The sequence below is a fragment of the Sphingomonas sp. genome (genome assembly GCF_023266535.1).
GTDB lineage: Bacteria > Pseudomonadota > Alphaproteobacteria > Sphingomonadales > Sphingomonadaceae > Sphingomicrobium.
In genome coordinates this window covers 1-54,143 of sequence record NZ_JAHFPY010000006.1, presented here as the reverse complement: position 1 = coordinate 54,143, position 54,143 = coordinate 1, and the positions used below count along the sequence as shown (strand labels likewise).

Genomic DNA, 54,143 nt, shown 5'->3' with positions numbered 1-54,143 from the left:
TTGCCGTCGCCGAAGCCGTGCATGATCGGCAGCTTGCCGAGCATGGCGGTGCAGAAGGCGTCCGCGACAAAGGTGCCCTCGAATCCGCACTGGCCCGGCCGCAAAACCTAGCGGCCTACGAAGAGCCGGACGCGGCCGCCCTGGCCGCCGCCTATGCCTACGGCGTGGCGCGGAATCATCCCTATGTGGATGGCAACAAGCGGACAGCCTGGGTCCTGGCTAGACTATTTCTCGCCGCCAACAACATTGGCCTGGGGTTCAGCCGGGAGGCGGCCATTCAAGCCATGCTGGCCCTCGCCGCAGGGGAGTTGAGCGAGGACGAGTTGGCTGACTGGTTCCGCGAACGGATCGCCTAGCGAACGCGCGGGCCGCCATAAGGCAGCGGCGGCGGTGGACGCCGGTCGCGGCGCGGCAGCTGGGCCTGGTAGGCGACGCCGCAGTGGTCGACGCAATAGGGATAGCCGGGGTTGGACGCCTTGCCGCAGAAGTGGAAGTCGGGCTCGCCCGGATGGCCCATCGGCCAGCGGCAGACGCGATCGTTCAGATCGAGCAGCGAGGTCTTGTCGGCGACTTCGGCGCTGGGCTTGGCCGGAACCAGCCGGCGCGGCGGCGCGGGCGGGATTGGTGCCTGGGTGTCGCCGGGGCCCTGGCGGATGAAGCCGCCGGGACCGACCGAACGATACTGGATATTCGGTTCGGCCACCTTGGCCGACGGGGGCGCGCCGGCGAAGTCAGCCCGGGGCGCTTCGGCGGCCGGCTCGCGCGGCTCGGCTGCTACCGGCGCGGCCTTGGGCGAGGGGGCAGGCTTGGCGGCCTTGGGGGCCGGCGCGGCCTTGGCTTTCTTTTCTTTTTCCTCGCCCGGCTTCACCGGCGAAGGGCGCGATTCGAGGCCAAGGCGATGGGCCTTGCCGATCACCGCGTTGCGGCTGACGCCGCCCAGCTCGTCGGCGATCTGGCTGGCGGTGGCGCCCTTGGTCCACATCGCCCTGAGGCGCTCGATGCGCTCGTCGGTCCAGCTCATTTGAGAACTTCACTCCATATTCGTTGTGTCGCCCCAGTTGTCTTAGGCGCACGGTGCCGATAGGCGATTGCCCTGTGAACGACCAGACCCCCTCCTGGGTAAGAAGCGAGCCGGGCAAGCCCAGCCTTGAAGGCGTCAACTGGGGCGGCCTTAAGACCCTCTATATCAAGGAGGTGCGCCGGTTCTTCAAGGTGCAGATGCAGACCGTGTGGGCGCCGGCGGTCACGACGCTGCTCTACCTGATCATTTTTACGGTCGCGATGGGCCGCTCGGGCAGGCTGGTGCTGGGCGTGCCGTTCGCCGATTTCATCGCGCCCGGCCTGATCGTCATGGCGATGATCCAGAACAGCTTCGCCAATTCGAGCTTTTCGCTGCTGGTCGGCAAGATCCAGGGAACGATCGTCGATTATCTGATGCCGCCCCTGTCGACCGGGGAACTGATCGCCGGGCTGGTCGGCGCGTCGGTCACCCGCGCCTTCCTGGTCGGCTTCGCGGTGTGGATCGTGATGAGTTTCTGGCCGGGCGTGCATGTCGGCATCGCCCACCCCCTGTCGGTGTTCTGGTTCGGGCTGATGGGTTCGCTGATGCTGGCGTTCCTCGGCCTTTTGACCTCGATCTGGGCCGAGAAGTTCGATCATGCCGCGGCGGTCACCAATTTCGTGGTTGCGCCGCTGTCGTTGCTTAGCGGCACCTTCTATTCGGCCGACCAGCTGTCGCCGACATTTCGGGCGATCAGCCACGCCAACCCCTTCTTCTACGTCATCTCCGGGTTCCGGCACGGGTTTCTCAGCGAAGCCGATTCGCCCATCTATGTCGGCGCGGTGGTGCTGGCGCTGATCAACATCGCCCTGTTCGCCGCCTGCTATTCGCTGCTGAAAAGCGGCTGGAAAATTAAAAACTGAGCCTGAGCCGCCGAGCGTAACGCAAGCGGACCCCGGACTTGATCCGGGGGAGCGTCGTTACGTCGAGAGATGGCGCAGGCCGGCCGACGGGTCGGCGCAGCCGAACCCGATCGACGTCACGCGATTCACTCGCGTGACGGCATTCAAGCCAACGCCAGCTAAGTCGGCGCGGAATGAATCCGCGCCGTCGGTCCTGTCGCCCTGCGGGCGCAGGCCGTCCGCTCCTCGCCGTCTCTTCGACGTAAGCTCCCGTCTGCTTTGCAGAGCGCTCGCTTACGCTCGGCGGCTCGGATGTGAACCTCCGATAACGGGCGCGTTCAGGACCACCTCACGCCGCGCATCCTAGAACCTAGGCATCAACAGCTCGAAGGAGAGCAGTAATGCGTAAGTTTATCATTGCCGCGGCGCTGGCCGCCTCAACGCTCACCGCCGCCGCCCCGGCTGCCGCGCAATATTATCCGCAGCCTCAGGGCTATGGGTATAACGGTGGCTACAACGGCAATGGCTATAACAACAATTATGGCCAGGTCCGTCGCCTCCAGGCCCGGATCGACCAGCTTCAACACCAGATCAGCTGGCTCGACCGCCGCGATATATTGAGCGAGCGCGAAGCGCACCGGCTGCGCGAGGAGTCTCGTGGGCTGGAATATCGCTTGCAGCGTGCCGCCCGTTACAGCCTCAACAGCCGCGAGCGCTATGACATCGAGCGCGGCATCCAGCGGCTCGAGTATCGCATCCAGCGCGAAGCCCGTGACGGCAACCGCTACGACCGCCGCTGGAGCTACAACGACAACCGCGACCATTGGGGCGACCGCGACAATTGGCGCGATCATGATCGCGACGGCCGCAACGACCGTTATGAGGATGACCAGGGCCAGGACCACGACGACTAAGCTTTGGGCTTCTAGCCTCGGTAAAGCGTAATGTTGCGTAAGGGAGGGGCGGCTTCGAAAGGAGCTGCCCCTTTTCTCATCGGCCCCTACCGTTCGGCGGGGTGAAACCAGATACATCGCCGATGACCCGGCCGCCTTGGCCCATGCCGCCGATCGTGTAAAAACGACCATCGGCTTCCAACAGCCCGCGATGGTCCATGCTGGGCTGCGGCTTTGGACCCAGGTCGGTCCAGCGGCCAAGCTTGACATTGAAGGCAAAGGTGCGGGCGCTGGGGTTGGCCGGCGTCCCGTCATAGCCGTCGCCGTTATAGTTGTAGGCGGTCTCCGATCCGCCAGCGAATATGACCTTGTCGCCGGAGGAGGCGCCGGTGGCGGCCATGCGATAGAGCGGCGCGCCGGGATGCGGCGGCAGGCGCTGCCATTTGATCTTCTCCGGATGGTCTGCGTCGATCTTGCCCATCCAGGCGCCATCCCCAAGCTTGAAGCGCGCCTTGCCGGTGACTCCAGGGAGAACCGTCACGCCGTCGGCGATGACGAACCGGTTGCCGACGATGCCGCCAGCATGACCGAATACCGGAGCGCCAGGCCAGTCGGTCGCGCGGAACCAGCGGTCATTGATCCTGTCATATACCTGGACCAGCCGGACATTGTCCTTCTCGTGCCAGCCGCTGACGAGATAGATGTAGCGCCCGTTAAAGGGCAGGGCGACGCTGTCGTCGACCGGAACCGGGATGGGCGCGCGAGCCGCATAGCTGCCGGTCCGCGGGTCGAAAGCGTACACGTCCGGAGCTGAAACCTCGGTTCCGTCCGCCGCCACTGAATAGCCGCCAAACAGGTAGATTTGTCCTTTCAGGCCGACGGCAATGCTGGCGAGCCGACCCTGCGGCACCGGCACGTCAGGCAACGCGCGCCATTTGCCAGCCTTCAGGTCGAGCTCGAACGCGTCCCTGCTGATATCCGCAAAAGTCTTGCCTCCCTTGAGGCCCATGAAGCTGAAGAAATGAGTCCCGCCGTTTATGGTCAAGCGAGCAACCGCGTTGTTGCTGTGAGGTATTGGCAGGGCAGGCGCATTGGCCGGCTCCGCCGCCAACGGCTGGAAGAAGACCATGCCTAGCAACCCTACTGCAAACAGTCTCCGAGCAGTCATGCATCCTCCGATCCGCAGTGACATCGTGTACGGGCCGGGCATTGGCAAGCAGCGTCCGCCCATAAGGCTATTCAATCGACGCGTTGCCAAATCCGGGTTTCGTTTGATCGCCGTCATGGCTATAGGCTCGCCAAGGCGGCTGGCTTTCAGCCGCCTTTTGCCTTTTGAAATCGCTGACCAAGGAGCCCTCATGGCTATCACGCCGCTCATGCCCGTTTACCCGCGTTCGCCCGTGCGGCCGGTAAGGGGAGATGGGGTCTATCTCTATGGCGAGAATGGCGAGAAATATCTCGACTTCGCCGCTGGTATCGCGGTCAATCTGCTCGGACACGGCCATCCGCACCTGACCAAGGCGATCCAGGACCAGGCGGCGACGCTGATGCATGTGTCGAACCTGTACGGATCGCCCCAGGGCGAGGCGTTCGCCAAGCGTCTGATCGACCATACCTTCGCCGACACGGTGTTCTTCACCAACTCGGGCGTCGAGGCAGTCGAATGCGCGATCAAGACCGCACGCCGCTACCACCATGCCAAGGGCAACCCGCACAAGCACAATCTGATCACCTTCTCCAACGCCTTCCACGGCCGGACCATGGCGACGATCAGCGCGACCGATCAGCCCAAGATGATCGACGGCTTCGCGCCGCTGCTGCCCGGGTTCACCGTCGTCCCCTTCGACGATCTCGACGCGGCGCTGGCGGCGATGGACGAGAACACCGCCGGCTTCCTGCTTGAACCGATCCAGGGCGAGGGCGGCATCCGCCCGGCCGGCAAGGAATTCATCCACGGCCTCAGGAAGGCCTGCGACGACAATGATCTGATGCTGGTGTTCGACGAAGTGCAGTGCGGCGTTGCCCGCACCGGCTATCTCTACGCCTATGAATATTATGGCGTGACGCCCGACATCATGTCGTCGGCCAAGGGCATCGGCGGCGGCTTCCCGCTGGGCGCCTGCCTTGCCACCGAGAAGGCAGCCTCCGGCATGGTCATCGGCACCCATGGCTCGACCTATGGCGGCAACCCGTTGGCGATGGCGGCCGGCCAGGCGGTGTTCGACGTCGTCGCCAATGACGAGTTCCTGGCCCATGTTCGCACCATGGGCGAGCGGCTGCGCTCGGCGCTGGAGCAGATGCTCCCCAACCATGACCATCTGTTCGACAGCGTGCGTGGGCTTGGCCTGATGCTCGGCATCAAGATGAAGACCGACAGCCGCGCCTTCGTCACCTATCTCCGTACCAGGGGCATCCTGACCGTCGCCGCCGGCGACAATGTGGTGCGCGTGCTCCCGCCGCTGAACATCGACGAGAGCGATATCGCCGAATTCGTCGAGGGCCTGTCGGCCGCAGCCGCGGAATACGACGTCCCCGAGGCCGCGTAGCGGTGCGCCATTTCCTCAACCTGTCCGATGCGGGCGGGGATGCCGTCGCCACGATTTTGAACGAGGCGATGGAGAGGAAGGAAAGGCGGGCCGGCTGGCCCACGGGGAAGGTCGATGCCGACCGGCCGCTCGACGGCGTCGTCCTGGCGATGGTGTTCGAAAAGAGCTCGACCCGGACGCGGATGAGCTTCGACCTGGCGATGCGCCAGCTCGGCGGCTCGGTCATCGTCCTGGAAAGCAATACCTCGCAGCTCGGTCGGGGCGAGACCATTGCCGATACCGCGCGGGTGCTGTCGCGCTTTGCCGACGCGATCATGATCCGCACCGACCATCACCAGAAGGCGGTCGAGCTGACCCAGCACGCCACCGTGCCGGTGATTAATGGGCTGACCGATTTCTCGCATCCCTGCCAGCTGCTGGCCGACATGCAGACCGTGATCGAGCATCGCGCCAAATTGGCAGGATCGCTCTGGGCGTGGATCGGCGACGGCAACAATGTCTGCAACTCGCTGATCGAGGCGGCGGCGCTGATGCACTTCGGCCTGGCCGTCGCCACGCCGAGCCAGTTCGAGCCGGATGTCGGCATGTGCGCCATGGCCGCGACCCGCGACGACATCTATTTCGGCTGCGATCCCGCCGAGGCGATCGACGGCGCCGAAGTGGTGGTGACCGATGCCTGGGTTTCGATGGGCCAGGAGGGCGACGAATATCGCGAGGAGGCGTTCGCCGGCTTCCAGGTCGACGAAGCGCTGATGGCCCGAGCTGCGCCAGGCGCGACCTTCCTCCATTGCCTGCCCGCTCATCGAGGCGAAGAGGTCAGCGACGGCGTCATCGACGGGCCGCAGTCGGCGGTGTGGGACGAGGCAGAGAACCGGCTGCACGCGCAAAAGGCGCTGCTGATGTGGGTGATGGGGAAGATCTAGTTCACCTCCCCATCGAGGGGAGGGGCTTCAACTTGTGCGCAGACTGCCTGCCCCCTATCTGCCACCGAAATGACCGAGATTTCGCTTAAAACCGACGTCGCGCTGGGCGTCACCGTACCGTCGCGACACGCCAGGGGGCGGGCCGCGCGGATCGGTCCCGCGCTCGACCAGATCCTCGCCAATCATGGCTATCCGCCGGTGCTCGAGCAACTGCTGGCCGAGGCGCTGGTGCTGACCGCGCTGCTCGGCTCGCTGCTCAAGGACCCGAGCGGCCAGCTCACCATCCAGGCCCAGACCGAAGCCGGGATCGTCGACCTGCTGGTATGTGACTATTTGGGCGGGGAATTGCGCGGCTATGTCCGCCACGATCCGGAGCGGCTGGCCGAGGCGGGGCCCAATCCGACGCTCTTCTCGCTGTTCGGTCGCGGCTATCTCGCCATCACCTTCGACCAGCCGGCGATGAACGAGCGCTACCAGGGCATCGTCCCGCTCGAAGGAGAGGGGCTGGCCGAGGCCGCGCAAAGCTATTTCGCTCAGTCCGAGCAGATCCCGTCGATCGTCCGCCTCGCCGCGAAGAAGGACGAGCGTGGCTGGGTCGCGGGCGGCCTGATGTTCCAGCATTTGCCCGAAGGCGAAGAGGGCCGCGACCGGCTGCACACCAGGCTCGACCATCCCGAATGGCCCCATGTCGCGGTGCTGGTCGGATCGGTGAAGCCCGAGGAGCTGACCGATCGCGATCTGCCGCTCGACGACCTCATCTGGCGCCTGCTGCACGAGGAGCCGGAGGTGCGGACGCTTCCGCCGGTCGCCCTGGCCAAGGGTTGCCGCTGCAGCCCCGACTATATCGCCTCGGTCATCGCCCGCTTCCCACCCGACGAGCGCGCGGCGATGGTCGGCGAGGACGGGCTGATCCGCGTCGATTGCGCCTTTTGCGCATCAAGCTTCCCAATCGCCGCGGAAGCGGCCTAAAGTTACGCTAGGTTAAGGTGCCTGTGGTATATGCCTGGTGATGCGTGAAGGGGTTCGAATCGGCCTTGCGGCCACCGTATTTCTTTCGGCTGGCCTGTTGGCGGCCACGTTGCCCCATGCTCTGGCACCGGCGGCCGGCGGGCTGTGGGAGGTCAGCACCAGCGCGACCGGCCATAATCCGACGCGGCTGTGCGTGGCGTCGCCCGACATATTGGCCCAGTTCGAGCATCGCAACGGCCGCTGCACGCGCTCCGTGATCCGCGATCGCGGCACCAATGCGGAGATCAGCTATACCTGCGCCGACGGCGGCTTTGGCCGATCCGTGGTGACTCTGGTGACGCCGCGCTCGCTGACCATCGACACGCAGGGAATCTCGGGCGGCCTGCCGTTCCATTACAAGCTGTACGCGCGCCGCGCCGGCGATTGCCAGCCCGGACATCTGGCCCGCCGTTAAGCGGCCTTTAACCATGAATCGGCTAGGAATCGGCTCGTGCCCTTCTTCGGCACGCTTTCCTCCCTTTCGGGCATAGGCCCGAACAACTGGGCCGCCCGTTTCGCGCGGCCCTATTTTTTTGTGCCTGCCGCGCCTATCTGCGCCGGCAAATGAGCAATGAATATGAGAAGTCAGCGGTGGTGCTGCTGTCCGGCGGGCTGGATTCGATGGTCTGCGCGGCCCTGGCGCGCGAGGCCGGCTATTCCGTGCTGGCGCTGACCATCGACTATCACCAGCGCCACCGCGTCGAGCTGGAAGCGGCCAGGCGGATCGCGGCCGAGCTGGCCGACAAGCACATCGTCCTGCCGATGGACCTGACCGCCTTTGGCGGATCGGCGCTGACCAGCGACGTCGCGGTGCCGAAGGACGGGGTCGGCGAGGGAATCCCGGTCACTTACGTCCCGGCGCGCAATACGGTGTTCCTTAGTCTCGCGCTGGCCTGGGCCGAGGCGGCGGGCGCCCGCGACCTGTTCGTCGGCGTCAATGCCCTCGACTATTCGGGCTATCCCGATTGCCGGCCCGAATTCATCGCCGCGTTCGAAGCGCTGGCCAACCAGGCGACCAAGGCCGGGGTGGAGGGCGACGGCTTCACTATCCACGCTCCGCTGCAGCATATGACCAAGGCCGACATCGCCAGGGAGGCGGCGCGCCTCGGCCTGGACGCCGGGCTCAGCCATAGCTGCTACGATCCCGCGCCGGACGGCGGTGCCTGCGGCCTGTGCGATGCCTGCCGCCTGCGGGCCAAGGGGTTCGAGGAGGCAGGACTGCCCGATCCGACGCGGTACGTTGCAGCATGAGCTACGCAGTCAAAGAGGCCTTCCTGACGCTACAGGGTGAGGGCGTGCAGGCCGGCAGCCGCGCCGTGTTCCTGCGCTTTGCCGGCTGCAATTTGTGGAGCGGGCGCGAGGCCGACCGCGCGACGGCCCAATGCAATTTCTGCGACACCGATTTCGTCGGCACCGATGGTCCGGGCGGCGGAAAATTTGCCGGTGCCGAACGGTTGGCGGCGCATATCGAGGCGCTGTGGGGCTCGGAACAGGACCGGCGGCTGGTTGTGATTACCGGCGGCGAGCCGATGCTCCAGCTCGATACCGCATTGATCGAGGCGCTACATGCCCGCGACTTCCGGGTCGCGGTCGAAAGCAATGGCACCATCGCCGCCACACCCGGGATCGACTGGCTGTGCATCAGCCCCAAGGCCGGCACCGACGTGGTCCAGCGTTCGGGCAATGAGCTGAAGCTGGTCTGGCCGCAACAGGGGATCGACCCGGTCGACCTCGAAGGGTGGGGCTTCGACCATTTCCTGGTCCAGCCGATGGACTGCGCCGAGACGCAGGCCAGCTATGATGCCTCGATCGCGCTTGCGATGGGACGGCCCAAGTGGCGGCTGGCGCTGCAAGCGCACAAGGTGGTCGGCCTCAAATAGAAAGGGGCCGCCGGATTGCTCCGGCGACCCCTTCCAAATACCATGAGCCGCTTAGGAGCGGCCCAACGCCAGATTACTGGGCGTTGGTGGTCGTAGCGTCCATCGCGTTGGCGTCGGTCGCGTTGGCGTCCGCAGCCATCGCGGTATCCGCATTGGCGGTCGCGTCGATGGCAGTGGTGTCATTGGCGACGACGTTCTCGGTGGTGAGGGTCTCGTCGACATTCGTCGTGTTCTCAGCGGCTTCGTTGCTGCTGCAAGCCGAAACCGCCAGGGCCGCACCAGCGACCAGGATCAAAGCACGCATTCAAAACTCCCTTGATTGTCAGACCTGCTTGGCGGCTGCCCCGCCTTCGCAAATCGCGGGCACAATAGTCGGGAGCATTGCGCGCCTCAAGCGGCTTGTGAGATATCTCTTAAATTATTGAGAAATGAGGGAAATACCCGCTTCAGCGCATCATCAAGCCGCTCCATCGAGCTGTCGCGGCCAAGCGCCGCCAGGCTGGTGACGCCATATTCGGCGATGCCGCAGGGCACGATTCCGCCGAAGTGGGATAGGTCCGGAGCGACATTGATCGAGAAACCGTGGAGGGTGACCCAGCGCTTCACCCGGACCCCGATCGCCCCGATCTTGGCCTCGGCCGCGCCCTCACCGGTCCAGATGCCGATGCGCCCGGGTTCACGCCTGGCCTCGACGCCGAGCTCGGCCAGCGCGGCGATCATCCAGCCTTCGAGCGAATGGACAAAGCAGCGGATGTCACGCCCGCGCTTTTCGAGGTCGAGGACGAGGTAACCGACCCGCTGGCCCGGCCCATGATAGGTATAACGCCCGCCGCGGCCCGCCTCGAACACCGGAAAGCCGTCAGGATTGAACAGCTCGGCCGGATCGGCGCTGGTGCCGGCGGTGAACAGCGGCGGATGCTCGAGCAGCCAGACCAGCTCGCTCGCCGCGCCGGCGCGGACGGCGGCGGCGCGTGCCTCCATCTCGGCCAGCGCGGTTTCATAGGGAACGAGGCCTTCGCTGACCTTCCATTCGATGCCGTCGATCATGGCGCGCGACATGGCCCTGCAGCGCCGCCGGGGCAAGGGCGTTGCCAGCGCCGGTCCGGCTCCGCATAACAGCGGCACGCAATTAACGGGGTGAGCCATGAGCAGTCTATCGATCGGCAGGGCATGGGACGAAGCCAAAGCCGCGCTACAGGCGCATCGCCGGCTGATCGTCCCGATCGCGCTTGGCCTGATCCTGCTGCCGGCGGTGATCGCCTCGATGGTCGAGCCGCAGGTTGCGCCTGGCCAGCAGCCGCCCGCAGGCCTGTGGATGCTGGTAGTGCTGGCGATGATCATCGTCATGTTTGTCGGCCAGCTGGCGATGGTCCTGCTGGTCAACGGCTGGAGCGGCAGCGTCGGCGAGGCGATCGGCCAGGGCGCGCGCCGGGCGCCGACCTTGATCCTCGCCGTGCTGATGATTGGTGTCCTCGTCATCCTCGCCTTCTCGGCGATCCTGGCGATCAGCATGGGCCGGTCGGTCGAAAGCGGCCAGTTCGACTGGTCGGGCGTCAGCGGAGTTGGCTGGCTGCTACTCTGCCTCGCCGCGGTGGCGCTGCTCTACGGCTCGGTCCGGATCATGATACTGGTGCCGGTGGCGGCCAGCGAGGCGATCGGCCCGATCGCCACCATCCGCCGGGCCTTCGCCCTGACCGGCGGCCAGTTCTGGCGGCTGCTGGGGTTTGTCCTGATGCTGACGGTTGGCTTCTTCGTCGTCGCGCTGACCGTCGGCGCGGTGATCGGCGCGCTGGTCACATTGCTGTTCGGACGGCCCGAGCCCTGGTCGATTTCGCTACTGCTGGTGGCGCTGACCGGCGGGCTGGTCCAGGCCGGCTTCGTGATGGTCTACACGTCGATGCTGGCGCGGATCTATGCCCAGCTCAGTGCCGGGCAGGCGCATGTTCCGGACGTCAAGCAGGAGGGCTGATCGCTAGCTCCACTTCGCCAGCGGCGGCAGGCTCATCAAGATGGCGTCGATATTGCCGCCGGTTTTGAGCCCGAACAATGTCCCGCGATCGTAGAGCAGGTTGAATTCGACATAGCGGCCGCGAAATTGGAGCAGCGTCTCGATGTCGGCGTCGGTGAACGGCATGTCCATTCGCGCCCTGACGATCTTCGGGTAGATGTCGAGGAACGCCTCACCGACGTCGCGGGTGAAGGCGAAATGCTCCTCAAAATGGCCTTCCAGCCGGTCGTAGAAAATGCCGCCCACCCCGCGCGCCCGCTTGCGGTGGGGTAGCCAGAAATACTCCTCGGCCCATTTCGAGAAGCGCGGATAGAAGGTCGGGTCATGCGCGGCGCAGGCGGCGCGCAGGCGGGCATGGAAGGCGTCGGTATCCTCTTGATAGGGGATCGCCGGATTGAGGTCGGCGCCGCCGCCGAACCAGCGTCGCGTCGTCGTCAGAAAGCGGGTATTCATGTGCACCGCCGGCACATGCGGGTTGGCCATGTGCGCGACCAGGCTGATGCCGGTGGCGAAGAAGCTGGGGTCCTCTTCCGCTCCCGGGATTTGCCTGGCGAATTCCTCGGAAAAGCTGCCGCCGACGGTCGAGACATTGACCCCGACCTTTTCGAACACCGTGCCGATCATCTGCCCGCGCACCCCGCCGCCGCCCGGCGTGCCGTCCTCGTCGGTCCGCTCCCAGGGAATGAACTCGAACTTGGCGTCGCTGCCCGCCTCGCGCTCGATCGCCTCGAACTCATCGCAGATGCGGGTGCGCAGCGCCTCGAACCAGTCGCGCGCTTCCTGTTGCTGATTGTCGAGCGGGGTCATGCGGGCAATCCATCGGTCTGGCGCAGCGCCTCACCCAGGGCGAGCGCGACGGCGGTGGCAAGGTTGAAGCTGCGCACTTCGGCGCGGATCGGCAGCCTCAGTTTCATGTCGCTCGCCGCCGCGACCTCGGCCGGAACGCCGCCGCTTTCCTTGCCGAACAGCAGCAGGTCATCGGCTTCAAAGGCGAAGTCGTAAGGCGAGGCATTTGCCTTGGTGGTGAACAGGATCAGCCGCCCCGGCGTGGTCGCGCGAAAATCCGCGAACGAGGCGTGCCGCGTCACATCGACATGGTCGATATAGTCCATCGCCGTCCGCCTGACCCTTTTGTCGTCCCATGGAAAGCCCAATGGCTCGATCAGGTCGACCGCCACGCCCATGCAGGCGCCAAGCCGCATCACCGCTCCGACGTTGCCGGCAATTTCGGGTTCGAACAGGGCGAGCCGCATGCCGCGCCGATAGTCCGGCAGCGAGTCACTTCACAAGGGCAACAATTTGCCCATTTGCAACTTCAGGGTGAGACGCTATCAGGCCCGCCAACCGCTCGGGGTTCTCCCTTGCGGGCCGTATTTGATGCCGTTCGGCATCGCGCGAAATTTCGGTCTTAAGGGTGAGCATGGCCACGTTGGAAGAACTCAACGCCGCGAAAGTGGAGGGCGACCATAGCCTCCGCCGTCGCGACTTCATCAACATCGCCGCCGTCAGTTTCGCCGGCGTCGGCGCGGTCGCCGTGGCGATCCCGCTGGTCAACCAGATGAGCCCGCCGGCCGACGTGCTGGCGCTGGCTTCGACCGAGGTCGACATTTCAAAGATCGCGCCGGGCCAGGCGATCAAGACCAGTTGGCGCAAGCAGCCGGTGTTCGTCCGCAACCTGACCGGGGCGGAAATCGCCGCCGCCAAGGCCGTGCCATTGAGCGAACTGCGCGATCCGCAGACGCTCGACGAGCGGACCAAGCCGGGCAAGGAGAATTGGCTGATCACGCTCGGCGTTTGCACCCACCTCGGTTGCGTTCCGCTGGGCACCGGCGAGGGCGAGAATCGCGGCGACTACGGCGGCTATTTCTGCCCCTGCCACGGATCGCATTACGACACCGCCGCGCGCATCCGCAAAGGCCCGGCGCCGCTAAACCTGCATGTGCCGGACTATGCGTTTACGTCCGACACCGTCGTGACCATCGGTTAAGGGGGTAACCGTCATGAGCTTTGCCTGGGCCAAGCCCTACGAACCCAAGACCGAGCTGGGCCGCTGGTTCGACCAGCGCATGCCGCTCCCGCGGCTGGTCTATAACGCGGTCGGCGGCGGCTATCCGGTGCCGCGCAACCTCAACTATGGCTGGAACTTCGGTGTCCTCAGCGGCATCTTCCTGACCATCCAGATCGTCACCGGCATCGTCCTGGCGATGTGGTATTTCGCTTCGGCCGACGGCGCGTTCAATTCGATCGAGCACATCATGCGCGACGTCAACGGCGGCTGGATGATGCGCTACGCCCATATGAACGGCGCCAGCTTCTTCTTCATCGTCGTCTACATCCACATATTCCGGGGCCTCTATTACGGCTCCTACAAGGCCCCGCGCGAGCTGGTGTGGATGCTCGGCCTGGTCATCTACCTGCTGATGATGGCCACCGCCTTCATGGGCTATGTCCTCCCCTGGGGGCAGATGAGCTATTGGGGAGCACAGGTCATCACCGGCTTCTTCTCCGCTTTCCCGGTGGTCGGCGAGCCGATCCGCGTCTGGCTATTGGGCGGCTATGCCCCCGACCAGGCGGCGCTGACCCGCTTCTTCTCGCTGCACTATCTGCTGCCGTTCGTGATCGCCGGCGTGGTCATCCTCCACATCTGGTCGCTGCACATCCCCGGATCGGGCAACCCGACCGGTGTCGATGTGAAGACCGAGAAGGACACGCTGCCGTTCCACCCCTTCTACACCGCCAAGGACGGTTGGTTCGCTGCCGCCTTCCTGACCGCCTATGCGGCGGTGATGTTCTTCATTCCCAATGCCATGGGTCACGCGGACAATTACATTCCGGCCAACCCGCTGGCGACGCCAGCGCACATCGTTCCCGAATGGTATTTCTGGCCGTTTTACGCGATCCTGCGCGCCTTCACCTCCAACTTCCTCGGCATCGACGCGAAGCTGTGGGGCGTGCTGGCGATGTTCACCTCGATCTTGCTGCTGTTCTTCCTGCCGTGGCTCGACAAGTCGCCGGTCCGGTCGGGCGCCTACCGCCCGGTTTTCAAGCGCTTCTTCTGGCTGCTGCTGCTCGACGTGGCGATCCTCGGCTATTGTGGCGGATCACCAGCCACGCCGATCTTTGTCGCGTTCTCGCAGCTGGCGACGGCTTATTATTTCGCGCATTTCCTGATCATCCTGCCGCTGGTCTCCAAATATGAGACCCCGCTGCCGCTGCCGAACTCGATTTCGGAAAGCGTGCTGCACGGCACGACGGCGCCAGCGAACTAAGGGGGTAAGGTTAGATGATCCGTTGGATTGCCCGTGCCGTAGGCGCCGCATTCGTCCTCGCCGTGCTGTGGGCGTTCGGCACGACCCTCATCACCAACCTCAAGTCGCCGCCCGCGGCGACCGCCGAGCAAGGATATCATCGCGAACCGAAGGAAGTGGAGTTTGCCTCGGACGGGCCGATGGGCAAGTTCGACAAGCAGCAGCTCCAGCGCGGCTTCCAGGTCTATAAGGAAGTTTGCTCGGGCTGCCACAGCCTGACCCGCGTCGCGTTCCGTGACCTCAGCCAGCTCGGTTATGAAGAGGCCGAGGTAAAGGCGATTGCCAACCAGTGGCAGGTCGAGGTTCCCTCGGTGAACCCGGACACCGGTGAGCCGGCGACCCGCAAGGCGGTTCCGTCCGATCACTTCCCGTCGCCTTACGCCAATGAGACGGCGGCGCGCGCGGCCAACAACAATGCGTTGCCGCCCGACCTGTCGCTGATGGCCAAGGCGCGCGAAGGCGGACCGCAGTACATTTACTCGATCCTGACCGGTTACCAGAACCAGCCGGCGGAACTCGTGAAGAAGTTCCCGGGGTCGAAGACCGCGCCGGGACTGCACTACAACCCCTATTTCGCGAACCTCAACATCGCCATGCCGCAGCCGCTGACCAGCGAGGGCCAGGTGGTCTATGCTCCGGGCAACCCCAAGCCGACGGTCGACCAGATGGCCAGGGACGTGTCAGCGTTCCTGGTGTGGACGGCCGAGCCCAATTTGCAGGGCCGCCACAAGAGCGGCTTCGCGGTACTGGCCTTCCTGATCGTCGCGACCATCCTCGCGTACCTCAGCTACCAGAACATCTGGGCCGGCGTGAAGGGCAAGAAGGGCGCCCCGCAACCTGCGCCGGCGCCCGCCGTCGCCACCAAGCGCAAACGGGCCAGCAAGAAAGCCGGGATCGACGAGTAAATTGCTCCTCCCCCATCGGGGGAGGTGGCAGTCCCTTGGACTGACGGAGGGGGTTATGCGGCTTGCAAGAATCCCCCTTCGCCGTCACGCGATGACGGCACTTCCCCCGGCGGGGGAAGAGCAATGACCGTTGACCTGAAATCCCTCGTCCGCACCATCCCGGACTTTCCCAGGCCGGGCATCCAGTTCCGCGACATCACCACGCTGCTGCTCGACAGCAGCGGCCTGGCGCGCACCATCGTTGCGCTGGCCGAGACGGTCGAGGGCCCGGTCGACCTTGTCGCGGCGATCGAGGCGCGCGGCTTCGCCATCGGCGGAGCGCTGGCGGTCAGGCTCGGCGCGGGGCTGCTGCTGATCCGCAAGGACGGCAAGCTGCCCGGCGCGACCATCGCCGAGGATTATGCGCTCGAATATGGCAGCGACCGGCTGGCGATGCATGTCGACGCCTGCGCGCCCGGCGCGCGGGTGCTGATCGTCGACGATTTGCTGGCGACCGGCGGCACGGCGCTGGCCGCGGCGCGGCTGATCAGGCGGGCAGGGGGCGAGATCGCTGGCGCCCGCTTCGTCATCGACCTGCCCGACCTGGGCGGCGCCAGGGCGCTCGCCGAGGCCGGGATCGAGGCGGTCAGCCTGTTAGAATTTGCGGGCGATTAAGCGTCCGTTTCGGGCCGCCGCAGCATCATCACGATCGATATGAAGCGCATCACCGGGGCATCGTCCTGGTTGGTGATGGTGTTCTGGCTGCGAATGACGCCGATGTTGGGTTTGGACCGCGACGGGATGGTCTCGATCACCTCGCCGCGCACCGTCAGCCGGTCGCCCGGATAAACCGGCTTCAGCCAGCGCAGTTCGTCGATGCCCGGAGAGCCGAGGCCCGCCTGCTCGGTCTCGACCACATGGCGGGCAATCACCGCCATCGTCATCGCGCAGGTGTGCCAGCCCGATGCGGCGAGCCTCCCGAAGTGGGTCTTGGCGGCTTCCTCATCGCTGAGGTGGAACGGCTGCGGGTCATATTTGCGCGCGAACTCGAGTACTTCCTCGCGGGTCACATCATAATGGCCGAACAGGGTCCCGTCGCCGACGTGGATGTCATCGAAATAGATCATGCGCATCCTCTGGCGGTTTTGCTTCGCCAAAGAAAGTGGCAAAATGAAACTTTCTACGGCGCTTGGCGAGCCGATGAAACGCGGGCTACTGACGCACTGTGAGCAACCCACAAAGTCATCGCTGGCATCCGCGGCTGGTCGAGGCGGCGATCGCGCTGCACGACAACCAGCTCGATGTCGCCGAGCGGTTGTTGAAGCCGCATCTCAAGGAGGATCCGTTCGACGTCGCCGCGATCCGCATGCTGGCCGAGCTGGCGGCGCGGATCGGGCGTTGGCGCGACGCCGAAAGCCTGTTGCGGCGGGCGGTCGAGCTGGCGCCCGGATTTACCGCGGCGCGGGCCAATCTCGCTTTGGTGCTCGGCCGCATGGGACGCCCGGCAGAGGCCATCGACTTGATGGACGACGTCCTGGCCGCGGAGCCGGACGATCCCGGCCACTGGAACCTGAAGGCGGCGACGCTGGGACGCCTGGGCGATTTCGACCAGGCGATTAGTCTGTACGAGGACGTGCTCAAACGCTCGCCGCGGCAGCCGCGCGTCCTTTTGAGCTATGGCCACTTGCTGAAGACCGTCGGCCGCCAGGCGGAGGGAGTCGCGGCGTATCGCAAGTCGATCGCGCTCAAGCCGGCCCTCGGTGAGGCATGGTGGAGCCTCGCCAATTTGAAGACCGTCAAGTTCGACGAGGCCGATATCGCCGCAATGCAGGCCGGGCTGGAACGCACGGACCTGGATGACGACGATCGGCTGCAGCTCGAATTTGCGCTCGGCAAGGCGATGCATGACGCCGGGCGGTCCGACGAAGCGTTCGCCCATTATGCGGCCGGTAATGCCATTCGGGTGAAACTGGTGCCGCATGATGCGGCGAAGATCAGCCGGACCGTTACCCGCTGCATCGAGCAATTTACCGCCTCCGCCTTTGCCGAGCGCGCCGGCGGCTATGAGGCGCCCGATCCGATCTTCATCGTCGGGATGCCGCGCGCCGGATCGACCTTGGTCGAGCAGATCCTGTCGTCCCATTCGCTGGTCGAAGGCACGTCCGAACTCGCCGACATTCCCACGCTGGCCCAGGCCATTGGACGCTATCCGGCCGATGTCCTCAAACTGACCGCAGCCGAGCGGCTCGAGCTGGGAGAAAAATATCTCAAGCAGACCAGCGTGCAGCGCCGGACCGATCGTCCCTTCTTCATCGACAAGCTGCCCAACAACTGGCTGTTCGTGCCATTCATCCGGCTGATCCTGCCCAACGCCAGGATCATCGATGCCAGGCGCCATCCGCTCGGCTGTTGCTTCTCCAACTTCCGCCAGCATTTCGCCCGCGGCCAGGCCTTCACCTACGACCTCGCCGAGGTCGGAACCTATTATGCCGACTATGTGCGATTGATGGCGCATATCGACACGGTGCTGCCCGGCAAGGTTCACCGCGTGATCTATGAGCGCATGGTCGACGACACCGAGGCGGAAATCCGCGCGCTGCTCGATTATTGCGGCCTCGAGTTCGAACCGGCCTGCCTAGCGTTTCACGAAAACGAGCGCGCGGTTCGCACACCAAGTTCCGAACAAGTGCGCCAGCCGATCTATCGCGACGCGACCGAGGAATGGCAGCGCTACGAACATCATCTCGATCCGCTGAAGCAGGCCCTGGGAGAGGTGCTTGAGGCCTATCCGGGGGTCCCCGCGTCGTTTTTGCAACGCTAGGCCGTTAATTCGCCGGTTCAGTGCGTCCCCGCAACGGATAGCCGTTGACAAGTTGCAATGCCCGTGCCGCTATCGCGTCACATAAGTCTCAAGGGGGCATTGATGACTGACCGGACTGCTTTTGGCCGCGCTCTTACGCTGGGGTTGCTTGCCAGCACCGCCTTTACCCAACCGGCATTTGCCCAGGATACGGGCGCCGCGCCCGCCCCGGCAACCCAGCCAGCTCCGGCTGCAACCAGCGACGACAATGACAATGTGATCGTCGTTACCGCGACCAAACGCGAGGAAAATCTCCAGGACGTTCCAATCAGCGTCCAGGCCATCGGCACCAAGCGGCTCGACCAGCTGAACATCTCCAATTTCCAGGATTATACCAAGCAGCTGCCGTCGGTCAGTTTCCAGACCGCGCAGCCGGGTGTCACCGTGGTCTATATGCGCGGCGTCGCGACCGGCGGCGACGGCAACCACTCGGGCTCACTACCCTCTGTCGGCTCCTACCTCGACGAACAGCCGATCACGACGATTGGCGGCACGCTCGACGTCCATATTTATGACATCGCCCGGATCGAGAGCCTCGCCGGCCCGCAGGGCACGCTGTACGGCGCATCGAGCGAAGCGGGCACGATCCGCATCATCACCAACAAGCCGGAGCTGGGTGTCACGTCCGGCCGGATCGACGGCGAAATCAACACGCTCACGGGCGGCGATCGGGGCGGCAAGCTGGAGGGCATGATCAACCTGCCGCTGGCGGACCGCGTTGCGTTCCGCGCCGCTGCCTTCTATCAGAAGGATGCGGGCTTTATCGATAACATCCACGGCGAGCGCACTTACTATGCCGTGGAAGATGTCGACGGCGACGACGTTCCAAACCTCACCGTCACGAACACCGGCCTGGAGAAGAAGAATTTCAACGATCTGACGACCTGGGGTGGCCGGGCTGCGCTGAAGGTCGATCTAGACGACAATTGGACGGCAACGCCGACCTTGATGTTCCAGAAGATGCGCGCCAACGGCGTTTTCTTCTACGATCCCGACCTCGGCGAGGACAAGATCGATCGCTTCCGCGACGACTTCCGCTCGGACAAATTCTGGCAGGCGGCGCTGACCATCCAGGGCAAGATCGCGAATTTCGATGTGACCTACGCCGGCGCCTACATGGATCGCAGGACGTACACGCTGAGCGACTACGCCGATTACGCCGACGCCTACGAACAGCTCTATGCCGACTATTATGGCGGCCTCTACGGCCGCGGCCTCCAATATTTCTACTATTTGGACAACGCGGGCAATCGCTCGATCAACCCGCAGCAGTTCATCATCGGCACCGACCACTTCAGGAAATTGAGCCAGGAACTGCGCATCGCTTCACCCGCGGACAAGCCGTTCCGCGTGATCGCCGGCGCTTTCTATCAGCGGCAGTCGAACCTTATCCACCAGGATTATAAGGTCGATGGCCTTGGCGACTTTGTCTCGGTAAACGGACTTCCCGGAACGCTCTGGCTGACCCAGCAAAAGCGCGTCGACAAGGACTATGCGCTGTTCGGCGAAGCGAGCTACGACGTGACACCGCAGATCACGCTGACTGCCGGCGGGCGATGGTACAAGTTCGACAACAGCCTGATCGGCTTCTTCGGATTCGGCCGGAATCCGGGCGATGGCGGGGCCGGGCCATACTCTGCCTTCCCGCGCAACGCCGCGGGCAGCAACCGCACGGGCGTCGCGCAATGCTGGACCGTGAGCGGCGAGCGCCTCTACGATCGCGATACCAATACCTATGCGACCGATCGTACACTCCTGCCGCCGGTGGTCTCGGGGAGTCCCTGTACCAACCTGGCGGATTTCGTTGACGGCAAGCTTGTGCCCAAGCGGGTCAAGGACAGCGGTGTCATCTATCGCTTCAACGCGACCTGGAAGCCCTCCGATGACTTGCTGTTCTACGCGACCTGGTCGCGCGGCTTCCGGCCCGGCGGCATCAACCGGCGCGGCGACATTGCGCCTTACGATGCCGACTTCCTCAACAATTATGAGCTTGGCTGGAAGACCACGCTTGGACCAGTGCGGTGGAATGGTGCCGTCTATCATCAGCTCTGGAAGAAGTTCCAGTTCAGCTTCCTCGGGCAGAACAGCTTTACCGAGATCCACAACGGCAAGGACGCCAGGATCAACGGCATCGAGACCGATCTTTCCTACAGCAAGAACGGATTGTCGCTGACGGCGGCGGCCGCCTACACCGACGCCAAATCCAAGGGCGATATTTGCGGATCGAGTGAAGACCCGACGCCGCATTGCGATTTCAGCTTCATTTCGGTGCCGAGCGGCAGCCGCCTGCCGGTAACGCCGAAGTTCAAGGGGTCGGCCACGGCGCGCTACACCTGGCACGTGTTCAACGACGCCAAAGCCCACGTCCAGGGCGGCGTTGCCTACCAGGGCTCGGCACGGTCGTCGCTGCGCAGCCTCACCGCCATGTCCGGCGTCGGGCTCGACTGCTCCTCGCTCGGCTTCCCCACCTGCGATCCCAATTTGTGGCAGGGCCGGATCAAATCCTCGACCGTGGTCGACCTGTTCGCGGGGATCGATTGGACGAAGTGGAGCGCCGAACTTTATGTCACCAACGTGTTCGACAGCACCAACGAGCTGTCACGCGGCGTGAATTGCGGCAGCTGCACCCGGAGCTTCATCGTGCCGGGCCGGCCACGCACTCTCGGCCTCAGGGTTGGATATAAATATTAGCGGGGTGAGGTCATGACCGGCCGGCCGTTCACGCTGATTGCGGCCATCATCTTCGGGCTGATGGCGCTGGTCCATGTCTACCGGCTCATGACCGGGTTCCAGGTCGTGATCGGCACCCATGTTTTGGGCCAGGGATTGAGCTGGGTCGCGGTGGCGGTCGCCGCCGTGCTCAGCTTCGGCCTGTTCCGCGAGGCGATGCGCTAGTCCCTAGACGTTGAACTTGAAGTGGAGGACATCGCCGTCCTTCACCACATAGTCCTTGCCTTCCTGGCGTAGCTTGCCGGCGTCACGGGCGCCGGCCTCGCCGTTCAGGGCGATATAATCGTCATAGGCGATGGTTTCGGCGCGGATGAAGCCGCGTTCGAAATCGGTGTGGATTTCGCCGGCCGCCTGCGGGGCTTTCGAGCCCTTTTCGACCGTCCAGGCGCGCGCTTCCTTGGGCCCGACGGTGAAGAAGGTGATCAGGTGGAGCAGGTCGTAACCGGCGCGGATCACCCGGGCGAGCCCGGTTTCATGCAGGCCCATCTCCTCGAGGAAGGCGATGCGCTCGTCCATGTCCATGGTCACAAGATCGGCTTCGATTGCGGCTGAAACGATGACCGCGTTGGCGCCTTCCGACCTGGCCTTCTCGAACACACGCGCGGACTGGGCATTGCCTTCGGCGGCCTCGTCTTCGTTGACGTTGCACACATAGAGCACCGGCTTGGCGGTGATCAGCTGGGCCTGGCTGAACACCCGCGCTTCCTCGTCATCCTTGGGCCTGGTGAGCCGCGCCGGCTTGCCGTCGCGGAGCAGGTCCAGCGCCTGGCTCAGGACCGAGGCGGCGATCCTCGATTCCTTGTCGCCCTGCTGGCCGCGCTTGACCAAATTGGGGACGCGCTTCTCGAGGCTTTCGAGGTCGCTGAGCAGCAATTCGGTCTCGACCACTTCGGCATCGGCAATCGGGTCGACCTTGTTCGACACATGCTGGATGTCGTCATTTTCGAAGCAGCGCAGGACGTGGACGATGGCGTCGACCTCGCGGATGTTGCCGAGGAACTGGTTGCCGAGGCCCTCTCCCTGCGACGCGCCCTTCACCAGCCCGGCGATATCGACGAATGCCAGCTGGGTTGGAATGATCTTGGCCGAGCCGGCAATGGCGGCGAGCTTGTCAAGGCGCGGATCGGGCACCGCGACCTGGCCGACGTTGGGCTCGATCGTGCAAAATGGATAGTTGGCCGCCTGCGCCGCCTGCGTTTCGGTCAACGCATTGAAGAGGGTCGACTTGCCGACGTTCGGCAGGCCGACGATGCCGCATTTAAAGCCCATGGGTCGTCCTGAAGGGGAAAGGTTTGCGCCGCCCTTAGCCGCATGTTGGTGCTGCTGCCAAGAAGCGCACTGGAGAGTCGCTATGGCGCAGACTAAAACAACCCCGCAACAGCGGTCGTGAGGGGGAAAGCCATGACGAACTGCCTATCGAGAAGATCGCTAATTGGAGCAGCATCGGCAGGGGCGGCACTGGCGCTCGGCGGTGCTCCCGCTCTGGCGGAGTCACGGCCATGGCGAGCTTTGTTCGGTCCGGATCCGGGGATCGCCTGGTTGACGTACAACGAGAATCCCTACGGGCCGTCTCCCCGAGCGATCCAGGCGATGGCGGCGGCGGCGTCAAAGGGCTGCTATTATGCCGACGACGCGAGTGAGCGGCTGCGCGCGATGGTCGCTAAACGTTTCGGGCTCACCCCCGGTCATGCAGTCATCGGCAACGGCTCGACCGAGGTGCTGGGTGCAGCTGCGCTAGAATGGAGCAGGAGCGGCCCGATTGTCTGCCCGGAGCTGTTCTTTGACGAACCATTGCAGGTCGCCGCGCGTCATGGCGGCCGGCTGCTCAGAGTGCCACTGCGGCCGGACATGAATATCGATCTCGATGCGATGGCCGCTGCTGCTGCCACGAACAAGGCGTCGATGGTCTATCTGTGCAACCCCAACAACCCGACCGCCATGCTGGTCGATCCACAGGCTCTCCGCGCACTCTCATCGAAGTTGCCGAAGGAAACGGTCCTGCTGGTGGACGAGGCATATAATGAGCTCACCGATCAACCGGGGTCGAACTCGATGATCGACCTGGTGAAGGCGGGCGGTAACGTAATCGTCAGCCGGACCTTTTCGAAAATCTACGGGCTCGCGGGGCTCCGGATTGGCTATGCGCTTTCCACGCCTGCCAATGCCGAGCGGATACAGGGCAACATCATGACTGTCGATCTTGGCTCGGCCGCCTTGGCAGCCGCCATTGCATCGCTAAACGATGAGGCGTTCATGGCCTTCTCGAAGAACCGCATCCTCGAGGGCAGAGGTTTGATCCTGGATGCCGCCCGCAAGGCTGGGCTGGACGTGCTCCCCAGTCAGGCGAACTTCGTGTTTGTTCGGGTGCCTGACGCGAATGCCGTCAAGGCCCGCATGGCCGACCGTGGGATCATCATCCGCGGCGCCTATGGCAAGTGGAAGCAATGGTCGCGTGTCAGTACCGGGAAAATAGAGGACGTGCGTCGTTACGCAGCGGCGCTGCCGGCGGCCGTGAGAACCTAATTAGCGATGGAGCCGCACATCACGCGAAATTGAAGCTGATGCTGAGCCGGTCGGCCTTGGCGGTGCCTGGCAACACCTCATGGCGCAGCCAGCTTTCCCACAGCAGCAGCAAGCCGGCCTTGGGCTCGACCGCCACGAACGGGCGCAAATCCTCCGGCGCCTCGTCATGGCGAAGCGGCGCCGCCATCATCTGCGGCAGCCGCGGGTCTTCGAAGCGGATCGCGCCGCTTCCGTTGGGCGCTTCGACGTAAAAGGTGCCCGACAGGATCGAATGGGGGTGGATATGCCCGGCATGGTGACCGCCGGGCTTCAGCAAATTGACCCACAGGCTGTCGAGTTTCGGCTTCACGTCCCACGCCAGTTCCCTGGCGAAGGCCGCTGCGTGGCGATTGAGCAGCTTGCGCAGGTCGTCGAACGCCGGGTCGCGGCGCGGCAGGTCGTTGAGCGAGGCGTAGCTGGTATAGCCCTTATAGCCCTTGTCGCGGCTCCAGCGGCGCCCGGCCGCATCGTCTGCTGCAAGGACCCGGATCGAATGGGCCAGCTCGCCGAGCAGCGCGGCATCGTCGATGGTGGCCTGGTACAGGCGGGTGGCGAAAAGGGTACGGACGGGCATGGCAACCGCTTAGCCTCTTGCGCTTGAGCCCGCGAGGGGCTTTGAACCGGCAAAGCAGCCCGGGGGGATCAATTGGCGTTCAAGCTCCAATCCATCAGCGAACTTTTCCCGACACCGCTGCTGCAGTTCGAGGTTGAAGACGCCGCGAAGCTCAACAAGGCGCTGCTGGCGGAGATTGCCGCCCGGCAAAAGGTCGAGGGCGGGATGACCAAGAGCAATCGCAAGGGATGGCACAGCGAGCGCGACCTGTTCGACCGCAGGGAGCCCGCGCACGCGAAGCTGGCGCAACTGTTGCTCAGGATGATGGCGCGGGCCACCAAGGGCGTTGCCCCGGACACTGATTTCACCAACATCGAGCTGCTTGCCGACGGCTGGGTCAACGTCAATCCGCGCGGCGCCTACAACGCGCCGCATGATCATACCGGCGCTTTCTGGTCAGGCGTCTATTATGTGAAAGTGCCGAAAAAGGCCGGCGGCCAGAGCGGGGCGATCGAATTCCTTGCGCCGCACAAGCCGCTGATGGGCAAGGGGATCATCAACGCCCCGATTACCGCCGAAAAGGTGGTAATCCATCCGGAGGTTGGCACCGTGCTGATCTTCCCCTGTTCGCTGGTGCATTGGGTTCATCCCAACGACGATGACGATGATCGCGTGACGATCGCGTTCAACGGGCACTTCCGGCAGGGGCAGCCGAACCGGCTTGGAACGCAGCTTCCACCGCCTGCCTTGAACATTTTGGCGAAACCGCGCCGCTAGGCGTCGCCCAGCCGCCGGGCAACCTCGCTCATGAACCGGGCATCGTCGCCATCCGCCAGCCACTCGGCTTCGGCGGCAATCGCCCCCAACAGGTCGGATACAGGCTCCATCTCGGATTTGGCGTAGTTGCCGAGAACGTGCGGGGTGACCTTTTCCTTCTGGCCGGGGCCGGGGTGGCCGATGCCGATCCGCACGCGGCGGAAGTCGGGCCCCAGCGATGCGTTGATTGATCTGAGGCCATTATGGCCGGCAAGCCCGCCGCCGACCCGGACCTTGACCTTGAACGGCGCCAGGTCGAGCTCGTCGTGGAAGGCGGTGAGGGCGTCGACGTCGAGCTTGTGGAAGCGCAGCGCCTGTTGAACCGCGTCGCCGCTGTCGTTCATGAAAGTCTGCGGCTTCAGCAGCAGGATCTTGCGGCGGCCGATGCGGCCCTCGCTGGCCAGCGCGCGAAATTTCTTCTGCCACGGGCCAAAACCATGGACCTCGGCGATCGCATCGACGGCCATGAAGCCGACATTGTGGCGGTGCAGCGCATATTGCGCGCCCGGATTGCCGAGGCCTGCCCAAATCTGCATCGCGCGCGTCCTGCCAGCAAAAACGCCCACCCCGCAAGCGGGATGGGCGTCCTTGTTCGAATGGGTCGAAGAGAAGCCTAGGCTTCGTCGCCGCCCGCGGCGCCGGCATCGCCTTCGCCTTCAGCTGCTTCGTCACCGACGGTCGGGACTTCGCCCTCGGCCGCGGCCTCTTCTTCCTCGGCCTTCATCGCCGACGGAGCGACGATGGTGGCGACGGTGAAGTCGCGGTCGTCGATCGCCGGCTTGGTGCCCTCGGGGAGCTTGACCTCGCTGATGTGGATCGAATCGCCGATATCCAGCCCGTCGAGCGGGATGTGGATCTCGTCGGGAATGTGTGCCGCGCCGCAGATCAGTTCCAGCTCGTGCTGGACGACGTTGAGCACGCCGCCGCGCTTCAGGCCCGGCGAGGCCTCTTCGTTATCGAAGCGGACCGGGACGTTAACGTGCACCTTGCTGTGCTCGCCGACGCGCAGGAAATCGACATGGATCGGCCGGCTCGAAACCGGGTGGAAGTCGACCGCCTTGGGCAGGGTACGGGTCGCCTTGCCGCCGACATCGATCATGACGATCGAATTCATGAAGTGCCCCGTGTGGAGCATCTTGGTGAGAAGCTTCTCTTCGACATGGATCGAGAGAGGCTCCTTCTTCTCGCCGTACACCACGGCGGGGACCCGGCCATCGCGGCGCAGTGCACGGGAGGCTCCCTTGCCAGCCCGTTCGCGCGCTTCGGCGGGCAGCGTCAGCTGTTCGCTCATTTTCGCATTCCTTCTAGGTTTTCATGCTCCGCCACGCCTCCAGGGATGACCATGGGTGAGCAGCGCGCGCCTATACGGGCGCGACCCGAATTTGGCAAGGTTAGGGGTCAGCGACCTGGGGAGAGTTCGTTCAGCAGTCGATCAATTCGCTGGTCGAGGCTCAGCCTCGCTGCCCGATAGTCGTTTACGATTGACGGCAAATCCGTCCAATCGCGGGAGTGTTTCGGGACGTAGCCCGGAGGCAGCTTGTCGAAAAAGATGACCATGTCGGCCCGCTCGATGTCAGCGGCCGCAAGTTGCCGGAGCGGCTCGGCCGTTGGATCAATCCCTTCCGAAGCAAGCGACCGCCGGGTTTCCTCGGGCAAATGGCGCTCCGGCGTTATCCCGCGTGCCCTCACGTCTACCTTGATGCCCAGCTGCGCCGCGCGCCGTTTCAACAATTCCCGTGCGATCGGGCTTTTCACGCTGCCATACTGGCAAACAAACAGGATTTTCGTCGGGTGCGACGGTCGGGCTGCCCCCGTAACGGGATTGGCGATGGCGGCAGCAAGCAAGGCTGAAAGCAAGGTACGGCGATCAATCGGGGTCGGCATTCAGCCCCAATAGCACGACGCGGAACGAGTTAGACAGGCGTTAGCTGACCCGGGTCGCAGTGATGCCGCGCGCGGCGAGCCAGGACTGGACACTGTCCTTGCCGGCGAGATGGCCGGAACCGACCGCGACGAACACCACGCCCGGCTGCTGCAGCCGGTCGGAAATCCACTGGCCCCAGCGGGCGTTCGGCTGGGCGATCAGCGCGTCATAAACCAAAGGTGACTGATCCTTCAGCGACGTGACGACCTCCGCGAAGGCCGTGTCGCGGCCGCTGCGCCACGAATCGAACAGGCTGGCGACCGTTACGGGCCGGGGCGGTGCCGCGCGGTGCGCCGGCGCGACCGCAGCGGGAATGCTGGATAGCGCCTTTAGCTGGGTGCCAAAATCCTCCAGCCCCCTGACCCGCTTGCCACGCGCATCGGCGAGGCGGCGCAGCACGGCGTCGGTGCCGTCCCGGGCGGTCAAGCCCGATGCGCGTGCCTGCGACATGGCCGTGCGCACGCCGTTCATGAATGCGGACCGGTCAGCCGACGCCTGGGCGCCGATCCGCTTCACCTCGGCGGCGTCGGATGGCGGGACGGTCTCCAGCACGAGCTCATCGGCTTCGTCGAATGCCTTGCGGACCTGGTTGTCCATCCAAACCGTATGCCGGTCCACCGCGTGGAACGATCCAAACAGGTAGATGGTGGTATCCGCGTCGCGGATTTCCCACAGGGCCGGGGTGGCGCGGATGATCGAGGGGGCGGGGATGCGCGGCATCGGCTGGGTCTCGGCCAGCCCGGGCGTCGCGATCAGCAGCGCCATCGCGCCAACTCCAGCTTGGGCAAATCCTGTCCGTTTCACCTGCGACCCCCCCGGTTGAGGGGTCAAGGTCCACCACTAATGGTTAACGGTCAACAAACTATCCGTGAAATTTCAACCATTTGCGATAAACCGAGCCGCCCTGTGGCGGATTATTGGATGCGTGTGACCGTGACGCCCTCTTTCTGGAGGACGCTGACCACTGACTGGTCGCCGGCGAGGTGCCCGGCGCCGACCGCGACCAGTACCGTACCCGGCTTGTCGAGGCGGCCGCGGACCCAGCGCGCCCAATTGGCGTTGCGGCGAACCAGCAGGGCGTCCTTAAGCTCGGCCTCGTCGTCGAGATCGGCATTGAAGCTCTGGGCGATGCTTTTGACGTCGCCGCGCTTCCAGGCGCTGAGCATGCCGTCGAACTGACCCTTCAACTCCCCGGACTCCTCGATCACACCAAGCAGGAACTTGCGCTGGGCCTCTTCCGACAATTTGTCGAAGAAGCCGAGTTGCTCGGCATTGGTCTCCAACTGGTCGATCGGCTTGCCGCCGGCGGTAAATTGCTTCCTGAGCGTGGTTTCGACGCCCGAGCCCGGGTCGAGGCCGAGATCCTTGAACTGGACGCTGAGCAGCATGAAGCCGGCCGCCCAGGTTTCCATCTTGTCGAGCACGGCCGCGGGAATGCCCGATTTGGCGATGGCCGCTTCGAGCGCGGCTTTCTTGTCGGCGGGGACACGGGCCGAAAGCGGCGGAAGCCCGTCCGAGATGGCGAGCTTGAACAATTCGCTGATGGTCGCTTCGGGATGGGCTTCATCGACCAGGGTTTCGACCACCAGCGCGTCGGAGCCGGCGGCGGCCTTGTCGAACGCCGGGCTGCGCCACGACGTGCCCTTGGGCAACAGGTGGATGGTGCCGAACAGGTAGATGGTGGTGTCGCTGTCGGCGACCTTCCACATCGCCGGCGCGGCGTGTTTCGGTTCGCTGGCTGGGGTGGCGCCGGCGGTCGCGGCGATCGCAGTGAAAGCGGCCAGGTTGCGGCCGAAACGCTTCAACAGGCTCATCGTGTGTCCAAACTCCAGTCGTTTCCGGTGGCAAGGTAGGTATCGAGGCACGCCTCGTCCACTTGCCGATGCCGAATACATGCGCCAAAGCCCCCGAACTGTTTCTTAACGGGGCCGCACGAGCGTGAGCTTTAGGGACTGGATTCATAATCAGCGTGAGCCGCGACATGGCTCATGCCGGATGAAGGGCGAGGAGAAGCGCGAAGAGCGGTGTGGGACCACCGGTCAAGTGCTTCGACGAAGCCATTCGCCGGCAGCGCCATGCCTGAACGGTGGGACGCAAAAGCGCCTTGGCACGCTCGCTCCCTCGTCAGGTAGCTCATACTACCTGATTTCGGTCGCTCACTCCCAATCCGCTTTTTCGTCTCCATCACGGCCACGTTGGTTATGAATCCAGTCCCTTCTTTCCAGGACCTGATCCTGACCCTGCACCATTATTGGGCCGATCAGGGCTGCGTCATCCTGCAGCCCTATGACCTGGAAATGGGGGCGGGGACTTTCCACCCGGCGACGGTATTGCGCGCGCTGGGGCCTAACTCGTGGAAATGCGCCTATGTCCAACCGTGCCGTCGCCCGACCGATGGCCGCTACGGCGAGAACCCTAACCGGCTGGGCCATTATTACCAGTATCAGGTGATGCTGAAGCCGAGCCCGGAGAATTTGCAGCAGCTGTATCTCGGATCGCTCGATGCGATCGGCATCGATCCGCTGAAGCATGACATCCGCTTCGTCGAGGATGATTGGGAGAGCCCGACATTGGGCGCCTGGGGCCTGGGCTGGGAAGTGTGGTGCGACGGGATGGAAGTGACCCAGTTCACTTACTTCCAGCAGGTCGGCGGATTCGACTGCAAGCCGGTATCGGGCGAGCTGACCTACGGGCTCGAGCGGCTGGCGATGTACATCCAGGGCAAGGACAATGTGTTCGACCTCAAGTTCAACAAAGAGGGCGTGACCTACGGCGACGTGTTCCTGGAGAATGAGCGCGAAATGTCGAAATGGCATTTCGAGGTGGCCGACACCGATCGGCTGTTCGACCTGTTCAAGCAGGCCGCGGCGGAGAGCGAGAATAGCTTGAAGGCGGGAGTGCCGATCGCTGCCTATGAGCAGGCGATCAAGGCCAGCCATATCTTCAACACGCTGCAGGCGCGGGGCGTGATCTCGGTCGCCGAGCGGCAGGCCTATATCGGCCGCGTCCGCGACCTGGCCAAGGGTGCCTGCGCGGCGTGGATGGCACACATGAGGTATGAGGCATGAGCGCCGACTTCCTCCTGGAATTGCTGTCAGAAGAAATTCCGGCGCGGATGCAGGCCAAGGCGCGCAACGATTTGGCGCGGCTGTTTGCCGAAGCGCTGGAGGCCGCGGGGCTCAGCCATGACGGGATCACGACTTATTCGACGCCGCGGCGGCTGGCGCTGATCGCCAAGGGCCTTCCGCAAGCGACCGAGGCCGTTAGCGAGGAGCTGAAGGGTCCGCGCACCTCGGCCCCGCCGCAGGCGCTTGAGGGTTTCCTCCGCAAGACCGGCCTCAAGCAGGACCAGCTTGAGGATCGCGACGGCACCTGGTTCGCCAGGATCGATCGACCCGGTCGCGCGACGAGCGAGGTTCTGGCGGAAGCAGTCGCGGCCATCGTCCGCGAATTTCCATGGCCAAAATCAATGCGTTGGGGCTCGAAATCCAACAGCACATCGTCGCTGCGCTGGGTTCGCCCGCTGCACTCGATCGTCGCGCTGCTCGGCGAGGAGATTGTACCGGTCGCGATCGAGGGCGTCGCATGCGGCGCGACGACTGTGGGTCATCGATTCCATCATCCCGGGCCGATCACCATCGGCGGGGCACACGACTATGTCGAGAAGCTGCGCGCCTGCCATGTGATCGTCGACCAGGAAGAGCGCGAGGCGACGATCCGCGAGGGCGCGGCCGAGCTGGCCAAGAAGGCCGGGTTCGCGCTGGTCGAAGATGAAGGCCTGGTGGTCGAGAACGCTGGCCTGACCAGCCTGCCCGTTCCGCTGCTCGGCTCGTTCGACCCGGCCTATCTCGATGTGCCGGAAGAAGTGATCCAGCTCACCGCCCGCATCAACCAGAAATATTTCGTGATGCGCGACGGGAAGGGGAAGCTGGCCCCTAACTTCGTCTGCGTTGCCAACATCGACGCCAAAGACGGCGGCGAGGCGATCGTCGCCGGCAATGAGCGCGTGCTCGCTGCGCGGCTGGCCGATGCCCGCTTCTTCTGGGAGCAGGACCTCAAGGTCCCGCTCGAAGAGGAGGCGAAGAAGCTCGAAGGCATCGTCTTCCACGAGAAGCTTGGCACGGTTGCCGACAAGGTCGAGCGAGTGGCAAAGCTGGCCCGCTGGCTGGTCGAGGAAGGCATCGTCAAAGGCGCTGACCCGGACCAGGCCGAGCGTGCGGCGCGGTTGGCCAAGGCCGACCTCGTCACCGGCATGGTCGGCGAATTTCCCGAGCTGCAGGGCGTGATCGGCGGCTATCTTGCCCGCGCCCAGGGCGAGCCGGGCGCGGTCGCCGACGCCATCCGCGACCACTACAAGCCGGTCGGGCAGGGCGATGAGGTGCCGACCGCGCCGGTCACGGTTGCTGTGTGCCTGGCGGACAAGCTGGATACACTCGGAACCTTTTTCTTCATGAGAGAAGTGCCGACAGGATCAAGAGATCCATTTGCGCTTCGAAGAGCGGCATTGGCTGCCATCGGACTACTTCTTGAGAACGCTTTGCGGCTGCGGATCCTGTGCGCTGCAGACGTGACCGTCGATGCGTTCGAAATGGGATGGACCCAAGTTGCCAAAACGTCGGGTGGTTTTGCAAGAGGCCTGAAGAGCGACCCGGTTCTCGGCCAACACGATCAGCAGTCGTTCGATCTACTCAATTTCTTCGCCGACCGGCTCAAGGTCCAGCAGCGCGACGCCGGGGTTCGACACGACCTGATCGACGCGGTGTTTGCGCTGGGCGGCGAGGATGACCTGGTGCGGCTGCTGGCGCGAGTGAAGGCGCTGCAGGGCTTTGTCGAGAAGCCGGAGGGCGCCAATTTGCTGGCCGGCTACAAGCGAGCCGCGAATATCCTCAAGAAGGAAAAGTGGGACGCCGGAGCGGCTGGCGACGCCAATGTGCTGCTCGAGGAAGCAGCACTCAGGAACGCGCTCGACAATGCCGGGCCGCATGCCGCCGAGGCGGTGGAGAATGAGGATTTCACCGGCGCGATGACGGCGCTGGCGAGCCTTCGCGGGCCGATCGACGCCTTCTTCGACAAGGTGACGGTCAACGATACCGATGCGGCGGTGCGGGCGCGGCGGCTGAACCTGCTCGCCCGCTTCCGCGACGCGGTCCACGCCGTCGCGGATTTCAGCAAAATCGAGGGCTAAACGACCGGGTCTTCGGCCGGCACCTGGGTGATCTTGCGGTCCGCGATGGCGGCTTCGCGCAGCGAATCCTGCTTCCGCCATTCCTTCTCGCGCTCGGCGAGCCTGATCTCGAGCTGCTCGCGGCGCTCCTGCTCGCTGCGGAAGCGGTGCTTCCACTTGCGGCCGCCGCCGGAGAAGGTGAACCCGCCAATGAACAGGCCGAGCAGGAAGACCAGACCGAGGATGGCCCATTGGTCGGTGGTGAACTGGAGCATGTCGATCCCCTAAACCAAGGTTAGGGGCATAAACCGCTGGCAGCGACTTTCCGTTCCCGAAACGAGAACCGCCGCCGCTCCGGTCCGAAGCGACGGCGGTTTCCCCACCCCCGAGGGGAAGGCTTAGCTCTTCAGGAAGTTGTCGCTGATCGAGCAGGCCGCCGGACCCAGGATGACGATGAACAGCGTCGGCAGGATGAACAGGATCAGCGGAATGGTCATGATCGCCGGCAGGCGGGCCGCCTTTTCCTCGGCGCGCATCATGCGCTCGTTGCGGAATTCGGCCGACAGCACGCGCAGCGCCGAAGCCAGCGGCGTACCGTATTTCTCGGTCTGGATCATGGTCGTGACCACGCCGCGGACCGCTTCGAGATCGATGCGCATGGCGAGGTTTTCGAACGCTTGCCGCCGTTCATTGAGGAAACCCAGCTCGATCGCGGTCAAGCCGAACTCGTCGCCCAGTTCCGGATAGGCCTTGCCCAATTCCTTGGCGACGCGGTTGAAGGCGGCGTCGACGGTAAGGCCGGCCTCGGCGCAGATCACCAGCAGGTCGAGCGCGTCGGGCAGGCCCTTGCGGACCGCGTCGCTGCGCTTCTTGACCTTGTTGGTCAGCCACACGTCGGGCGCCTTGTAGCTGCCGACCAGGGTGCCGGCGACGAAGGCATATTTCTTGAACCACGACCAGGTCGGGAAGAAGTCGACCCAGTAGATCAGGATCACCGCGCCGATGCCGAGCACAACCGGCAGCACGAAGCGCGCGAAGATGATGAAGAAGGCCAGATCCTTGGTGCGGATACCGGCCTGCATCAGGCGGATCTGCGTCTTCTTGATCTGGTCGTCCTGCAGCATCTTGAAGCTGCTGAGGATGCCGCGCACGCGATCGGCGGCGACATTCTTGTTGGTCAGTTTCTTGCGCTTGTTGGTCGAGGCAACGATGCCGGCCTTGAGCTGCTCGCGGCGCTCGTTGAGCGCCTTCACCCGGCGCGCCATCGGGTCGCGCACGGTGGTCGCCGCATAGATTGCGGTGATGACCGCCATCGTCGCGACCGCACTGAGCAGGGTCGCAACCCAGATGACGTCGACGCCGAGGAGAGTTGGTCCGGAAGGAGCTGCCATCTTCTGTTTCCGCTAAATCTCGAAGCTGACCATTTTGGCCATGATGAACACGCCGATGCTCATCCAGCACAGCCCGCCAAGGCCGGCCACGATCAGGCGCTGGTCGACGAAGAAACCGGACATGTAATGGGGGTTGACCATGTACACGAGCGTGAAGACGATGAACGGCAGCGAGCCGACGATGTAGGCCGAAGCCTTGGACTCCGAGCTCATCGCGCGGATCTTGAGCTTCATCTGGCTGCGCTTGCGCAGCACGTCGGCCAGGTTCGACAATGTCTCGGCAAGGTTGCCGCCGGTCTCGCGCTGGATTGCCAGCGTGATGACGAAGAACTGGAATTCCGCGGTGCCGAGGCGGTCCGAGGTTTCCTGCAGCGCCGCTTCCATCGTGCGGCCGATCTTCATCTTGTCCGCGACAGCGCGGAACTCGACGCCGACCGGGCCGGTGATTTCGCCGGCGACGATCTGCAGCGTCTCGGTGATCGGCAAGCCCGAACGCAGGCCGCGAACCATCAGCTCGATCGCGTCAGGGAAGTTCGCATTGAACTGGTTGATGCGGCGCTTGATCAGGTACCCGATCACAAAGTGCGGGATGGCGACGCCGGCGAACAGGCCGACGAAGAAGGCGAAGATGAAGGGCATGCCCTTCAGCATCAGCAAGGCGGCGACGAACAGGACGATGCCGCCCGAGGCCATGGCATATTTGCCGAGGCTGATGTCCTTGCCGGTCTGTTCCAGACGGCGGCGCATCATTTCCGGTTTGGGGATCAAGGTCGACGCCCAGCTGTCGACCCGGCTGCTGCGGGCGGCGAACAGCTTGCGGATCTGCGCCTGGGCATTGGCGGCCAATGCGCCGCCTTCGCCGTGACGCTCCTTGATCAATTCCATGCGGCGCTTGAACGACTTGCGTGGGCTGGGCGAGCTCATCGCCTGATTGCCAAGCAGGAGCACAGCCAACACGCCGACCGCCACGATGATGATATAGATCATGATCCGTCCGTTCGTCCTGCTTGTCATCGCGGCCGGGGAGGGGAACCTCCCGCAGCCGAGGCACTAATTACGCGGCCTTGTCTTTCGGCTTGGCCAGCATCGACTTCAGATTGTCGACCAGCGACTTGCCGCCGGTCGCGACCTTGCTCTCGGCAGTCGCACCGTCATCGCTGGCATGGCTCAGGACCATGTTCGACAGCTGGGTAAACGGCGCGGACATCTTGCCGGAAGCGATTTCGGCCATCGGCTTGCCCAGCTTGGCGGCCTGCGCCGCGACCTTGCGGTCCTCCGGGAAGATGATGTCGACATCGCGCTCGATCGACTGCTCGAAATCCTTCTTGCTGATTTCGAGCGCGCCGCCCGACGGCACGCGGTTGGCCGCCACGATGACCTTGGTCTGCGGGGCGTTCGACTTGATCCAGGCGAGGACCCGGATCGTGTCGCGCGTTGCCGCCAGCGTCAGTTCGCTGACCACCACCGCGACATGGGCGTCATGCACCATATGCGGATACTGGATCAGCATCTGGCGCGGCAGGTCGAGCACGGTCGATTCAAACGCGTTCTTCATCTCCTCCTGGAGCTGGAAGAAAGCGGTGCCGTCGGTGACCAGCGGCTGGTGAAGCGGAGCTTCGGCCGACAGCACCGACAGGCGCTCGTTGGCGCGGATCATCGCGCGTTCGATGAACAGACCGTCGATGCGGCTCGGATTCTCGATCGCGTCGGTGAGGCCACGGCCCGGCTCGAGGTCGAGCGCCAGGGCGCCGGTGCCGAAGTGCACGTCAAGGTCGAGCAGCGCGGTCGAACGATGCGACTTCTCGCCCATCAGCCAGGCGAGGCTGGTGGCGATGGTCGAAGCGCCGACGCCGCCGCGAACGCCGATCACGGCGGTCAGGACGTGCGGCTTGTCGGCCTGGGCCTCACCGCGCGGACCCGACAGGATCGACTGGGCATGGGCGAAGGTATCGCGCAGCTGGTCGACCGTGAACGGCTTCAGCAGGTAATCGTGGATGCCGCTGGCGACGAGGTCGCGATACAGGCGGACGTCGTTGACCTGGCCGGCGGCGATCACCACCGTGCCCGGCTCGCACACCTCGGCAAGCGCGTTGATGTCGTTGAGCGGGTCAGCCGATTCCGACAAGTCGACGAACAGGATCGTCGGGCTGGCCGAGACGGACAGCGACTGGACCGCGTTGCGCAGCCCGCCCTTGTTGACCTTCTCCGGTGACCAGCCGTGCTCGACCGCGACCGGCCGCAGCATATCGGCCGTCGAATCGTCGCAAACGAAGGCGGTGAAGGGGTCACGCAGACCCGCACGCGCTTGGAACGGAGCGTTCATCACTATTTTTCCTTCTTCGTATTGATGTCCTTCAGACCCTGATCCCCGGTCGGCGTAGCCCTGCGGTAGGACTCAACGGCCTTGGTCGCGGTCAAAGTATCGCCGATGCCGCTGCCCTCGCGTCCTTGGACCAGGTCCTCCGGATTGGCGACCATCGCGGCCAGGTTGGCGTTCACCGAGCAGCCGAAATTCGACATGCTCTTGTTCTCGAGATTGGGTTGCGACCGCCCCGACCAGTTGGGGCAGCCGGGAACGCTGGCGGTAGTGCGGCTGACGACCACGCGGACCGTGCCCGGAGCAATGTCACCGGCGGTAACCGGCGCTCCGTTGCTGACCAGCATGCCGAAACGGCCGGCCACGCGGGCGACGTCGGACCTGGCGCCGTTGGCGTCGGGCCCATCGACATAGATGTTGTCGCCATAGCCAAGCTGCAGCGAGCGGAACCAGCCATCGAGGCGGCCGGCTTCCGACGAGGGAAGCGATCCACCCGGGGCGGTGAGGTCGAGCGCATAATCGGCGCGGCTGACGACCGGGACATTGACCGGTTCAACCCCGCGAAGGGCCGACGGGTTCTTGTCCTGGGCCGTGGCGAGGCATCCCGACAGGGCCGGAATGATGGCCAGGAGAACGAAATGACGGCGCATCGTCTGTTCCTTCCTTTGGGTGAGCCGGATCACAGCTTGAAGCCCGGGCTGACCGGAGCGGCGGTGGTCGCGGCGGCGCCGGACATGCCGGGAGCCGGAGAAGCGGCCGAAGCGGCCGGACCCGAGACACCCATGTAGCTTTGCCCTTCGAACACCTGCTGAGGCGTCGTCGGCGAACGATAGCCATTGGTCGGCGACGCCAGCTGGTTCGACACCGGCCGTACCAGGTACGGCGTGACGACGATCACCAGCTCGGTTTCCGCGCGGCGATACTTGGTCGAACGGAACAGCGCACCGAGGATCGGCAGGTCGCCTAGGAACGGCGCCTTGTCGACGTTATTGGTGTTGGCGTTGCGCAGTAGGCCGGCAATCATGAAGCTCTGGCCTGAGCCGAGCTCGACGGTCGTTTCGGCACGACGCGTGGTCAGCGCCGGAACGTCGAAGCCATTGAGGCGGATCGAACCTTCGTTCGACAGCTCGCTGACCTCCGGGCGGACGCGCATCGAGATGCGGCCGTCGGCGAGGACGATCGGCGTGAAGGACAGGCCGACGCCATACTGCTTATATTCGATGGTCACCGAGCCCAGCGCCTGCGAAATCGGCACCGGGAATTCGCCGCCGGCCAGGAAGCTGGCGGTTTCGCCCGACAAGGCCGTCAGGTTCGGCTCGGCGAGGATGGTGACCAATCCGTCATTCTCGGCCAGGTCGAGGGTCGACAGGATGTCGAGGCCAAGCAGCTTGCCGGCGAAGCCGAGCGAAGTGCCGCCAGGGATGACATTGAACGACTTCGGGATCGCGGCCGTGCTGCCGTCCGGCGACGCGGGCGAGCCGAACGTGCCGGGACTGCCCCGGCCGATGCCGAACTGGAAGCCGCCGGTGCCGTCGCGGGTCAACAGGTTGACGCCAATCTGCTTCACCAGGCTGCGGCTGACCTCGGCGATCCTCACCTTGAGTGTGACTTGCAACGGGGTTGCCGAACGGATCCGGCTGACGACCTGCGTGCCCGTCCCGACATAGGCCTGGGTCAGGCGCTGGGCCTCCTCGACATCAGCCGGCTGTGCGACCGTGCCGGTGAGCAGCACCAAATTGTTCATCGGCGTCGCCTGGATGTTCGATTCCGGCATCGCCATGCGCAGCATCTCGCCGACACTGGCGGCATTGGTGCCGACGCGAACGTTGGCGGCATAGACCACCCGGCCCGAGTGGTCGGTGGCATAGACCGTGGTCTCGCCCGAACTCTTGCCGAATATATAGAGCTGGGTCGACGAACGAACCTGCACATCGGCGATCGAGTCATTGGCAACGAACAGGTCGGTCATCGGCGCCGACAGGCGGACGAGAGTACCGGTGTTCTGCGACAGGGTCAGCGTCTCCGACGGCCGGGCGGTGCGCGATTGTGCGACTGCGGGCGTGGCGACGGCGAACGAGCCGAGGCTTAGGGCCATTGCGGCGAGGGCGGTGCCCAGGCGCGCACGGCGGCAGACGGAGAAATTGCTCATCTTACAGCGCTCCCATTGCGGAAGTGGCACTCTTGATGCGGCGACCAGCGCGAGCGGTGCTACCGGCAGACACCGGGACGACCGTAACACTGCCGCCGCGCATCACGCGGACCATCGGTCCGCTGGGCATTACCTGACTGGCAGAACCAGCCGACGAGCCTTGCGATTGCCCGTCTGACGACGACGACTTGGCCGGGATGGTGCGGCGCTGGAAGCGCGACACATCGCCGCCAGTAACAAAGGTCGTGTTGCTGTCGGCCGGGCGGTTGGCGACGGCCAGCAACATCTGGCGCTCTTCGGCCGGATTGGTGCCGGCCGGAACCTTGACCTCGCCCGAGGCGACAGCGCGCTCAAGCTCGGCGGTGTTGTCGGCGATCGAGCGCAGCGACAGGCTCAGCGAACCCAGCGACTGGGCAACGGCGATCTTCTCGGCAATGCGCGGAGTGGCTTCCACCGTTACGGTGGCGAAAGTCTTGACGACGGTCTTGCCTTCTTCGTCCTTGCTGTCGATCCGTTGGTCGGTGGCCAGCACGCGCAGGTTGCGAATGACGGTCTCCGATACCTTCAGCGGCGGACCATCGCCGCCGCCGGCGACATCCTGGGTCAGCACCATGTCAACCCGGTCGCCCGGGAAGACGAAGCCGGCGACGCCGGTGGTGGCGGATACCGGGACGGTGACCGCGCGCATGCCCGGGCCAAGCGCCGCGGCGAGGAAGCCGCGATCGTTCGGACCAACCAGCGTGCCCTTGGTCAGCGGCTGGCCGGCAGTGATCGGGTTACGGACGACCGTGCCGATCAGCTTCTGCATATCGGATTCTGGCGCGCCTTCTGTGTAGTAGGCGTTCTGGACCAGCTCCTTCGGCCATGCCTGGAAGGCCAGGCTTTCCGCATCGACGATCGTGCCGACGGGTAGCGCCTTGCGGGCGACCAGCACTTTCGGGCCGGCCGGGACCACGGGCGCGGCATTGGCCTGCTCGGCCCCTGCGCCTGCGAACATGTTCTTGGCCATGATCGCGGTAACCACCGCAATGACCAGCGCTCCGACGAGCAGCGCGACTTTTTTGACGTCCATGGCGAATACGCCTCCCCAGTAGGAGTCACTCAGTACCCGAGCGACAATCCGGCAAATTGGTTAAGAAAGCGTTGGGCTAGTAACCACAATGCGCCCGCCGCGATGGCGACCCCGTACGGAACCTCCGGACGGCCCTCTTTCCGGCGTGCGCGATGGATGCCGAGAACCACCAAGGTCAGCAGTCCGCCGACGATCGACATGATGACGATCAGCCTCAGCGTGTCGTAAGGCGTAAACCATAGCGCCAGCGCCCCGGCCAGCTTGACGTCGCCGCCGCCCATGACGTTGAGGTAGAAGGCGCCGGCGAAGAACAGGAACACTAGCACGGCTACTCCGACCTGCATGGCGGCGTTGGGCCACAGCGGCACGCCAGCCGCCCACCAATAGAGCGGAGCCATCAGGGCGATGGCCGCGTTCAGGTGGTCGGAGATGGTGTAGGTGCGGATGTCGAAGACCGCGATCCACACGAGGATCGCCGCCAGCACTCCAAGCAAGCCAAAGGTGAATCCGACATTCATCATGAAGCCCCTCTAGACGGCGCGCCTTTCCAAACCGTAACCAAGCCGACGAATGATTTGCGTGGATGTCCTGATCGTCGGCGGCGGCATCGCCGGAGCAAGCCTCGGCGCGCGGCTTTCCGGCGCCCAAAATGTGCTCATAATCGAGGCCGAAGACCTCTGCGGTCGTCACGCGACCGGCCGATCCGCCGCTTTCTGGCAGGCGAGCCTTGGCGGCGACACGCCCGAGCGCCAGCTGAGCCTCGCCTCCAAGCCGATGTTCGATGCCGACTGGCCGGGGAGCGACACGCCCTTGCTCCGCGCGCGCGGAGCAGTCCATCTCACCGCGCCCGGTATTGGTGAATATGAGGAATTGGGCGACCTGGCCGGCGAATATCGCCCGGTCCACCTCGGCCGTGACCAGATCGACCGACTGATCCCCGGCCTTCGCCAGCAATGGACCGGCGCTTGGTACGAGGCGAGCTGCGCCGACATTGAGGTCGCTGCCTTTCACAACGCCTGCCTCCGCGCGGTCCGGCGGCAGGGCGGCGACGTGCGCACCGACACCTCATTTCTTGGCGCCCGGCATAATGGCGATCGCTGGCAGGTCGACACCAGCAACGGGCCGATCGACGCGAAATTGCTGGTCAACGCCGCCGGCGCCTGGGGCGACGAGATCGCCAAACACGCCGGAGTGCGGCCATTGGGGCTTGAGCCGCTGCGGCGAACCGTGGTCCAGCTCAGGGTCGGACGCACCGGCCTCAAGGATGTGCCGTTCGTCACCGACAGCCATGACAGCTTTTATTTCAAGGGCGAGGGCGACAATAGCGTGTGGGTCTGCCCGCTCGATGAGACGCGGATGGAGCCATGCGACGCCGCCGCCGAGGAACTGGACGTCGCCACGGCGATCGACCGGTTCGAGCGGGCCGTCGACTGGCCGGTCGAGGCGGTCGAGCGCAAATGGGCGGGACTCAGAACCTTCGCCCCCGATCGCGGCATGAAGTTCGGCTTCGATTCCGAGTCACCGGCCTTCTTCTGGTGCGTCGGGCAGGGCGGCATGGGCATCCAGACGGCGCCGGCTGCGTCACTGCTATGCGCGAAGTTGATCAACGGAGATGAGCTTCCGGCGGAGCTTGCCGGGATCGATCCGGCCGATTTCGCGCCGCGATCCGTTCGCGTCTAGCGGCGGGCTTCGGCCTCGGCGCAGGCCAGCGCGTCGGCGCGCTCATTCTCGGGGTGGCCGGCGTGACCCTTGAGCCAGTGCCATTCGACGCGGTGCGGCGCAGCGGCATCGACCAGCGCCTGCCACAGCTCGGCGTTCTTGACCGGCTTCCTGTCGGCCGTCCGCCAGCCGTTGCGGCGCCAGCCGTGGATCCATCGGGTGATGCCGTCGCGGACATAATTGCTGTCAGTCCACAGCTGGACGCGGCACGGCTTTTTCAGTGCGTTCAGCGCCTCGATTGCCGCCATCAGCTCCATCCGATTGTTGGTGGTCGGCGCTTCGCCACCCGATAGTTCGCGCTCTTTGCCGTTCGAACGCAGGATCGCGCCCCAGCCGCCCGGGCCGGGGTTGCCCTTGCATGCGCCGTCGGTGAAGATTTCGACCTGGGGCAGCTCCGCCATCAAGCCACCAGCTCGCGCGGCAGCTTGAAGATCATCCGTTCCGGCTCATGCTCGCCGATTTCCTCGGTGACGTCGAACCGTTCGCCCAGCGCCTCGACCACTTCGCGGACCAGCACTTCGGGCGCCGATGCGCCGGCGGTGAGGCCAATGGTTTGCGGCGTGCCGAGCCAGTCCCAGTCGATGTCGGCGGCGCGCTGGATCAGGCGCGCGGGGGCACCGTTGCGCTCGGCCACTTCGGCGAGGCGGAGCGAATTGCTGCTGTTGGGCGCGCCGATCACCAGCACCCGATCGCACTTGGCGGCGATTTTCTTGACCGCCGCCTGGCGGTTGGAGGTGGCGTAACAAATGTCCTCGCTGCGCGGCGCCTGGATCGCCGGGAAGCGCGTCTGCAGCGCCTCGACGATCTGGGCCGTGTCATCGACCGACAGTGTCGTCTGGGTGAGGAAGGACAGGTTCTTCGTGTTGGCCGGCTCGATCAGCGTGACATCCTCGACCGATTCGATCAGGGTCATGGTGCCGGGAGGAACCTGGCCGAAGGTGCCGATGACCTCGGGGTGACCGGCATGACCAATGAACAGGATGTGGCGTCCGGCCTCGATCAGTCGCTCGGCCTGGCGGTGGACTTTGCTCACCAGCGGGCAGGTGGCGTCGAGATAATCGAGCCCGCGCGCCTGGGCTGCCTGTGGTACGACCTTGGGAACGCCATGCGCCGAGAAGACCACTGGCCGGCCATCCGGCACTTCGTCCAGTTCCTTGACGAACACCGCGCCGAGCCCGCGAAGCCGGTCGACCACGAAGCGGTTGTGGACGATCTCGTGCCGTACATAGACCGGCGGGCCGAACCGTTCGATCGCCAGCTCGACGATCTTGATGGCGCGGTCGACCCCGGCGCAAAATCCGCGCGGCGCCGCGATCAGCAGGTGCAGTTCAGGCTTGGGTAAGCTCATCGCGGGCGATGTAAGCGATTGCTTGCGCCCTTTCTAGGCGCTTCCTATGAACGTGCCCGCAGCTGACCCAAGCGTCGAAAAAAGGAATAAGCCATCGTGATGCGTCGCCTTACCGCCCTTGCCCTGGTTCTTCTGGCCACGGCCTGCTCTCGCGAGGGCCAGATCACGACAGGCGGCATCTACACGACCCGGTCGGTTTGCCCGCAGGTCGGCATTCCCGCCGCGACCGGTGACATTACCCTGTTCAGCCCGCCGAATCGGACCGATGCCGCGGCGCTCGACGTGTCGGCGGCGATCACCAATTTGCGCATCAGCTGCGACGACAGCGGTGCCAATGTCATCTCGACCGTGGCCTTTGACGTGGTGGCGACACGCCGCGACGCCGGGGAAGCCCGGACCGTGGTCCTGCCCTTCTTCTCGGTGGCGATGCGCGGCGGTACCGACGTGGTGGCCAAGAAGCTCGGCAGCGTCGGCCTCAATTTCGCGGCCGGCAGCATCCGCGCCCAGACCTCCAGCCAGGCGACCGTCCAGGTATCGCGCGCCGCGGCAACCCTTCCGGAGGACGTCCGCAAGGAGCTGACCAAGGAGCGCAAGTCGGATGATCCCGATGCGGCGGTCGATCCGCTGGCACGGCCCGAGATTCGCGACGCGGTGGCCCGCTCCACGTTCGAGCATCTGATCGGCTTTGAGCTCACCCAGGAACAGCTGCGCTACAACGCCACCCGTTAGTCCTCCCTGTGCCGCAGGCATGGGGAGGTGGCAGCCCGCAGGGCTGACGGAGGGGCCCCTCCACCACGTCGCTGCGCTTCGTGGTCCCCCTCCCCACTGCTTCGCAGCAAGGAGGAGCGTTGACTCCGGCGATTGGCCCCGCCACAGCGGAACCGTCATCCGTGGCGCAAGCTGCGGGCGGCGCGCACGGGAGAGTGTGACGAAAGTCGCCGCCGAAGGAGCAACCGCCCCCGGAATCTCTCAGGCACCGAGGACCGCGCGCGCCGGGACAGTCTGGAAAGTGTTCCGAGAGGAACCACCGAAGGGGCAAAGCTCTCAGGTCGCCGCGACAGAAGGGGGCTCGAATTTTTGAGCGCGTGGGTTGTCCCGCGCGACGGCTTTCGAGGGACCTGCGGCGTGAGCGAAACGACTGAAACATTGGACAGGCTGCCACTCGATGCATGGCATCGCGAACGTGGAGGCCGGATGGTGCCCTTCGCCGGCTATGAGATGCCGGTCCAGTATGAAGGCATCATGGCCGAGCATCTGTGGGTGCGGAGCCATGCCGGACTGTTCGACGTCAGCCACATGGGTCAGCTATTGTTTCACGGGGCGGACGTCGACCGGGCGCTCGAGGCGCTGCTGCCGGGTGACCTGATCGGGCTCAAGGACGGGCGGCTCCGTTATTCGATGCTGCTGGCCGAGGATGGCGGGATCATCGACGATTTGATGGCGACGCGCCGGGGAGAGCATTTCTACCTGGTCGTCAACGGCGCGACCAAGCATGGCGACATCGACCAGTTCGAGAAACGCCTGCCACGTACCATCGCCATGGACCATATGAAGGAACAAGCGCTGCTGGCCCTGCAGGGACCGGAAGCGGTGGCAGCGCTGGAAACGATCGTCCCCGGCGTCGAGGAGCTGAGTTTCATGCAGGCCGGGCTGTTCCGTTGGGACGGCAAGCCGCTGTGGATCAGCCGCTCGGGCTATACCGGCGAGGACGGGTTCGAGATTTCGGTCGCGGGGCGCGATGTCGAGGCGCTGGCCGATGCATTGACCGCCGACGAGCGGGTCAAGCCGATCGGGCTGGGCGCGCGCGATTCGCTGCGGCTCGAAGCGGGCCTGCCGCTCTACGGTCACGACCTCGACGATACGACCACGCCGGTCATGGCCGGACTGACCTTCGCCATCCAGAAGCGCCGCCGTTCGGAAGGGGGATTTGCCGGTTCGCTCCGGATCCTGGCCGAGCTGGAAAATGGCGCGGTCCAGTCGCGCGTCGGGCTGCTCGTCGAAGGGAAGCAGCCGGTCCGTGAAGGCGCGCTGATCCTCGACACCGAGGGTAACGAGATCGGGCGCATCACCAGCGGCGGCCATTCGCCCTCGCTCGGCCGGCCGATCGCCATGGGCTATGTCGCCTCCGCGCTGGCCGAGCCTGGCTCGACGCTGACGCTCGAACAGCGTGGCAAGCTGTTCCAGGCGACGGCCACACCGATGCCGTTCGTCACCCATCGCTATCACCGCAAACAGGGAGCAGTCGCATGAGTCTCTATTTCACCAAGGACCATGAATGGGTTCGCGTCTGGGGCGACGACGTCACCGTCGGGATTTCCGACCACGCCCAGGAAGCGCTCGGCGACATCGTCTTCGCCGAGGTTGGCGCGGTCGGGAAAACCCTGGCCAAGGGCGACGAGGCGGCGGTGGTTGAATCGGTCAAGGCAGCCTCGGACGTTTACGCGCCGATCGGCGGCCTGGTGATCGAAAGCAACAGCGCGATCGAAAGCGATCCTTCGCTGATCAACCGCGACCCCGAGGGCGAGGGCTGGTTCTTCAAGATGACTCAGGTCGATGCCGCCGAGCTCGAGGGATTGATGAGCGAGGCCGAATACCGCGAGTGGGTGAAGACGCTCTGAGCCCGGAATCAAACTTGGAAGGCGCCCCCGCCTCGACCTCGCAATGGGATGCGGCGGATTACGCCAAGATCGGCGGCTTCGTGCCGGCGCTGGGGCAGGCGGCGCTGGAGTTGCTCGATCCGCAGCCGGGCGAGCATATCCTCGACGTCGGCTGCGGCGACGGCACGCTGACCCTCAAGATCAAGCAAATGGGCGCCGATGTCGTCGGCATCGACAATAGCCTCTCGATGATCGGTGCGGCCCGGGCCAAGGGGCTCGACGCGCGGCTGATGGACGCCGCCCAGCTGAAGTTCGGCGAGGCGTTTGACGCGGCATTCTCCAATGCCACGCTGCACTGGGTACTCGACAAGGAGCGGGCAGCCCGCGCCATCTGGTTCGCGCTGAAGCCCGGCGGGCGGTTCGCCGGCGAGATGGGCGGCGACGGCAACCTGGCCAGGTTGCGCGAGGCGCTGGACGACGAGCTGGTTGCGCGGGGCTTCGGGCCGCCGACCTATGCAGCCAACTGGTACCCGAACGTCGACGACTTCACTGCCGTTTATGAGCAAGCCGGGTTCAAGGACATCGACGCCCGACTGATCGAGCGGCCGACCCCGCTCGAGCATGGCGTCGCCGCCTGGGTCGTCACCTTCCGCGCTGGCTGGCTCGACCGCGCCGGCGTGCCGACGCTCGAACGTATTTCAATCGCCGAAGCGGTCGCCGACCGTGTCGGTTCCGACATGGCCGACTATGTCCGCCTCCGCTTCATCATGAGGAAGCCCAACTGATGCGTTATTTGCCGCTGAGCGAGGCCGATCGCTGCGCCATGCTCGAAAAGGTCGGCGCCGGCTCGGTCGACGAGCTGTTCTGTGATGTACCCGAGGGGCTGTTGTTGAAGGAGCCGGTCGAAGGCCTGCCGCTGCATGCCAGCGAAATGGCGGTCGAGCGCGACCTAGCCGCAATGGCGCGCAAGAATATGGTTGCGGGCGAAGTGCCCTTCTTCCTCGGCTGCGGCGCCTACAAGCATCATGTCCCGGCCAGTGTCGACCACCTGATCCAGCGCGGCGAATTTCTGACGGCCTACACGCCCTACCAGCCGGAAATCGCGCAGGGCACGCTGCAGGTGCTGTTCGAGTTCCAGACCCAGGTCGCGCGGCTGCTCGGCTGCGAAGTCGCCAATGCTTCGATGTACGACGGGTCGACCGCCTGCTGGGAAGCGATCGGCATGGCGCGGCGCATCACCCGCAAGTCCAAGGCGATCATCTCGTCCGGCCTGCATCCGCATTATGTCAGCGTCTGCAAGACGATGGCCAAGTTCACCGGCGACACGCTGGAGACGGCGCTGCCGAGCCTCGATGCCGCGACCGATGCCGAGCGACTGATCGCCAGCATCGATGATCAGACGAGCTGCGTCGTCGTCCAATATCCGGACATCCTTGGACGGATCACCGACCTGACGCCAATCGCGGAAGCGGCGCAGGCCAAGGGCGCGCTGCTGATCGCGGTGGTGACCGAGCCGGTCGCGCTGGGCCTGATCAAGGCGCCGGGCGAGATGGGCGCCGACATCGTCGTCGGTGAGGGCCAGTCAATTGGCGTCGGCCTGCTGTTCGGCGGGCCTTATGTCGGCCTGTTCGCCACCCGCGAAAAATATGTCCGCCAGATGCCGGGCCGCCTGGCCGGCGAAACGGTCGATGCCGAGGGCAAGCGCGGGTTCGTGCTGACCCTGTCGACCCGCGAGCAGCATATCCGCCGTGAGAAAGCGACGTCTAACATCTGCACCAACTCGGGGCTGTGTGCGCTGGCATTCTCGATCCACATGACTTTGCTCGGCGAGAAGGGGCTGACCCAGCTAGCTAAGTTGAATCACGCGCGCGCGTGCGAGGTGGCAGAGCGATTGGCCGCGATCCCCGGCGTGAAGCTGGTCAATGACAGCTTCTTCAATGAATTCACGCTGGAGCTGCCGGTCGAGGCGCGGCCGGCGGTCCATGCGATGGTCGAGAAAGATGTGCTCGGCGGTGTGTCGCTCGGGCGGCTCTACCCGGGCATCGATAGCTTGAAGAATGGATTGGTCGTCGCGGTGACCGAAACCGCCAGCGACGAGGATATCGAAGCGCTGGAAGCGGCGCTGAAGGAGGTCTGCCAATGACCGCCGAAACCGAAACCGCGGCCAAGCCGGTGAACCCGTCGGGCTGGCGCCCGTCCGCGCCCAGCGCGGGCGAAGGTAGCGCCGCGCCGACCGTCACTGGCAACCGCGCCTTGATGCTCGAAGAGCCATTGCTGTTCGAGATCGGGTCGAGAAACCAGACCGGCGTCGACCTGGAACCGGCCAAGGCTGGAGCGTCACGGCTAGGCGGCCTGGAACGCAATGGCCTCGACCTGCCGGGCCTCAGCGAGCCGGAAGCCGTGCGACACTACACCCGCCTGTCGCGGCAGAATTATGCGATCGACCTCGGCCTGTTCCCGCTCGGGTCGTGCACGATGAAGCATAACCCGCGCCTCAACGAGAAGATGGCGCGCCTGCCGGGCTTCGCCGACATCCACCCGCTGCAGCCGCAGGAAACGGTGCAGGGTGCGCTGGAGGTGATCAACCGGCTCGCTTTCTGGCTGATTGAGCTGACCGGCATGCACGGCGTGGCGATGAGCCCCAAGGCCGGGGCGCACGGCGAACTGTGCGGCCTGCTGTGCATCCGCGCCGCATTGGAAGCGCGCGGTGATGCCCGTCAGGTCGTGCTCGTACCGGAAAGCGCCCACGGCACCAACCCGGCGACGGCGGCCTTTTGCGGCTATCGGGTAGAGAATATCCCGGCGACCAAGGCCGGGCGGGTCGATCTGGAGGCGCTCAAGGCCCGGCTGGGGCCCGACGTCGCGGCGGTGATGATCACCAATCCCAACACCTGCGGGCTGTTCGAGCCGCAGATGAAGGAGATCAGCGACGCAGTGCATGCGGCGGGTGCGTTCGTCTATTGCGACGGCGCCAATTTCAACGCCATCGTCGGCAAGGTGAAGCCCGGCGACCTCGGCGTCGACGCGATGCACATCAACTTGCACAAGACTTTTTCGACCCCGCACGGCGGTGGTGGACCGGGTTCCGGGCCGGTCGTGCTGTCGGAGGCGCTGGCGCCCTACGGGCCGTTGCCCTTTGCCGCGAAGTACCCCGATGGCAGCTACAAGCTGGTCGAGGAGGAGCATGCCGCCGACGAGCATCCCGACGCCTTCGGCCGGATGGTCGCCTTCCACGGCCAGATGGGGATGTTCACCCGCGCCCTGACCTATATTTTGAGCCACGGCGCCGACGGCCTCGCCCAGGTCGCCGGGGACAGCGTCCTCAACGCCAATTACATCCTGCGCAGCCTGGAGGATGTGCTCGACGCGCCGTTCGCCTTCTCCGGCCCGTGCATGCATGAGGCGATCTTCAGCGATAGGGGTTTCGCAGAGGGCTTTTCGACGATCGACGTGGCCAAGGCGCTGATCGACGAGGGTTTCCACCCGATGACCATGTATTTCCCGCTGGTCGTCCATGGCGCGATGCTGGTCGAGCCGACCGAAACTGAATCCAAGGCCAATCTCGACCAGTTCATCGCCGCGCTGCGCTCGATCGCCGAGCGGGCCAGGGCGGGCGACGAAAGCCTCAAGGCCGCGCCGGTGCACGCCCCGCGGCGGCGGCTCGACGAGACGCTGGCGGCGAGAAAGCCAGTGCTGAGTTACAATAATCCGGCTCCGGACGGCTCCTCGACCGGGCTTGGGGCGCATTTCGGCGGCGGCTGATGGCTGAACCCAGCTTCCCGCCTTACAATGTCGGCGACCTCGGCAAGGGCGTGAAGCGCCAGGCCCCGGCTGCCGGGCGCAATGTCGGGCCAATCGGCGACGTGCTGGCGGAATGGCTGCCGGCCAGCGGGCTGGTGCTCGAAATCGCCAGCGGCACGGGCGAGCACGCATTGGCCTTTGCCCGGCGCTTTCCGGAACTGGAATGGCAGCCAAGCGATCCGGATCCGCAGGCGCTGGCCTCGATCGCGGCATGGCAGGCGGAAGGACCGGCCAATTTACGGCCGCCGATCGCACTTGATGTGACCGGAGAATGGCCAATCGACCGGGCCGATGCGATCCTGTGCATCAACATGGTCCATATCAGCCCGTGGGCTTGCTCGCTTGGGTTGCTCGACGGCGCACAGCGGTTGTTGGGGAAACGCGCACTGCTCATTCTCTATGGCCCGTGGCTGGAAGCCGATGTCGAGCCGGCGCCCTCCAACCTGGCGTTCGATCTGGACCTCAAGGCGCGCAACTCCGAATGGGGCCTGCGGCTGGTCGAGACTTTCGCTACCGAAGCGGCGTTACGCGGCTTGGTCCTCATCGAGCGCCGGCCGATGCCGTCCAACAATCTCATGCTGCGGTTCGAAGCGCAGTAGCTCGGATTTTCGCCCGACGAATGCTGCGGTGCCGACCGCGAGCAGCCCGAATGCCCAGCCACCGAGCACGTCGCTGGGCCAATGCACCCCAAGATAGATGCGCGAAAGTCCGACAATGAACGCTAGCAGCAGGGCGCCCGCGACCCAGGGACCGCGACGGGCAGGTGGCGCCAGGATCAGCGCTGTCGCCAGATAGGCGGTCAGGCTGCCCGCAGCGTGACCGCTTGGGTAGGCAAGGCTCTGCAGCTGCCAGTCGAGTCCGAACGCCGGGCGCGGCCGGCCGATCCAGTCCTTGAGGCCCTCGACCAGTGAGCGCTCGATCAAGACGATCATGGCCAGCACCAATGCGCGCGCCGGGGCGCCGCGCAGCAGCAGCCATAACGAGGCGGCGGCCGTCACGCTCAGCGTAATATAGCCCCCGCCAAGCTCCGTAACCCTGCCAACGATTTGCGTTAGTTCCGGCTGGTGGGCGCGAACCTCGGCCATCTGCTGCATCAGCCTCACCTCGACCGCGCTGCCCGGGCCGCCGGAGATCGCCCCAAGCACAAACAGGGCGATGAGCAGGATGTTGAAGAGAGGCTTGGTCAGGATCGTCATTTCGGCCTGTGTTAAACGAAGTTTTACCGCTTCAGCTTAGCATTGCCTCCATGGATCAGAGCAACGCCAGCCAGAATCGCAAGAATCGGCGGTCAAATGTGCTGATGTCGGCCAGCCTCGAGTTGTCCGGCACCTCGGTACCGGTGAAGCTGCGTAACCTCAGCGCGGAGGGCGCGCTGGTGGAAGGCGACAAGCTGCCGATCGAAGGCGCTTCGCTGCTGTTTCGCAAGGGCGACCTCAGCATGGCGGGGACCGTTGCCTGGGTGAAAGGGCGCCAGGCGGGCGTCAATTTCGCCCAGAAGCTCAACCCGGACCAGCTGCTGCGCCATGTTCCGGCGCCGAAGGCACGGGTCACGCCGACCTTCCGCCGGCCGGGCCTCACGAAGTTCACCGACGAAGACAAGGGCTTCGGCGGTCAATGGCACTGGCGCTTTCCCGGCTCGACCGATTAATCCCTGATTTGAATATTTGTCTGGCTCAGCGCGAGGCGTACTGCGCCTGCCGCTGATCCTGAAGCCAGGACACCAGTTCGGCCAGCGGCAACAGCCGGTTGAAGCTGACCCCGATGAAGCCGCCCTCGACCCAGCAGGCCAGCCCCGGCTGCGGCTCAAGGCTCGGCAGCGTCAGGACGACGTCGCTGCCCCGCGCAATGATCGTTTCGCAGGCAATCTTCACACCGCCCTGTGAGACATCGCAGACGCGGACGCGCAGGACATTGGTGCCGTCGCGCAGCGTGGCGTAGGCTTGCGTCTCGATCCGCGGCATCCGTGGCCGCGGCGCGTCCATCGACGATGACAATATGTCGATCACGTCGATCGGCTGGTCGAAGGCGATCCCGGCATTTTGGTCGCGCGTCCAGCTGATCTTGCCGTTGACCGGCTGACCGCTCTTCAGCTCGACGGTGACCGGCGTACCCACGGCAATCGAGCAATAGAGCCGGATCATCATCCCGCCAGCCGAGATATTCTTGATCAGGCAGAGCTCGCGGCGGCCTTCGACCAGGATCGATCCGACGCGGTAGAGCGTCAGGTGGCGCTGGCCGTCACGGCGGTCGCTATCGGCGCCCGGCGGGGCGTCCGACAGGGAATAGAGCGTCGTTTCGACCGGTTGGGTTTCCACTTGGTCACTCCGCCGGCCGTTGCAGGGCCGGATTCATTGGCGTCTCCGGAGGTCACCATAAGATAGGTCCGGTTACCAATCGGTTGCGCTATGGTCCGAAGCGGCAGCATGTCGTTCGCAGACATGGTCGGCGCGCTCGTCGGTGCGATGCTTGCGGGGCCGTAACGCCAGGCGTACCATGGCGCGCAGGACCATAGCCGTGCTTTCGGCTCATGGAGCATCGCGCATGACAGTGACGCATTGGCTGGCCGCAGCCCTGATTGTTGGCGGCACCACCGCAGGGGCGGAACCCAGCCGGCAGCCAAACCGGATGGACGCGGAGGCTGTCCCCACCGAGATCGACAACAGCACGATCACCGACGAAATTCCAATGGGCAAGGACATTGGCGACCGGATGACGGTCAAGGTGTCGGTCAGCGGGCAAGGGCCATACCAGTTCCTGGTCGATACTGGCGCCGAGCGAACCATTATCTCGACGGAGTTGGCGCACCGTCTTCAGCTCGAGGACGGCAAGGGCGCCGTGCTGCACAGCGTGATTGGCGTCAACGATGTCGACACCGTGTTTATCCCTCACTTGCAGGTGAGCAACAACGTCATTTCCGTGGTCGATGCTCCGGCACTGGCGCAGTCCAATATTGGCGCGGACGGGATGCTCGGGATCGACAGCCTGCGCTCCCAGCGCGTGCTGTTCGACTTCAAGGCCCAGACCATGTCGATCACCCCTTCCAGTCGGCCGGTCGAACGATTGGACGGCCAGACCATCGTGGTCCGCGCCCGCGCCCGCAACGGCCGCCTGATCTTCACCCAGGCGCAGATCGACGGGCAGCGGGTGACGGTCATCGTCGATACGGGATCGCAGGTCACGATCGGCAATCTCGCACTGCAGCGTGCACTGATGAAGCGACGCCTGTGGACCGTTCCGAACGCGGTGACGATTGAATCGGTTACCGGAGAGAAGCTGAGCGCCAAGGTCGCGGAAATCGAGCGGCTGGAGCTGGGCGACGTGAGGATCGAGGATCTCGCCGTCGCCTTCGCCGACGCGCATATCTTCAAGCAGCTCAACCTGAAGGATGATCCGGCGCTGCTTCTCGGCATGAACGCGATGCGCGCGTTCGATCGAATCTCAATCGATTTCGCCTCGAAGAAGGTCCGGTTCGTGCTGCCCGGCACCAGCATGCGGACCAGTTACCGTTTGGCTGCTGCCGGAGCGAACTAGCCCCATCATTCACGTTTCCGGCAAAACTGCCCGGGTGAAAATGCCTCGCCCGGGCAGTTTTTTGCGCTGCCAGTAATCAGCCGCGTTCCGGCGGCGGCGCCTTGGCCTGGCCGTAAGATGTGTCCTAACCGCCACAGAATCCTAGGTTAATGACAATGAAGCCGGTTTGGTGTGCAAAGGCGGTTGAACAATGACAGGCAGCCTTGGTTAATATATGGCTGTGTAAGGAGCGGCCCATGCATCGGAACCTTTTGAAAGGCGCTGATTGATGGGTCGGCGAGGAGTATGCGGTACAGGTTCAGCCAATGCATCGCTTTGGTCACCGGCCAACATCGGGGAGTTGTCGTGATTTCGCAGACCTGCAGACTTGTCCTTCTCGCGGCCTTGCTTGGCTCAAGTCCGGCTGACGCGAAGAAGAAACCGCAGCCGGTGCCCGTGCCCGTGGTCGCACCGGTGGTCGTGCGAAATTTCACGCCGGTCGACCGCTTCTATTCGGCGCGCAAGGACGCGCTCCTATGGATGTCCGACCGCGAGGCGCAGACCGCGCTCATCCAATTGATGCGCGATGCGCCGGTCGACGGCTTCACCCGCGGGCCGGAGCTAGCGACCCAGATTGAGGCTGCGATCGCCACGGCACAGTTAGGCAGTTCGGCCGCCGCAGCCAGCGCCGACCGCCTCATGTCGCAGTCGCTGATCGACTATGTCCAGTCGCTCTACACACCAATTTCCGGCATGACCTATGGCGACAATTGGGTGCGCGTGAAGGTCCCAACCGGGGAATCGATCCTCGCCACCGCTGCCCGCGCCCCGTCGCTCGCGGCGCACATGAATGAGGTGTGGAATCTCAACCCGGTCTATGCGCAGCTCCGCAAAGCGGCCCTCGACGAGGCCAAGCTTCCGAATGGCGGTCAGTCCGCCCGACTGGCGATCAACCTATCACGCGCGCGGTTCAAACCGCCGTCGAGCAAGTTTGTGCTGGTCGACATCGCGTCCGCCCGGCTGTGGATGTACGAGAACGGCGTTCCCGTGGATTCGATGAAGGTGGTGGTCGGCAAGAACGAGGTCGACCCAAAGAGTGGCGCGAGCTTGCGAACTCCAATGCTTGCCGGTGTCATGTATTACACAATCTACAACCCATATTGGCACGTACCTGATCACCTGGTCCGCCTGAACATCGCACCGGCCGTGGCGAAGCTCGGTCCGAACGCGCTCAAGGGGAACAAATATGAAGTGGTCGACAGCTGGTCGGCCAATCCGGTCATTGTCGACCCGGCCACCATCGACTGGAAGGCGGTTGCCGCTGGCACGGCTCACGCCTTGCTTCGTCAGAAGCCAACTGGCGCGAATTCCATGGGCAAGATGAAGTTTCCCTTCGAGAACGGGCTCGGCATCTATCTCCACGACACGCCTCACAAGGAATATTTCAAGGAATCGGTACGGACGCTCAGCAATGGCTGCATCCGGCTGGAACGTGCCGCCGATTTCGGAAGCTGGATGATGGGACGGCCGGCAACTCCGGAAAGCACGTCAGCGGAGTTGACGGTTCCATTCCCGCAGGGTGTGCCGATTTACGTTACCTATCTGACGGCGCTGCCCGATACTGGTAAGATCGCCTACAACAAGGATGTCTATGGCTGGGACGCTCGGTCGACGATCCCAGCCCAGGCAGCGATGCAGGCCGCTGGCGCGGGGTCCTAAAGCAAATCTCGTTTCATTGAGCCTGGAATCTTCGGATGTCCCACGGACATCCGGATTTCAGGCTGGTGAGCCCTGCTGGATTCGAACCAGCGACCTACTGATTAAAAGTCAGTTGCTCTACCGACTGAGCTAAGGGCCCGTACCAGCCGAAAAGGGCCGTTAGCCGCTGCGCTTGCGCTTGCCAAGGCGCGACGCGAGGTGACGAGGGGTTATTCCGCCAATGACCCGCCAGCCAGGTGCGATGGCCGCCAGTGGCCCCACCACGAAGTCGCGCTGGGCCAGGCGGGGGTGGGGAATCGTCAGCTGGCGAGACCGGACCCGCGGCCCGTCCCAGGCGACCAGGTCGAGGTCGAGCACCCGCGGCCCCCAGCGCTTCCCGCCGCGGCGCCCAAACTGGCGCTCCATCGCCTTCAGGCCGGACAGCATTGCTTCGGGCTGGAGTGCGCTTTCAACCAGCGCGACCGCGTTGGCGAAGTCGCGTCCCGCGCCGCCAACCGCTTTGTTGAGGATGATTGGCGAGGCGTCGAACAGGTCATATTCGGCATCGAGCATGGCAATC

General features: G+C 64.6%; 59 protein-coding genes, 1 tRNA gene and 1 riboswitch (1 of these 61 running past the window's edge). Of the genes, 32 read left to right on the top strand and 28 right to left on the bottom strand.

Translation table 11 applies throughout. The features are described from left to right. Positions 1-356, top strand: partial view of a type II toxin-antitoxin system death-on-curing family toxin gene (locus tag Q0C64_RS01700; protein ID WP_294120367.1) — the 3' portion only. The gene continues 22 nt to the left of window position 1, outside the view; 356 of the gene's 378 nt are visible here — the last part of the coding sequence; its start codon lies beyond the left edge, outside the window; its stop codon occupies positions 354-356. Here Q0C64_RS01700 and Q0C64_RS01695 read toward each other — a convergent pair. Next, entirely contained in the window at positions 353-1,021 is a 669-nt protein-coding gene (locus Q0C64_RS01695; protein WP_294120366.1) for a GcrA family cell cycle regulator, read from the bottom strand. The two genes, Q0C64_RS01700 and Q0C64_RS01695, sit on opposite strands and share 4 nt — an antisense overlap. 74 nt (positions 1,022-1,095) lie before the next feature. On the opposite strand from Q0C64_RS01695, the gene Q0C64_RS01690 reads away from it, so the two are divergent. Together Q0C64_RS01690 and Q0C64_RS01685 are read left to right on the top strand one after the other, a co-directional pair. Then, a complete protein-coding gene (locus Q0C64_RS01690) occupies positions 1,096-1,923 on the top strand; it encodes an ABC transporter permease (protein ID WP_294120365.1) in 828 nt (275 codons plus the stop codon). Between the two features lie 380 nt (positions 1,924-2,303). Next, complete coding sequence (locus Q0C64_RS01685) at positions 2,304-2,816, top strand: hypothetical protein (RefSeq protein ID WP_294120364.1); 513 nt, start codon at positions 2,304-2,306, stop codon at positions 2,814-2,816. A 76-nt stretch (positions 2,817-2,892) separates the two neighbouring features. On the opposite strand, the gene Q0C64_RS01680 is transcribed toward Q0C64_RS01685, so the two are convergent. Further along, complete coding sequence (locus Q0C64_RS01680; protein ID WP_294120363.1) at positions 2,893-3,804, bottom strand: hypothetical protein; 912 nt, start codon at positions 3,802-3,804, stop codon at positions 2,893-2,895. A 349-nt stretch (positions 3,805-4,153) separates the two neighbouring features. Between Q0C64_RS01680 and Q0C64_RS01675 the strand changes: the two genes are divergently transcribed. The 6 genes from Q0C64_RS01675 (at position 4,154) to queE (ending at position 9,152) form a co-directional block, all read left to right on the top strand. Beyond that, positions 4,154-5,341: an aspartate aminotransferase family protein gene (locus tag Q0C64_RS01675; protein WP_294120362.1), complete on the top strand. Its 1,188-nt coding sequence runs from the start codon at positions 4,154-4,156 to the stop codon at positions 5,339-5,341. 2 nt (positions 5,342-5,343) lie between these two features. Next, on the top strand, positions 5,344-6,264 hold the full coding sequence (gene argF, locus Q0C64_RS01670) for an ornithine carbamoyltransferase (RefSeq protein WP_294120361.1): 921 nt from the start codon (positions 5,344-5,346) through the stop codon (positions 6,262-6,264). Positions 6,265-6,333: 69 nt separating this feature from the next. Continuing rightward, complete coding sequence (locus Q0C64_RS01665) at positions 6,334-7,233, top strand: Hsp33 family molecular chaperone HslO (RefSeq protein WP_294120360.1); 900 nt, start codon at positions 6,334-6,336, stop codon at positions 7,231-7,233. 109 nt (positions 7,234-7,342) lie between these two features. Beyond that, a complete protein-coding gene (locus tag Q0C64_RS01660; protein ID WP_294120359.1) occupies positions 7,343-7,687 on the top strand; it encodes a DUF3617 family protein in 345 nt (114 codons plus the stop codon). A 137-nt stretch (positions 7,688-7,824) separates the two neighbouring features. Beyond that, positions 7,825-8,523 (top strand): 7-cyano-7-deazaguanine synthase QueC, encoded by a 699-nt coding sequence (gene queC / locus Q0C64_RS01655; RefSeq protein WP_294120371.1) that lies wholly within the window; start codon positions 7,825-7,827, stop codon positions 8,521-8,523. Continuing rightward, positions 8,520-9,152 carry a 7-carboxy-7-deazaguanine synthase gene (gene queE / locus Q0C64_RS01650; protein ID WP_294120358.1) on the top strand — a complete coding sequence of 211 codons (633 nt, stop codon included), beginning with the start codon at positions 8,520-8,522 and terminating at the stop codon, positions 9,150-9,152. The genes queC and queE overlap by 4 nt, the downstream gene beginning before the upstream one ends. 73 nt (positions 9,153-9,225) lie before the next feature. On the opposite strand, the gene Q0C64_RS01645 is transcribed toward queE, so the two are convergent. Together Q0C64_RS01645 and lipB are read right to left on the bottom strand one after the other, a co-directional pair. Further along, a complete protein-coding gene (locus tag Q0C64_RS01645) occupies positions 9,226-9,456 on the bottom strand; it encodes a hypothetical protein (protein WP_294120357.1) in 231 nt (76 codons plus the stop codon). A gap of 86 nt (positions 9,457-9,542) precedes the next feature. Beyond that, complete coding sequence (gene lipB / locus Q0C64_RS01640; protein WP_294120356.1) at positions 9,543-10,199, bottom strand: lipoyl(octanoyl) transferase LipB; 657 nt, start codon at positions 10,197-10,199, stop codon at positions 9,543-9,545. Positions 10,200-10,296: 97 nt separating this feature from the next. Between lipB and Q0C64_RS01635 the strand changes: the two genes are divergently transcribed. After that, positions 10,297-11,121, top strand: a complete 825-nt coding sequence (locus Q0C64_RS01635; protein ID WP_294120354.1) for a hypothetical protein — start codon at positions 10,297-10,299, stop codon at positions 11,119-11,121. Positions 11,122-11,124: 3 nt separating this feature from the next. On the opposite strand, the gene hemF is transcribed toward Q0C64_RS01635, so the two are convergent. Together hemF and Q0C64_RS01625 are read right to left on the bottom strand one after the other, a co-directional pair. Next, a complete protein-coding gene (hemF, locus tag Q0C64_RS01630) occupies positions 11,125-11,967 on the bottom strand; it encodes an oxygen-dependent coproporphyrinogen oxidase (protein ID WP_294120353.1) in 843 nt (280 codons plus the stop codon). Next, positions 11,964-12,413 (bottom strand): tRNA (cytidine(34)-2'-O)-methyltransferase, encoded by a 450-nt coding sequence (locus Q0C64_RS01625; RefSeq protein WP_294120352.1) that lies wholly within the window; start codon positions 12,411-12,413, stop codon positions 11,964-11,966. The genes hemF and Q0C64_RS01625 overlap by 4 nt, the downstream gene beginning before the upstream one ends. Before the next feature lie 167 nt (positions 12,414-12,580). Between Q0C64_RS01625 and petA the strand changes: the two genes are divergently transcribed. The 4 genes from petA (at position 12,581) to Q0C64_RS01605 (ending at position 16,027) form a co-directional block, all read left to right on the top strand. After that, positions 12,581-13,147 (top strand): ubiquinol-cytochrome c reductase iron-sulfur subunit, encoded by a 567-nt coding sequence (petA, locus tag Q0C64_RS01620; RefSeq protein ID WP_294120351.1) that lies wholly within the window; start codon positions 12,581-12,583, stop codon positions 13,145-13,147. A 13-nt stretch (positions 13,148-13,160) separates the two neighbouring features. Continuing rightward, positions 13,161-14,429 (top strand): cytochrome b N-terminal domain-containing protein, encoded by a 1,269-nt coding sequence (locus tag Q0C64_RS01615; protein WP_294120350.1) that lies wholly within the window; start codon positions 13,161-13,163, stop codon positions 14,427-14,429. A gap of 14 nt (positions 14,430-14,443) precedes the next feature. Then, the gene (locus Q0C64_RS01610; RefSeq protein WP_294120349.1) at positions 14,444-15,373 is read left to right on the top strand and encodes a cytochrome c1; all 930 of its coding nucleotides are present in this window, start codon (positions 14,444-14,446) and stop codon (positions 15,371-15,373) included. A 123-nt stretch (positions 15,374-15,496) separates the two neighbouring features. Beyond that, a complete protein-coding gene (locus Q0C64_RS01605; protein WP_294120348.1) occupies positions 15,497-16,027 on the top strand; it encodes an adenine phosphoribosyltransferase in 531 nt (176 codons plus the stop codon). Here Q0C64_RS01605 and Q0C64_RS01600 read toward each other — a convergent pair. Then, positions 16,024-16,479, bottom strand: a complete 456-nt coding sequence (locus Q0C64_RS01600; protein WP_294120347.1) for a MaoC family dehydratase — start codon at positions 16,477-16,479, stop codon at positions 16,024-16,026. The genes Q0C64_RS01605 and Q0C64_RS01600 overlap by 4 nt on opposite strands. A gap of 98 nt (positions 16,480-16,577) precedes the next feature. Between Q0C64_RS01600 and Q0C64_RS01595 the strand changes: the two genes are divergently transcribed. The 3 genes from Q0C64_RS01595 (at position 16,578) to Q0C64_RS01585 (ending at position 21,107) form a co-directional block, all read left to right on the top strand. Continuing rightward, on the top strand, positions 16,578-18,173 hold the full coding sequence (locus Q0C64_RS01595) for a tetratricopeptide repeat-containing sulfotransferase family protein (RefSeq protein ID WP_294120346.1): 1,596 nt from the start codon (positions 16,578-16,580) through the stop codon (positions 18,171-18,173). Positions 18,174-18,275: 102 nt separating this feature from the next. Then, complete coding sequence (locus tag Q0C64_RS01590) at positions 18,276-20,903, top strand: TonB-dependent receptor (RefSeq protein ID WP_294120345.1); 2,628 nt, start codon at positions 18,276-18,278, stop codon at positions 20,901-20,903. 12 nt (positions 20,904-20,915) lie between these two features. Then, the gene (locus tag Q0C64_RS01585; RefSeq protein ID WP_294120344.1) at positions 20,916-21,107 is read left to right on the top strand and encodes a hypothetical protein; all 192 of its coding nucleotides are present in this window, start codon (positions 20,916-20,918) and stop codon (positions 21,105-21,107) included. A 3-nt stretch (positions 21,108-21,110) separates the two neighbouring features. On the opposite strand, the gene ychF is transcribed toward Q0C64_RS01585, so the two are convergent. Then, positions 21,111-22,211, bottom strand: a complete 1,101-nt coding sequence (gene ychF / locus Q0C64_RS01580; RefSeq protein WP_294120343.1) for a redox-regulated ATPase YchF — start codon at positions 22,209-22,211, stop codon at positions 21,111-21,113. A 132-nt stretch (positions 22,212-22,343) separates the two neighbouring features. Between ychF and Q0C64_RS01575 the strand changes: the two genes are divergently transcribed. Beyond that, entirely contained in the window at positions 22,344-23,465 is a 1,122-nt protein-coding gene (locus tag Q0C64_RS01575; RefSeq protein WP_294120342.1) for a histidinol-phosphate transaminase, read from the top strand. A 19-nt stretch (positions 23,466-23,484) separates the two neighbouring features. Here Q0C64_RS01575 and Q0C64_RS01570 read toward each other — a convergent pair whose 3' ends face one another. Then, a complete protein-coding gene (locus Q0C64_RS01570; protein WP_294120340.1) occupies positions 23,485-24,078 on the bottom strand; it encodes a TIGR02466 family protein in 594 nt (197 codons plus the stop codon). A gap of 72 nt (positions 24,079-24,150) precedes the next feature. On the opposite strand from Q0C64_RS01570, the gene Q0C64_RS01565 reads away from it, so the two are divergent. Continuing rightward, a complete protein-coding gene (locus Q0C64_RS01565) occupies positions 24,151-24,834 on the top strand; it encodes a 2OG-Fe(II) oxygenase family protein (protein WP_294120338.1) in 684 nt (227 codons plus the stop codon). On the opposite strand, the gene pth is transcribed toward Q0C64_RS01565, so the two are convergent. The 5 genes from pth to Q0C64_RS01540 form a co-directional block, all read right to left on the bottom strand. Beyond that, complete coding sequence (gene pth, locus Q0C64_RS01560; RefSeq protein ID WP_294120337.1) at positions 24,831-25,409, bottom strand: aminoacyl-tRNA hydrolase; 579 nt, start codon at positions 25,407-25,409, stop codon at positions 24,831-24,833. The genes Q0C64_RS01565 and pth overlap by 4 nt on opposite strands. Before the next feature lie 77 nt (positions 25,410-25,486). Then, positions 25,487-26,164, bottom strand: a complete 678-nt coding sequence (locus tag Q0C64_RS01555) for a 50S ribosomal protein L25/general stress protein Ctc (RefSeq protein WP_294120335.1) — start codon at positions 26,162-26,164, stop codon at positions 25,487-25,489. Between the two features lie 107 nt (positions 26,165-26,271). Then, positions 26,272-26,757: a hypothetical protein gene (locus Q0C64_RS01550; RefSeq protein ID WP_294120333.1), complete on the bottom strand. Its 486-nt coding sequence runs from the start codon at positions 26,755-26,757 to the stop codon at positions 26,272-26,274. A gap of 40 nt (positions 26,758-26,797) precedes the next feature. Next, a complete protein-coding gene (locus Q0C64_RS01545; protein ID WP_294120332.1) occupies positions 26,798-27,562 on the bottom strand; it encodes a TraB/GumN family protein in 765 nt (254 codons plus the stop codon). Positions 27,563-27,711: 149 nt separating this feature from the next. Beyond that, entirely contained in the window at positions 27,712-28,611 is a 900-nt protein-coding gene (locus Q0C64_RS01540) for a TraB/GumN family protein (RefSeq protein ID WP_294120331.1), read from the bottom strand. A 381-nt stretch (positions 28,612-28,992) separates the two neighbouring features. Between Q0C64_RS01540 and Q0C64_RS01535 the strand changes: the two genes are divergently transcribed. Further along, entirely contained in the window at positions 28,993-29,865 is an 873-nt protein-coding gene (locus tag Q0C64_RS01535; RefSeq protein WP_294120330.1) for a glycine--tRNA ligase subunit alpha, read from the top strand. Continuing rightward, positions 29,862-31,982: a glycine--tRNA ligase subunit beta gene (glyS, locus tag Q0C64_RS01530; protein WP_294120329.1), complete on the top strand. Its 2,121-nt coding sequence runs from the start codon at positions 29,862-29,864 to the stop codon at positions 31,980-31,982. The genes Q0C64_RS01535 and glyS overlap by 4 nt, the downstream gene beginning before the upstream one ends. Here glyS and Q0C64_RS01525 read toward each other — a convergent pair. The 8 genes from Q0C64_RS01525 to Q0C64_RS01490 form a co-directional block, all read right to left on the bottom strand. After that, positions 31,979-32,236 carry a hypothetical protein gene (locus Q0C64_RS01525; protein ID WP_294120327.1) on the bottom strand — a complete coding sequence of 86 codons (258 nt, stop codon included), beginning with the start codon at positions 32,234-32,236 and terminating at the stop codon, positions 31,979-31,981. The two genes, glyS and Q0C64_RS01525, sit on opposite strands and share 4 nt — an antisense overlap. 123 nt (positions 32,237-32,359) lie before the next feature. Beyond that, positions 32,360-33,352: a type II secretion system F family protein gene (locus Q0C64_RS01520; protein ID WP_294120325.1), complete on the bottom strand. Its 993-nt coding sequence runs from the start codon at positions 33,350-33,352 to the stop codon at positions 32,360-32,362. A 12-nt stretch (positions 33,353-33,364) separates the two neighbouring features. After that, a complete protein-coding gene (locus Q0C64_RS01515; RefSeq protein ID WP_294120323.1) occupies positions 33,365-34,339 on the bottom strand; it encodes a type II secretion system F family protein in 975 nt (324 codons plus the stop codon). A gap of 67 nt (positions 34,340-34,406) precedes the next feature. Then, positions 34,407-35,675: a pilus assembly protein CpaE gene (locus Q0C64_RS01510; protein ID WP_294120321.1), complete on the bottom strand. Its 1,269-nt coding sequence runs from the start codon at positions 35,673-35,675 to the stop codon at positions 34,407-34,409. A 2-nt stretch (positions 35,676-35,677) separates the two neighbouring features. Next, complete coding sequence (locus tag Q0C64_RS01505; protein ID WP_294120319.1) at positions 35,678-36,319, bottom strand: CpaD family pilus assembly protein; 642 nt, start codon at positions 36,317-36,319, stop codon at positions 35,678-35,680. 29 nt (positions 36,320-36,348) lie between these two features. Next, positions 36,349-37,818, bottom strand: coding sequence for a type II and III secretion system protein family protein (locus Q0C64_RS01500; protein WP_294120317.1), 1,470 nt, complete (start codon positions 37,816-37,818; stop codon positions 36,349-36,351). A gap of 1 nt (position 37,819) precedes the next feature. After that, positions 37,820-38,890 carry a Flp pilus assembly protein CpaB gene (cpaB, locus tag Q0C64_RS01495; RefSeq protein WP_294120316.1) on the bottom strand — a complete coding sequence of 357 codons (1,071 nt, stop codon included), beginning with the start codon at positions 38,888-38,890 and terminating at the stop codon, positions 37,820-37,822. A 29-nt stretch (positions 38,891-38,919) separates the two neighbouring features. Then, the gene (locus Q0C64_RS01490; RefSeq protein ID WP_294120315.1) at positions 38,920-39,411 is read right to left on the bottom strand and encodes a prepilin peptidase; all 492 of its coding nucleotides are present in this window, start codon (positions 39,409-39,411) and stop codon (positions 38,920-38,922) included. A gap of 49 nt (positions 39,412-39,460) precedes the next feature. On the opposite strand from Q0C64_RS01490, the gene Q0C64_RS01485 reads away from it, so the two are divergent. Further along, positions 39,461-40,570 carry an FAD-binding oxidoreductase gene (locus tag Q0C64_RS01485; RefSeq protein ID WP_294120314.1) on the top strand — a complete coding sequence of 370 codons (1,110 nt, stop codon included), beginning with the start codon at positions 39,461-39,463 and terminating at the stop codon, positions 40,568-40,570. On the opposite strand, the gene rnhA is transcribed toward Q0C64_RS01485, so the two are convergent. Beyond that, complete coding sequence (gene rnhA, locus Q0C64_RS01480) at positions 40,567-41,010, bottom strand: ribonuclease HI (RefSeq protein WP_294120313.1); 444 nt, start codon at positions 41,008-41,010, stop codon at positions 40,567-40,569. The two genes, Q0C64_RS01485 and rnhA, sit on opposite strands and share 4 nt — an antisense overlap. Further along, a complete protein-coding gene (gene ispH / locus Q0C64_RS01475) occupies positions 41,010-41,957 on the bottom strand; it encodes a 4-hydroxy-3-methylbut-2-enyl diphosphate reductase (protein WP_294120312.1) in 948 nt (315 codons plus the stop codon). Before ispH ends, rnhA begins: the two co-directional genes overlap by 1 nt. 99 nt (positions 41,958-42,056) lie before the next feature. On the opposite strand from ispH, the gene Q0C64_RS01470 reads away from it, so the two are divergent. The 7 genes from Q0C64_RS01470 to Q0C64_RS01440 all read left to right on the top strand — a co-directional run bounded on the left by Q0C64_RS01470 (position 42,057) and on the right by Q0C64_RS01440 (position 48,954). Next, positions 42,057-42,686, top strand: coding sequence for a hypothetical protein (locus Q0C64_RS01470; RefSeq protein ID WP_294120370.1), 630 nt, complete (start codon positions 42,057-42,059; stop codon positions 42,684-42,686). Positions 42,687-42,863: 177 nt separating this feature from the next. Beyond that, a riboswitch (glycine riboswitch) is annotated at positions 42,864-42,953 on the top strand. A 129-nt stretch (positions 42,954-43,082) separates the two neighbouring features. Further along, positions 43,083-44,207: a glycine cleavage system aminomethyltransferase GcvT gene (gene gcvT / locus Q0C64_RS01465; protein WP_294120310.1), complete on the top strand. Its 1,125-nt coding sequence runs from the start codon at positions 43,083-43,085 to the stop codon at positions 44,205-44,207. Beyond that, complete coding sequence (gene gcvH / locus Q0C64_RS01460; protein ID WP_294120309.1) at positions 44,204-44,575, top strand: glycine cleavage system protein GcvH; 372 nt, start codon at positions 44,204-44,206, stop codon at positions 44,573-44,575. The genes gcvT and gcvH overlap by 4 nt, the downstream gene beginning before the upstream one ends. Positions 44,576-44,589: 14 nt before the next feature. Beyond that, positions 44,590-45,339, top strand: a complete 750-nt coding sequence (locus tag Q0C64_RS01455) for a class I SAM-dependent methyltransferase (RefSeq protein ID WP_294120308.1) — start codon at positions 44,590-44,592, stop codon at positions 45,337-45,339. Next, positions 45,339-46,697: an aminomethyl-transferring glycine dehydrogenase subunit GcvPA gene (gcvPA, locus tag Q0C64_RS01450; RefSeq protein WP_294120307.1), complete on the top strand. Its 1,359-nt coding sequence runs from the start codon at positions 45,339-45,341 to the stop codon at positions 46,695-46,697. Before Q0C64_RS01455 ends, gcvPA begins: the two co-directional genes overlap by 1 nt. Beyond that, positions 46,694-48,316: an aminomethyl-transferring glycine dehydrogenase subunit GcvPB gene (gene gcvPB, locus Q0C64_RS01445; protein ID WP_294120306.1), complete on the top strand. Its 1,623-nt coding sequence runs from the start codon at positions 46,694-46,696 to the stop codon at positions 48,314-48,316. Before gcvPA ends, gcvPB begins: the two co-directional genes overlap by 4 nt. Further along, complete coding sequence (locus tag Q0C64_RS01440) at positions 48,316-48,954, top strand: DUF938 domain-containing protein (RefSeq protein ID WP_294120304.1); 639 nt, start codon at positions 48,316-48,318, stop codon at positions 48,952-48,954. The genes gcvPB and Q0C64_RS01440 overlap by 1 nt, the downstream gene beginning before the upstream one ends. On the opposite strand, the gene Q0C64_RS01435 is transcribed toward Q0C64_RS01440, so the two are convergent. Then, a complete protein-coding gene (locus tag Q0C64_RS01435; RefSeq protein WP_294120302.1) occupies positions 48,880-49,551 on the bottom strand; it encodes a phosphatase PAP2 family protein in 672 nt (223 codons plus the stop codon). The two genes, Q0C64_RS01440 and Q0C64_RS01435, sit on opposite strands and share 75 nt — an antisense overlap. A 50-nt stretch (positions 49,552-49,601) precedes the next feature. Between Q0C64_RS01435 and Q0C64_RS01430 the strand changes: the two genes are divergently transcribed. Further along, positions 49,602-50,003 (top strand): PilZ domain-containing protein, encoded by a 402-nt coding sequence (locus Q0C64_RS01430; protein ID WP_294120300.1) that lies wholly within the window; start codon positions 49,602-49,604, stop codon positions 50,001-50,003. Positions 50,004-50,028: 25 nt separating this feature from the next. Here Q0C64_RS01430 and Q0C64_RS01425 read toward each other — a convergent pair whose 3' ends face one another. Beyond that, entirely contained in the window at positions 50,029-50,670 is a 642-nt protein-coding gene (locus Q0C64_RS01425) for a PilZ domain-containing protein (protein ID WP_294120298.1), read from the bottom strand. Positions 50,671-50,896: 226 nt separating this feature from the next. Between Q0C64_RS01425 and Q0C64_RS01420 the strand changes: the two genes are divergently transcribed. Together Q0C64_RS01420 and Q0C64_RS01415 are read left to right on the top strand one after the other, a co-directional pair. Beyond that, a complete protein-coding gene (locus Q0C64_RS01420) occupies positions 50,897-51,886 on the top strand; it encodes an aspartyl protease family protein (protein WP_294120297.1) in 990 nt (329 codons plus the stop codon). A gap of 384 nt (positions 51,887-52,270) precedes the next feature. Then, entirely contained in the window at positions 52,271-53,584 is a 1,314-nt protein-coding gene (locus Q0C64_RS01415; RefSeq protein ID WP_294120295.1) for a L,D-transpeptidase family protein, read from the top strand. A gap of 63 nt (positions 53,585-53,647) precedes the next feature. Here Q0C64_RS01415 and Q0C64_RS01410 read toward each other — a convergent pair. Next, positions 53,648-53,723, bottom strand: a tRNA-Lys gene (locus Q0C64_RS01410). 20 nt (positions 53,724-53,743) lie between these two features. Continuing rightward, positions 53,744-54,143: 2-amino-4-hydroxy-6-hydroxymethyldihydropteridine diphosphokinase (folK, locus tag Q0C64_RS01405; protein WP_366004087.1), on the bottom strand; the 400-nt coding region annotated here is incomplete at its 5' end.

What these genes read in the sequence shown, in the direction of transcription:
- Q0C64_RS01510 (WP_294120321.1), bottom strand. Translation starts at nt 35,675, where the DNA reads ATGAACGCTCCGTTCCAAGCGCGTGCGGGTCTGCGTGACCCCTTCACC.
- Q0C64_RS01645 (WP_294120357.1), bottom strand. Translation starts at nt 9,456, where the DNA reads ATGCGTGCTTTGATCCTGGTCGCTGGTGCGGCCCTGGCGGTTTCGGCT.
- Q0C64_RS01575 (WP_294120342.1), top strand. Translation starts at nt 22,344, where the DNA reads ATGACGAACTGCCTATCGAGAAGATCGCTAATTGGAGCAGCATCGGCA.
- Q0C64_RS01590 (WP_294120345.1), top strand. Translation starts at nt 18,276, where the DNA reads ATGACTGACCGGACTGCTTTTGGCCGCGCTCTTACGCTGGGGTTGCTT.
- Q0C64_RS01500 (WP_294120317.1), bottom strand. Translation starts at nt 37,818, where the DNA reads ATGAGCAATTTCTCCGTCTGCCGCCGTGCGCGCCTGGGCACCGCCCTC.
- Q0C64_RS01505 (WP_294120319.1), bottom strand. Translation starts at nt 36,319, where the DNA reads ATGCGCCGTCATTTCGTTCTCCTGGCCATCATTCCGGCCCTGTCGGGA.
- Q0C64_RS01420 (WP_294120297.1), top strand. Translation starts at nt 50,897, where the DNA reads ATGACAGTGACGCATTGGCTGGCCGCAGCCCTGATTGTTGGCGGCACC.
- Q0C64_RS01585 (WP_294120344.1), top strand. Translation starts at nt 20,916, where the DNA reads ATGACCGGCCGGCCGTTCACGCTGATTGCGGCCATCATCTTCGGGCTG.
- Q0C64_RS01435 (WP_294120302.1), bottom strand. Translation starts at nt 49,551, where the DNA reads ATGACGATCCTGACCAAGCCTCTCTTCAACATCCTGCTCATCGCCCTG.
- gcvPB (WP_294120306.1), top strand. Translation starts at nt 46,694, where the DNA reads ATGACCGCCGAAACCGAAACCGCGGCCAAGCCGGTGAACCCGTCGGGC.
- pth (WP_294120337.1), bottom strand. Translation starts at nt 25,409, where the DNA reads ATGCAGATTTGGGCAGGCCTCGGCAATCCGGGCGCGCAATATGCGCTG.
- Q0C64_RS01545 (WP_294120332.1), bottom strand. Translation starts at nt 27,562, where the DNA reads ATGGCGCTGCTGATCGCGACGCCCGGGCTGGCCGAGACCCAGCCGATG.
- gcvH (WP_294120309.1), top strand. Translation starts at nt 44,204, where the DNA reads ATGAGTCTCTATTTCACCAAGGACCATGAATGGGTTCGCGTCTGGGGC.
- Q0C64_RS01470 (WP_294120370.1), top strand. Translation starts at nt 42,057, where the DNA reads ATGCGTCGCCTTACCGCCCTTGCCCTGGTTCTTCTGGCCACGGCCTGC.
- Q0C64_RS01600 (WP_294120347.1), bottom strand. Translation starts at nt 16,479, where the DNA reads ATGATCTATTTCGATGACATCCACGTCGGCGACGGGACCCTGTTCGGC.
- Q0C64_RS01610 (WP_294120349.1), top strand. Translation starts at nt 14,444, where the DNA reads ATGATCCGTTGGATTGCCCGTGCCGTAGGCGCCGCATTCGTCCTCGCC.
- rnhA (WP_294120313.1), bottom strand. Translation starts at nt 41,010, where the DNA reads ATGGCGGAGCTGCCCCAGGTCGAAATCTTCACCGACGGCGCATGCAAG.
- glyS (WP_294120329.1), top strand. Translation starts at nt 29,862, where the DNA reads ATGAGCGCCGACTTCCTCCTGGAATTGCTGTCAGAAGAAATTCCGGCG.
- Q0C64_RS01550 (WP_294120333.1), bottom strand. Translation starts at nt 26,757, where the DNA reads ATGCCGACCCCGATTGATCGCCGTACCTTGCTTTCAGCCTTGCTTGCT.
- cpaB (WP_294120316.1), bottom strand. Translation starts at nt 38,890, where the DNA reads ATGGACGTCAAAAAAGTCGCGCTGCTCGTCGGAGCGCTGGTCATTGCG.
- Q0C64_RS01490 (WP_294120315.1), bottom strand. Translation starts at nt 39,411, where the DNA reads ATGATGAATGTCGGATTCACCTTTGGCTTGCTTGGAGTGCTGGCGGCG.
- Q0C64_RS01430 (WP_294120300.1), top strand. Translation starts at nt 49,602, where the DNA reads ATGGATCAGAGCAACGCCAGCCAGAATCGCAAGAATCGGCGGTCAAAT.
- Q0C64_RS01680 (WP_294120363.1), bottom strand. Translation starts at nt 3,804, where the DNA reads ATGGGCCTCAAGGGAGGCAAGACTTTTGCGGATATCAGCAGGGACGCG.
- hemF (WP_294120353.1), bottom strand. Translation starts at nt 11,967, where the DNA reads ATGACCCCGCTCGACAATCAGCAACAGGAAGCGCGCGACTGGTTCGAG.
- Q0C64_RS01685 (WP_294120364.1), top strand. Translation starts at nt 2,304, where the DNA reads ATGCGTAAGTTTATCATTGCCGCGGCGCTGGCCGCCTCAACGCTCACC.
- lipB (WP_294120356.1), bottom strand. Translation starts at nt 10,199, where the DNA reads ATGATCGACGGCATCGAATGGAAGGTCAGCGAAGGCCTCGTTCCCTAT.
- Q0C64_RS01540 (WP_294120331.1), bottom strand. Translation starts at nt 28,611, where the DNA reads ATGAGCCTGTTGAAGCGTTTCGGCCGCAACCTGGCCGCTTTCACTGCG.
- Q0C64_RS01440 (WP_294120304.1), top strand. Translation starts at nt 48,316, where the DNA reads ATGGCTGAACCCAGCTTCCCGCCTTACAATGTCGGCGACCTCGGCAAG.
- Q0C64_RS01555 (WP_294120335.1), bottom strand. Translation starts at nt 26,164, where the DNA reads ATGAGCGAACAGCTGACGCTGCCCGCCGAAGCGCGCGAACGGGCTGGC.
- Q0C64_RS01665 (WP_294120360.1), top strand. Translation starts at nt 6,334, where the DNA reads ATGACCGAGATTTCGCTTAAAACCGACGTCGCGCTGGGCGTCACCGTA.
- petA (WP_294120351.1), top strand. Translation starts at nt 12,581, where the DNA reads ATGGCCACGTTGGAAGAACTCAACGCCGCGAAAGTGGAGGGCGACCAT.
- Q0C64_RS01515 (WP_294120323.1), bottom strand. Translation starts at nt 34,339, where the DNA reads ATGATCTATATCATCATCGTGGCGGTCGGCGTGTTGGCTGTGCTCCTG.
- Q0C64_RS01605 (WP_294120348.1), top strand. Translation starts at nt 15,497, where the DNA reads ATGACCGTTGACCTGAAATCCCTCGTCCGCACCATCCCGGACTTTCCC.
- gcvPA (WP_294120307.1), top strand. Translation starts at nt 45,339, where the DNA reads ATGCGTTATTTGCCGCTGAGCGAGGCCGATCGCTGCGCCATGCTCGAA.
- Q0C64_RS01625 (WP_294120352.1), bottom strand. Translation starts at nt 12,413, where the DNA reads ATGCGGCTCGCCCTGTTCGAACCCGAAATTGCCGGCAACGTCGGAGCG.
- Q0C64_RS01695 (WP_294120366.1), bottom strand. Translation starts at nt 1,021, where the DNA reads ATGAGCTGGACCGACGAGCGCATCGAGCGCCTCAGGGCGATGTGGACC.
- Q0C64_RS01635 (WP_294120354.1), top strand. Translation starts at nt 10,297, where the DNA reads ATGAGCAGTCTATCGATCGGCAGGGCATGGGACGAAGCCAAAGCCGCG.
- Q0C64_RS01615 (WP_294120350.1), top strand. Translation starts at nt 13,161, where the DNA reads ATGAGCTTTGCCTGGGCCAAGCCCTACGAACCCAAGACCGAGCTGGGC.
- queE (WP_294120358.1), top strand. Translation starts at nt 8,520, where the DNA reads ATGAGCTACGCAGTCAAAGAGGCCTTCCTGACGCTACAGGGTGAGGGC.
- Q0C64_RS01675 (WP_294120362.1), top strand. Translation starts at nt 4,154, where the DNA reads ATGGCTATCACGCCGCTCATGCCCGTTTACCCGCGTTCGCCCGTGCGG.
- ispH (WP_294120312.1), bottom strand. Translation starts at nt 41,957, where the DNA reads ATGAGCTTACCCAAGCCTGAACTGCACCTGCTGATCGCGGCGCCGCGC.
- Q0C64_RS01520 (WP_294120325.1), bottom strand. Translation starts at nt 33,352, where the DNA reads ATGGCAGCTCCTTCCGGACCAACTCTCCTCGGCGTCGACGTCATCTGG.
- Q0C64_RS01525 (WP_294120327.1), bottom strand. Translation starts at nt 32,236, where the DNA reads ATGCTCCAGTTCACCACCGACCAATGGGCCATCCTCGGTCTGGTCTTC.
- ychF (WP_294120343.1), bottom strand. Translation starts at nt 22,211, where the DNA reads ATGGGCTTTAAATGCGGCATCGTCGGCCTGCCGAACGTCGGCAAGTCG.
- Q0C64_RS01485 (WP_294120314.1), top strand. Translation starts at nt 39,461, where the DNA reads ATGATTTGCGTGGATGTCCTGATCGTCGGCGGCGGCATCGCCGGAGCA.
- Q0C64_RS01570 (WP_294120340.1), bottom strand. Translation starts at nt 24,078, where the DNA reads ATGCCCGTCCGTACCCTTTTCGCCACCCGCCTGTACCAGGCCACCATC.